42 protein-coding genes and 1 pseudogene (2 of these 43 only partly in view) are annotated in these 57,671 nt (G+C 60.7%); 19 read left to right on the top strand and 24 right to left on the bottom strand.

The window, feature by feature from the left end; translation table 11 throughout:
• Nucleotides 1–1,470 carry the 5' portion of an extracellular solute-binding protein gene (locus tag J3485_RS08145; protein WP_206951994.1) on the bottom strand. The gene continues 441 nt to the left of window position 1, outside the view, so only the first 1,470 of its 1,911 coding nucleotides appear in the window; it begins with the start codon at nucleotides 1,468–1,470; the stop codon falls past the left edge of the window.
• 108 nt (nucleotides 1,471–1,578) lie between these two features.
• On the opposite strand from J3485_RS08145, the gene fabI reads away from it, so the two are divergent.
• Complete coding sequence (fabI, locus tag J3485_RS08140; RefSeq protein ID WP_206951993.1) at nucleotides 1,579–2,373, top strand: enoyl-ACP reductase FabI; 795 nt, start codon at nucleotides 1,579–1,581, stop codon at nucleotides 2,371–2,373.
• A 237-nt stretch (nucleotides 2,374–2,610) separates the two neighbouring features.
• Here the strand turns inward: fabI and J3485_RS08135 are convergent, their stop codons facing one another.
• From J3485_RS08135 to J3485_RS08120, 4 genes are all read right to left on the bottom strand, one after another.
• Complete coding sequence (locus tag J3485_RS08135; RefSeq protein ID WP_206951992.1) at nucleotides 2,611–2,931, bottom strand: hypothetical protein; 321 nt, start codon at nucleotides 2,929–2,931, stop codon at nucleotides 2,611–2,613.
• Between the two features lie 141 nt (nucleotides 2,932–3,072).
• Entirely contained in the window at nucleotides 3,073–4,215 is a 1,143-nt protein-coding gene (locus J3485_RS08130; RefSeq protein ID WP_206951991.1) for a hypothetical protein, read from the bottom strand.
• Between the two features lie 58 nt (nucleotides 4,216–4,273).
• Nucleotides 4,274–5,407: a DUF1176 domain-containing protein gene (locus J3485_RS08125; RefSeq protein WP_206951990.1), complete on the bottom strand. Its 1,134-nt coding sequence runs from the start codon at nucleotides 5,405–5,407 to the stop codon at nucleotides 4,274–4,276.
• Between the two features lie 97 nt (nucleotides 5,408–5,504).
• A complete protein-coding gene (locus tag J3485_RS08120; protein WP_206951989.1) occupies nucleotides 5,505–6,113 on the bottom strand; it encodes a TetR/AcrR family transcriptional regulator in 609 nt (202 codons plus the stop codon).
• Between the two features lie 115 nt (nucleotides 6,114–6,228).
• On the opposite strand from J3485_RS08120, the gene J3485_RS08115 reads away from it, so the two are divergent.
• The gene (locus J3485_RS08115; protein ID WP_206951988.1) at nucleotides 6,229–6,657 is read left to right on the top strand and encodes a tautomerase family protein; all 429 of its coding nucleotides are present in this window, start codon (nucleotides 6,229–6,231) and stop codon (nucleotides 6,655–6,657) included.
• A 72-nt stretch (nucleotides 6,658–6,729) separates the two neighbouring features.
• Here the strand turns inward: J3485_RS08115 and J3485_RS08110 are convergent, their stop codons facing one another.
• The 5 genes from J3485_RS08110 to J3485_RS08090 form a co-directional block, all read right to left on the bottom strand.
• The gene (locus J3485_RS08110; RefSeq protein WP_206951987.1) at nucleotides 6,730–7,698 is read right to left on the bottom strand and encodes an alpha/beta fold hydrolase; all 969 of its coding nucleotides are present in this window, start codon (nucleotides 7,696–7,698) and stop codon (nucleotides 6,730–6,732) included.
• A 22-nt stretch (nucleotides 7,699–7,720) separates the two neighbouring features.
• Nucleotides 7,721–9,247: an aldehyde dehydrogenase family protein gene (locus tag J3485_RS08105; protein WP_206951986.1), complete on the bottom strand. Its 1,527-nt coding sequence runs from the start codon at nucleotides 9,245–9,247 to the stop codon at nucleotides 7,721–7,723.
• A gap of 239 nt (nucleotides 9,248–9,486) precedes the next feature.
• Nucleotides 9,487–10,344 carry an energy transducer TonB gene (locus J3485_RS08100; RefSeq protein WP_309476989.1) on the bottom strand — a complete coding sequence of 286 codons (858 nt, stop codon included), beginning with the start codon at nucleotides 10,342–10,344 and terminating at the stop codon, nucleotides 9,487–9,489.
• Between the two features lie 160 nt (nucleotides 10,345–10,504).
• A complete protein-coding gene (locus J3485_RS08095) occupies nucleotides 10,505–11,797 on the bottom strand; it encodes a c-type cytochrome (RefSeq protein ID WP_206951985.1) in 1,293 nt (430 codons plus the stop codon).
• A 112-nt stretch (nucleotides 11,798–11,909) separates the two neighbouring features.
• Nucleotides 11,910–13,637, bottom strand: coding sequence for a methanol/ethanol family PQQ-dependent dehydrogenase (locus tag J3485_RS08090; RefSeq protein ID WP_206951984.1), 1,728 nt, complete (start codon nucleotides 13,635–13,637; stop codon nucleotides 11,910–11,912).
• A 630-nt stretch (nucleotides 13,638–14,267) separates the two neighbouring features.
• Here J3485_RS08090 and J3485_RS08085 point away from each other — a divergent pair.
• From J3485_RS08085 to J3485_RS08045, 9 genes are all read left to right on the top strand, one after another.
• The gene (locus tag J3485_RS08085; protein WP_206951983.1) at nucleotides 14,268–14,495 is read left to right on the top strand and encodes a hypothetical protein; all 228 of its coding nucleotides are present in this window, start codon (nucleotides 14,268–14,270) and stop codon (nucleotides 14,493–14,495) included.
• A 7-nt stretch (nucleotides 14,496–14,502) separates the two neighbouring features.
• Nucleotides 14,503–16,818 carry a TonB-dependent receptor gene (locus J3485_RS08080; protein ID WP_206951982.1) on the top strand — a complete coding sequence of 772 codons (2,316 nt, stop codon included), beginning with the start codon at nucleotides 14,503–14,505 and terminating at the stop codon, nucleotides 16,816–16,818.
• Nucleotides 16,819–17,131: 313 nt separating this feature from the next.
• Entirely contained in the window at nucleotides 17,132–17,206 is a 75-nt protein-coding gene (gene pqqA, locus J3485_RS08075) for a pyrroloquinoline quinone precursor peptide PqqA (protein ID WP_006410019.1), read from the top strand.
• Between the two features lie 66 nt (nucleotides 17,207–17,272).
• On the top strand, nucleotides 17,273–18,196 hold the full coding sequence (gene pqqB / locus J3485_RS08070) for a pyrroloquinoline quinone biosynthesis protein PqqB (RefSeq protein ID WP_206951981.1): 924 nt from the start codon (nucleotides 17,273–17,275) through the stop codon (nucleotides 18,194–18,196).
• A gap of 7 nt (nucleotides 18,197–18,203) precedes the next feature.
• Entirely contained in the window at nucleotides 18,204–18,485 is a 282-nt protein-coding gene (gene pqqD, locus J3485_RS08065; protein ID WP_206951980.1) for a pyrroloquinoline quinone biosynthesis peptide chaperone PqqD, read from the top strand.
• A gap of 472 nt (nucleotides 18,486–18,957) precedes the next feature.
• Nucleotides 18,958–20,253 (top strand): ABC transporter substrate-binding protein, encoded by a 1,296-nt coding sequence (locus tag J3485_RS08060; protein WP_206955706.1) that lies wholly within the window; start codon nucleotides 18,958–18,960, stop codon nucleotides 20,251–20,253.
• A complete protein-coding gene (locus tag J3485_RS08055) occupies nucleotides 20,250–23,234 on the top strand; it encodes a bifunctional diguanylate cyclase/phosphodiesterase (RefSeq protein WP_206951979.1) in 2,985 nt (994 codons plus the stop codon). Before J3485_RS08060 ends, J3485_RS08055 begins: the two co-directional genes overlap by 4 nt.
• 137 nt (nucleotides 23,235–23,371) lie before the next feature.
• A complete protein-coding gene (locus J3485_RS08050; protein ID WP_206951978.1) occupies nucleotides 23,372–23,752 on the top strand; it encodes a VOC family protein in 381 nt (126 codons plus the stop codon).
• A gap of 402 nt (nucleotides 23,753–24,154) precedes the next feature.
• On the top strand, nucleotides 24,155–25,357 hold the full coding sequence (locus J3485_RS08045) for a Fic family protein (RefSeq protein ID WP_206951977.1): 1,203 nt from the start codon (nucleotides 24,155–24,157) through the stop codon (nucleotides 25,355–25,357).
• Nucleotides 25,358–25,714: 357 nt separating this feature from the next.
• Here the strand turns inward: J3485_RS08045 and J3485_RS08040 are convergent, their stop codons facing one another.
• Complete coding sequence (locus J3485_RS08040; protein WP_206951976.1) at nucleotides 25,715–28,600, bottom strand: ankyrin repeat domain-containing protein; 2,886 nt, start codon at nucleotides 28,598–28,600, stop codon at nucleotides 25,715–25,717.
• A 993-nt stretch (nucleotides 28,601–29,593) separates the two neighbouring features.
• Nucleotides 29,594–33,658, bottom strand: coding sequence for a helix-turn-helix domain-containing protein (locus J3485_RS08035; protein WP_242538709.1), 4,065 nt, complete (start codon nucleotides 33,656–33,658; stop codon nucleotides 29,594–29,596).
• Between the two features lie 106 nt (nucleotides 33,659–33,764).
• Here J3485_RS08035 and J3485_RS08030 point away from each other — a divergent pair, with 106 nt between their 5' ends.
• From J3485_RS08030 to J3485_RS08000, 7 genes are all read left to right on the top strand, one after another.
• Nucleotides 33,765–34,364, top strand: coding sequence for a type IV toxin-antitoxin system AbiEi family antitoxin domain-containing protein (locus J3485_RS08030; RefSeq protein WP_206951974.1), 600 nt, complete (start codon nucleotides 33,765–33,767; stop codon nucleotides 34,362–34,364).
• Nucleotides 34,361–35,284 carry a nucleotidyl transferase AbiEii/AbiGii toxin family protein gene (locus J3485_RS08025; protein WP_206951973.1) on the top strand — a complete coding sequence of 308 codons (924 nt, stop codon included), beginning with the start codon at nucleotides 34,361–34,363 and terminating at the stop codon, nucleotides 35,282–35,284. The genes J3485_RS08030 and J3485_RS08025 overlap by 4 nt, the downstream gene beginning before the upstream one ends.
• Before the next feature lie 120 nt (nucleotides 35,285–35,404).
• Nucleotides 35,405–36,385 carry a hypothetical protein gene (locus J3485_RS08020; protein ID WP_309476988.1) on the top strand — a complete coding sequence of 327 codons (981 nt, stop codon included), beginning with the start codon at nucleotides 35,405–35,407 and terminating at the stop codon, nucleotides 36,383–36,385.
• A gap of 413 nt (nucleotides 36,386–36,798) precedes the next feature.
• Entirely contained in the window at nucleotides 36,799–37,989 is a 1,191-nt protein-coding gene (locus J3485_RS08015) for a tyrosine-type recombinase/integrase (RefSeq protein WP_206951972.1), read from the top strand.
• Between the two features lie 303 nt (nucleotides 37,990–38,292).
• Entirely contained in the window at nucleotides 38,293–38,820 is a 528-nt protein-coding gene (locus tag J3485_RS08010; protein ID WP_206951971.1) for a PAAR domain-containing protein, read from the top strand.
• Nucleotides 38,817–39,566, top strand: a complete 750-nt coding sequence (locus J3485_RS08005; protein ID WP_206951970.1) for a VRR-NUC domain-containing protein — start codon at nucleotides 38,817–38,819, stop codon at nucleotides 39,564–39,566. Before J3485_RS08010 ends, J3485_RS08005 begins: the two co-directional genes overlap by 4 nt.
• Before the next feature lie 10 nt (nucleotides 39,567–39,576).
• Nucleotides 39,577–40,791, top strand: coding sequence for a type VI immunity family protein (locus J3485_RS08000; RefSeq protein WP_206951969.1), 1,215 nt, complete (start codon nucleotides 39,577–39,579; stop codon nucleotides 40,789–40,791).
• A gap of 172 nt (nucleotides 40,792–40,963) precedes the next feature.
• On the opposite strand, the gene J3485_RS07995 is transcribed toward J3485_RS08000, so the two are convergent.
• From J3485_RS07995 to J3485_RS07980, 4 genes are all read right to left on the bottom strand, one after another.
• Complete coding sequence (locus J3485_RS07995) at nucleotides 40,964–42,688, bottom strand: restriction endonuclease subunit S (RefSeq protein ID WP_206951968.1); 1,725 nt, start codon at nucleotides 42,686–42,688, stop codon at nucleotides 40,964–40,966.
• Complete coding sequence (locus J3485_RS07990; RefSeq protein ID WP_206951967.1) at nucleotides 42,685–44,142, bottom strand: class I SAM-dependent DNA methyltransferase; 1,458 nt, start codon at nucleotides 44,140–44,142, stop codon at nucleotides 42,685–42,687. Before J3485_RS07990 ends, J3485_RS07995 begins: the two co-directional genes overlap by 4 nt.
• A gap of 3 nt (nucleotides 44,143–44,145) precedes the next feature.
• Nucleotides 44,146–46,608, bottom strand: coding sequence for an EcoAI/FtnUII family type I restriction enzme subunit R (hsdR, locus tag J3485_RS07985; RefSeq protein ID WP_206951966.1), 2,463 nt, complete (start codon nucleotides 46,606–46,608; stop codon nucleotides 44,146–44,148).
• A gap of 208 nt (nucleotides 46,609–46,816) precedes the next feature.
• Nucleotides 46,817–48,424, bottom strand: a complete 1,608-nt coding sequence (locus tag J3485_RS07980; protein ID WP_206955879.1) for an ATP-binding protein — start codon at nucleotides 48,422–48,424, stop codon at nucleotides 46,817–46,819.
• 60 nt (nucleotides 48,425–48,484) lie between these two features.
• Here J3485_RS07980 and J3485_RS07975 point away from each other — a divergent pair, with 60 nt between their 5' ends.
• Nucleotides 48,485–48,814 carry a hypothetical protein gene (locus J3485_RS07975; RefSeq protein ID WP_242538520.1) on the top strand — a complete coding sequence of 110 codons (330 nt, stop codon included), beginning with the start codon at nucleotides 48,485–48,487 and terminating at the stop codon, nucleotides 48,812–48,814.
• 471 nt (nucleotides 48,815–49,285) lie between these two features.
• Here the strand turns inward: J3485_RS07975 and J3485_RS29535 are convergent.
• The 8 genes and pseudogenes from J3485_RS29535 to J3485_RS07945 form a co-directional block, all read right to left on the bottom strand.
• Nucleotides 49,286–49,459, bottom strand: a pseudogene (locus J3485_RS29535) (AAA family ATPase); the annotation flags it as partial.
• Nucleotides 49,456–50,586 (bottom strand): metallophosphoesterase family protein, encoded by a 1,131-nt coding sequence (locus J3485_RS07970; RefSeq protein ID WP_206951965.1) that lies wholly within the window; start codon nucleotides 50,584–50,586, stop codon nucleotides 49,456–49,458. The gene J3485_RS07970 and the pseudogene J3485_RS29535, both read right to left, overlap by 4 nt.
• Before the next feature lie 167 nt (nucleotides 50,587–50,753).
• Nucleotides 50,754–51,239: a ubiquitination-like system serine protease family protein gene (locus tag J3485_RS29530; RefSeq protein ID WP_508616728.1), complete on the bottom strand. Its 486-nt coding sequence runs from the start codon at nucleotides 51,237–51,239 to the stop codon at nucleotides 50,754–50,756.
• Entirely contained in the window at nucleotides 51,239–52,420 is a 1,182-nt protein-coding gene (locus J3485_RS07965; protein ID WP_206951964.1) for a ThiF family adenylyltransferase, read from the bottom strand. The genes J3485_RS29530 and J3485_RS07965 overlap by 1 nt, the downstream gene beginning before the upstream one ends.
• Nucleotides 52,395–53,150, bottom strand: coding sequence for a multiubiquitin domain-containing protein (locus J3485_RS07960; RefSeq protein WP_309476987.1), 756 nt, complete (start codon nucleotides 53,148–53,150; stop codon nucleotides 52,395–52,397). The genes J3485_RS07965 and J3485_RS07960 overlap by 26 nt, the downstream gene beginning before the upstream one ends.
• Before the next feature lie 87 nt (nucleotides 53,151–53,237).
• On the bottom strand, nucleotides 53,238–56,615 hold the full coding sequence (locus tag J3485_RS07955; protein ID WP_309476986.1) for a UvrD-helicase domain-containing protein: 3,378 nt from the start codon (nucleotides 56,613–56,615) through the stop codon (nucleotides 53,238–53,240).
• On the bottom strand, nucleotides 56,616–57,179 hold the full coding sequence (locus J3485_RS07950; protein ID WP_206951963.1) for a hypothetical protein: 564 nt from the start codon (nucleotides 57,177–57,179) through the stop codon (nucleotides 56,616–56,618).
• A protein-coding gene (locus J3485_RS07945) for an RNA polymerase sigma factor (RefSeq protein WP_206951962.1) crosses the window boundary here: on the bottom strand, nucleotides 57,176–57,671 show its 3' portion. The gene runs 287 nt beyond the window's last position; only the last 496 of its 783 coding nucleotides appear in the window; its start codon lies beyond the right edge, outside the window; the stop codon is at nucleotides 57,176–57,178. The genes J3485_RS07950 and J3485_RS07945 overlap by 4 nt, the downstream gene beginning before the upstream one ends.

Below are 57,671 nucleotides of genomic sequence, written 5' to 3'. Positions count from 1 at the left end.
CGCTTCGATACCGAGCTTCTGCAAATTGCGGATGTAGGCGGCCGCCACGGGCTCCATCGATGCGCCTGAGTCGTCGAGGATCTCGAACCGGAACGGCTGCCCCTGTGCATTTCGCAGCGCGCCGTCGCGATAGTGCCAGCCGGCTTCGGCCAGCAGCGCGCGCGCCTTGAGCAGATTGGCGCGCAGCGAACCGGGCGGATCGGTGACCGGCTGCACCGTCATCGGCCCGAATACCGAAGGGTCGAGCTGCGCGCGCAGCGGGTTCAATATCGCCAGCTCGCCGGCGCTCGGCATGCCGCTCGCCTGCTGGACGCTATCGGCGAAGTAGCTGTCGAGCCGCGTATAGCCCCCAAAAAACAGTTGCCGATTCAGCCACTCGAAATCGAATGCGAGGTCCAGCGCCTTGCGCACTCGGATGTCCTTAAACAGCGGCCGCCGCAAATTCATCACGAAGCCTTGCATGCCCGTGCCGTTGTGCTGGCGGAACTCGCGCTTGACGAGTTCGCCGTCATCGAAGCGCTTGCCCACGTCGCGCCGCGCCCAATTGCGAGCGATGTACTCGACGAGCGCATCGTATTCGCCGGCCTTGAAGGCTTCGAGCCGCGCGGTGCTGTCGGCGTAGAGCTTATACGTGATGTAGTCGAAATTGTCGGTGCCGACCCGCACGGGCAATGTCGCCCCCCAATACGACGGATCGCGCCGATAAGTGATCGTCTGGCCGTTGTCGTAACGATCGATGACGTACGGGCCGCTGCCGATCGGCCGTTGGAACGCGAGTTGATCGAACGGTATGCGCGTGCCGTCGGGCTTCATCCCCCACTTGTGCGAAAAGATCGGGATGCTGCCGGCAAGCAGCGGCAGCTCTCGGTTCGGCTGACGAAATTCGAAGCGGATCGTCGCCGGATCGACGATGACCGCGCGCGCGATGTCGCCGAAGAACACGGCGTACTGCGGCGCCGCTTGCGGGCTCTTGAGCGTATCGAACGAGTACTTGACGTCCTCGGCCGTAACCGGATCGCCGTTCGAAAAACGCGCGCGCGGATTGATGTGGAACGTGACGGACAAGCGATCGGGTGCGATACGGATATCGTCGGCGAGCAGCCCATATGCCGATGCCGCTTCGTCGCTGCTGCCGGTCGTCAAGCTCTCGAACAGCATTTCGACGCCGGGGGCCGGGTTGCCGCGCAGCGTGAACGGATTGAACTTGTCGAAGCTCGTCAGCCGATTCGGATTGGCCAAGACGAGCGTGCCGCCTTTCGGCGCGTCGGGGTTCACGTAATCGAAGTGCTTGAAGCTCGGCGGGTACTTGGGCTCGCCGAATTGCGCGATCGCATAGACGGCGTGGGCGGGCGTTGCCGCGCCGAGCGCCCAGACGAAACAGCATGCGAGAAGAAGACGCCATGCGAAAAACTTGCGGGCGCTCAGCGGCGTGCATGAGCGCCGGCCTATCGTCGTCGTCGTCACCGTCATCGGAAGATCGGAAGTGGCAATGTGAGAGAATTCTACCCAAACCCGTACCGCCACCGACGTGCAGCGCTTGCGCGCACGGCGCCGGCACCGATAACACTAGGAGAATTCATGGGCTTCCTCGCTGGAAAACGCATTTTGCTGACCGGTCTGCTGTCGAACCGCTCGATCGCCTACGGCATCGCGCAAGCCTGCAAACGCGAAGGCGCCGAGCTCGCCTTCACGTATGTCGGCGATCGGTTCAAAGACCGCGTCACCGAATTCGCCGCTGAATTCGGCAGCGAACTCGTGTTTCCGTGCGACGTCGCCGACGACGCGCAGATCGAAGCACTCTTCGCTTCGCTGGGGCAGCACTGGGCGACACTCGACGGCCTGGTTCACTCGATCGGCTTCGCGCCGCGCGAGGCGATCGCCGGCGATTTTCTCGAAGGCATGACGCGCGAGGGCTTTCGCATCGCGCACGACATCTCGGCGTACAGCTTCCCCGCCCTCGCCAAGGCCGCACTGCCGATGCTGTCGCAGAACGCCTCGTTGCTGACGCTCTCGTATCTCGGCGCCGAGAAGGTCATTCCGAACTACAACACGATGGGCGTCGCCAAGGCCGCGCTCGAAGCGTGCGTGCGCTACATGGCCGGATCGGTCGGACCGAAGGGAGTGCGCGTCAACGGCATCTCGGCGGGCCCGATCAAGACGCTGGCCGCGAGCGGCATCAAAGGCTTCGGCAAGATTCTCGACTTCGTCGAAAACGCTGCGCCGCTCAAGCGCAACGTGACCATCGAGCAAGTCGGCAATGTCGCCGCGTTCTTGTTGTCCGATCTCGCGAGCGGCGTGACGGCCGAGATCATGCACGTCGACAGCGGCTTCAACGCCGTCGTCGGTGGGATGGCGATCGAAGCGGCCGAGTGAGGTTCGTTTTACTCGTGCTGTTCGTACGATTGATGCGCCCTGTGCGCGCTCGCGCGGCTCAAAAGCGGTAAGCGCGTACATTCGGCATTCGGTGTTCGGTCGAACCCAAATAAAAACCGCCTGCGGCGTATTGCCGAGGCGGTTTTTATTTTATCCCGGCGAGCCACGCAGCCCCGCCGAAAGTCTTCCCTGATTGCCTGCCGTTCAGGACCGAGGATCGATCGAGATCATCGAGGATCAGTGGCCCCAGTGGCCTCGATCATGATCGTACCCGCGGCCGCCGTGATGACGATACCATTCATCGTGACCCCACCAGCGGCGACCGTCCCAGTAGCGGCCGTCATGCCAGCCGATCACGATCATCGGCGCGGCGTACACGGGAGCCGGTTGATAGACGACGGGCGGCGGAGGCGGCGCATAGACCGGCGCGGGTGCAACGTACACCGGTGCGGGAATGCCGATGTTGATGCCGATGCCCACCCCCGCCATTGCCGAGGTGGATACGCCGACGGCAAGCGCACCGACGGCTAATGAAACGACGTGTGCAAGAGATTTCATGGTTTCACCCTTCAAATACGTAGCGTGGTTGGATGCCACTATAGCGCGGCGAGTCCGATAGTCGTATTTCAAACTTGTAACTATTGCTGCAGAACATCTTGTGTTGCGCTTCCCCCTTTTTCCTCGACTCCGCGCTCGACGTTAGCGGCCGATACGGCGCAATACCTTGCCGCCGCGTGCGGGTGCCGCAACGCTCACCAGCGCGTCGCCGTCGAACAACGACGCCGTCGTATCATCCCCGACCTGTCGCGACGAAACGACATGCCCACCCGCCAGATCGATGTCGAGCATCAGCGTGCCATGCTCGCTGCCGCACGCCTTTCCCACTGCCTGCAAAATCGAATCCTTGGCTCCCAGCGCATCTACGCTGCAAATCGCTTTCGGTTCCGAGAATCGTTGCACCACGCGTCCCGATGCATCGACAACGGAAACGAGCAGATGGTCATCGCTCAAGCCGATGTCCGCGATGCTGCCGTCCGGCAGGAAGACGGCATCTTCCGACTGAGTCGCCAGCGGATAGACGAGCGTCGACCACACGTAACGCGCTTTGCCGAAATCGACTTTGGAAACCGCATACCCCTCGTGAGCCGCAGCGGTCGTACCCGCGTTGGACAGGAATTGCCCGGCAATCAGTAGGCTTTGTCCTTCGAGCTTCGCATGCGTCCCCAGCCAGAATGCCCCGGTGGGTAAAACGACCCGTTGCTGGCGCGCGAGGTCCTGATCGAAGCGCGCGAGAAACAAGCTTCGCTTGCCGCCGTGATCGATCGAATCGGTGCTCGCGCCGCCGACGAGCGACAATCCCTCCGGTCCAGCCTCGAGCAGGTTGGACCATACGTCGAAGCCGACGTCGACGCGCCGTGCCTTCAGCAGTTTTCCCGTGGGAGAAATCTTGCTGAGCACCACTTCGGATTGGCTCTGATCCGCAACGGAATCCGTGCGCTCCTCCGTGAGCGCATAGAAGAACGGGCCGCTTCGCACGCATTTGAGCGCCGTGTTGTCGAAGTGATCCTTGGCGTACGGAATGTCGGTCTTCCACACGACGCGACGCTCATGCGTATCGACGAGCACTACCATTGCGCTCTCGTTCGGCACGTCGTCGTGATAGACGGCGCCGGCAAGGCAATACAGCCCGCCGCCGACCGCCGTGATCGCGGAGGCGGTAAACGCCGCGGGAACGTTCAAAGGAATGTCGGCGGAAGGCGCTTGCGCGGCAAACGCGTTTCGTCCAGCGAGCGCCACGAACACATGCACGGCCGTTAGCAGGAACGTGCGCAATCTCTTCATCTTTTTTGCTCTCTCTCGAAGTCAACCAGGGACCAAGCACGATTCGTTCACCACAAGCTCACTTCTCCTTCGTGCGATAGAGCGACGGCCAGTCGTCAACGAAGACGCCCGCGCACGCGCCTTCGAATCGCCGCCGGGCCATGACGAACTTCGCGCCGTCGAAAATCCAAGTCATCAAATCGCCGCAATCGCCGATACCGCGTACCCGATCGAAGATCTCGAATTCACCCTTGCTCGCGTCGTAATCGGCACTCGTCAGTTGGTTGGGCGGAGCATCGTCGTCGTTGCCGCTCTTGGCGTCCTCGCCAGGAGCGAAGGGCTTCGCGGAAAACGGCGAATGACGCGACACCCGGTACCAAAGGCTGGTCGGGTTATACGCGCTGCTGTCTCCGCATCCGAGCGATACGAGCGCTTCGCTGTCCGATAGTGCACCGGCCGTGCTGCCGTGGCGAAGCGCCCCTTTCACGTCGTCATCGTCGAGGCCAACGTCGCAGCGGTCGACGTCGGCGTGAAACTGGGCGAACGTCGACTTGATCAGCCGTTGCCGCTCGGCGTCCGAGAGACTCGGCCCCGGCGTTGCAGGCCCGATCACGGGTAAAGGCTTCGCCACGGGCACGGCCGACGCGGGGCTGCTTCCCGCACGCCGCCAAGCCGTCACCGTGCCGATTCGCCCCTGCCGGTCGTCGATGGCGAGCAGCGCGGCGCTCAAGCCTGCGAGCGAGAGCTTCGGCGTAGCCGCCGCTGCCGGATCGCCGAAGCTCACCGTGCCCGCATCGCGAGCGGCGGCCACCCATGCCGAGACGGTGCCTGCATCCTCGGTCGCCAGCCGATAGCCGTAGGTCTGCGCATCCTTGTCTTGCCATAGGGTCCATTTCGACCTATCTACGGCAAACGGATGGCCGTCCAAGCGCATTCGATTCGCGTCGAGCGGCGTGTCGGCCGCAATCTGTAGTTTTGCCGCGCCATCGGGCCCTGCGTCACGCTGCAGCCAAACGACGAGGCTGTTGCCGCTGCCGCTGTCGTCGGTGCCTTCGGCCGTGCAGCGGGTGACGTTATCGCACACGACTTCCCACCCTTTGAAATCGCCGACGTAGGTGTCGTCGTGCTTCTTGCCGGCCGCCGACGCGGGCGCGACCGCCCACGGCGCGAATAGCGCACACGCCAAACCAAGGCACCGCAATAGTCTCGTCATGGGCTGGATCGACTCGGGATCGTGAAGACAGCGCATCGTACCCGCGCCGTCTCGACTGAACAATGGCTGAGCGGCGCGGACGCGGGCTGGGCCGGCTCTAGTCGCGCGTCGCACCTTCCGTGAGCGCGGTCGCATAGCGAACGACCGCGTTCGCTATGCGTTCCGACAGCGCCGGATCACGGACGGCGCGCGCCACCGTGACGCCTCCCGACAGCAGCGCAAGCAGCGCGATGGCACGGTCGTCGCGATCGCTGCGGTCGCAGCGGCCGCTACCCGGCACGTCGCTCAGCCCGGACGACACTTCCTCGATGATCGCCAGCAGCGCCTTTTCATACGCCGCTCGCGTCTCGTCGTCGGCGCGCATGACCTCCGGCGAAAGGCTCGGCAGCGCGCAACTTTCACCCAGTTCGCAAGTCCGGCGAGGGCCCAGATAGAACGCCACGAACGGACGGCGCCAGCGCGCGCCGTGCTCGGCCTTCAGCGTCGCGATCGCTTCCCTCAATTGCTCCATGCCCGACAGCACCACGGCGCGAAACGCTTCGCTCTTGGACTTGAAGTGTCCATAGAACGCGCCGTTGGTCACGCCGGCTTCCTTCGTCAGCGGACCGATGCCGGAGCCGCCGTAACCCTCGCGCCGGAACAGCCGGGCGGCGGCGTCCAGAATCCGCTCGCGGGTCTCGTGCTTGTGTTCGATCGAATAGCGCATAAAAAACCTTACAGAGCATATGCTCTCTATTGAATAGAGAGCGATCGATATGTATTCTATAGAGAGCGATCGCTATTTATAACACGTCCCAGCCTACCGACCAGGAGGTATTGCTATGCCGATCACATTGACCGTACCGGAAGGCGTTTTCAATTCCGAGGCCGAAGCAAAGGTATTTGCCGAATTGACCCACGCACTGCTCGACATCGAGGGCCTGCAAGACAACGCATTCATGATTCCGAACGTCGTAGGCACGCTGAACGTCTTGCCGCGCAATCGGATCTTCTCGGGAGGACGAGCGGCGGCCGCGGCGTTCGTCGAGCTGAAACTGCCTGCTGTGGCGCTTGCATCGCCCGATGCCAAGCGAAGCTTCATCGCGCGGGCGACCGAGATCGTCGCCCGCGCATCGAGCGGCAAGCTCGCGCCCGAGCACGTCTGGGTCAATGTCGTTTATGCCGAGGATGGTGCATGGGGAATCGGCGGGCGCGGCTATGACAACGCCGCACTCGGCGACGCCATTCGCGCGGCGGCTCACGCTCACTGACGCGGAAAATCGTTGCGGCTTGCGCCGATAGGCCGTCGGCGGGCACGCACGCATGACGAAACCCCGCGAGTGCTAAGGCTCGCGGGGTTTCGTCACAGGCCACGCTTTGTCGTCGAGCAACGACGCGTTGAGCATCGTCTCGACCGTACGCGCGAGCGCACGTCCGAGCGCGGGTTTGCTCGCGAGATGACCGGCGTTCGCGAACTCGGCCCGCACGCCGGGGATCGCACGCGCCAGGCGTTGCACGTTGCCGGGCGGACATACCGGATCGCGCAGGCCGTGGATCGCATACGCTGGAATGCCAGCCCGTTCGACTTCACGCGCGAGCGCGAGGAGCCGCCGCTCGCCGAGCCAACAATCGTGGCGCAGATAGTGGGCCTGAATCCGGTACTTCGCGACGAGTGCCTCGTCGGTTGCGCGCGGACGCCTCGCAACGGGTCTGCCGCGTGGCCAATGCGCCGACGCGAGCACAGCCGCCTCGTAGTCGCGCCACGCACGTGCGACGGCGAGACTGCATGCATGCGGCGCGCCGGCCGCTAGCCGCTTGGCGCAGCGCTCGAACAGCATGCTGGGCCGCCCGCCCCCCGCTGCGCGTGACAAGCGCAGCCACTCGCGCGGCGCGCGCGAACGCGACGTGACGAATAGACTGCGCACCTCGCGGCGCGACGTGAGAAAAAGACCGCGCAACACGATCCCCGACACGCGCTCGGGATGCGTTCCCGCGTAGGCGAGTGCGAGCGCCGCGCCCCACGATCCTCCAGCGACATGCCACTGCTCAAAGCCGAGCGCGCGTCGAACCGCCTCGAGATCGGCGACGAGACGGTCCGTGCGATTGTGGCGCAATCGGCCGCGCGGCAACGATGCGCCCGCGCCGCGCTGATCGACCGACACGGCACACACCGCCAAGCCGCCGAACGGCGCGAGCATGCCCGGGTGGCTGCCGCTGCCCGGTCCGCCGTGCACCACGACGATCGGTTGAGCGCCGACGTCGCCCGCAACCGTATAAGCAATCGCATGCCCGTCACGGCGGATACGGCGCATCGTTGTCGCGTCGCGGGTGCGGTTAGAAGAACCCGAGCGCCTCGGCTTGGTAGCTCACGAGCAAGCACTTCGTCTGCTGATAGTTCTCGAGCGCCTTCTTGTGGGTTTCGCGCCCGATGCCCGACTGCTTGTATCCACCGAATGCCGCGTGCGCCGGATACAGGTGATAACAGTTGGTCCAGATGCGGCCCGCTTCGATCTCCCGGCCCATCCGATAGGCACGCGTCCCGTTGCGGGTCCACACGCCGGCGCCGAGACCGTAGTACGTGTCGTTGGCGATCTCGATCGCTTCCTGCTCGTCCTTGAACGTCATCACCGAGGCCACGGGCCCGAAGATTTCCTCCTGGAACACGCGCATCTTGTTATTGCCGAGCAGCATCGTCGGCTGCACATAGAAGCCGGTGCCGAGATCGGGCGTGGGTGCCGTGCGTGCCCCGCCGGTGAGACACTGCGCGCCCTCTCCACGGCCGATGTCGATGTACGTGAGGATCTTGTCGAGTTGCTGCTGCGAGGCTTGCGCGCCGATCATCGTTTGCATGTCGAGCGGATGCCCGGCCTTGATGCGATCCACGCGCGCGATGGCTTTCTCGATGAAGCGCTCGTAAATCGATTCTTGAATCAGCACGCGCGATGGGCACGTGCAGACTTCGCCCTGATTGAGCGCGAACATGGCGAGCCCTTCGAGCGCTTTGTCGAGGAATGCATCGTCATGGTCCAAGACATCGGCGAAGAAGACGTTCGGGCTCTTACCGCCGAGTTCGACCGTCGACGGAATCAGATTGTCGGCAGCCGCGCGCAGGATGTGCTTGCCGACCGGCGTCGACCCGGTAAACGCGATCTTCGCGATGCGCTTGCTCGTCGCAAGTGCCTCGCCCGCTTCCTTGCCGAAACCGTTCACGATGTTGACCACGCCGGGCGGGAACAGATCGCCGATCAACTCCATCAGCACGAGCACCGACGCCGGCGTTTGCTCGGCCGGCTTCATCACGACGCAGCATCCGGCCGCGAGCGCGGGTGCGAGCTTCCACGACGCCATCAACAGCGGGAAGTTCCAGGGGATGATCTGCCCGACGACGCCCATCGGCTCGTGGAAGTGGTAGGCGACCGTGTTGTCGTCGATCTCCGAAATGGCCCCTTCCTGCGCGCGGATGCAGCCGGCGAAATAACGGAAGTGGTCGACGGCGAGCGGCAGGTCGGCCGCCATCGTCTCGCGCAGCGGCTTGCCGTTGTCGATCGTTTCGGCGACAGCGAGCAGCTTCAAGTTCTTCTCCATGCGATCGGCTGCCGCCAGCAGCAAGTTCGAACGCTCGGTGGGAGACGTCTTGCTCCATTTGCGCCGCGCGGCGTGAGCCGCGTCGAGGGCGATCTCGATATCGGCGGCGCCGGAACGCGGAATGCGGCAGAACGGCTTGCCGTTGATGGGCGAGACATTCTCGAAATAATCCACGCCGAGCGGAGCCACCCATTTGCCACCGATATAGTTCTCGTACTGCTTGCGATAAGGAAATTCGACGTCCAGGCCGAGCTGTTTCAAGTCAAACAGGTCCATTGCATGTCTCCTTCGATGGCGTTATCTAAAAATGGAAGTCACAACGAGTCACAATCACAGCGCCGAGATGGCTGCGCCCTCATTAGGCAACAAGCATGCCAACGAGAAACGCCGATAGGCATGACGAAGATGAATAGCCGCGGGAGTCGCGGTGCTTCAATTCGGAACAGACCTGATTCATCGTCTTGCCCACTGTCGCAATTTGCGACAGTGGCGAGCGCCTTTTCGGCGTGCTGCGTTCACTCGTCGAGCTTGAAGACGACGGGCACGTTCACCCATCCGTCGACGGCCTGCCCCGCGCGTCGCGCGGGCACGAAGCGCCAGCCCGAAACCGTCGCGACGGCCGCGTCGTCGAGCAAAGCATGGCCGCTCGATTCGATGACCGAGACGCCCTGCGCGCAGCCGCTCGCGAGCACGTGAACGTTCATCAGCACCGTTCCCTGCCATCCGCGTTGAAGGGCCACGGGCGGATAGGCTGCGGCGGGATTGTGCAGGTAGGCCGCGTTGAAGGTCGGCTCACTCGCAGCATCGCGCGGGGCGTTCGGCTCAGGGGTCTGCCCGCCCTCTTGGTCCGCGCGCTGCGCAGGCTCGCTTGCAACCCGCTGCATCGAAGCGGGCCTTGTCGATGAGACGGACGTACTCAGATCCTGTGGCACTGCCTCTTGGGTCGGCGGTTCGTGCGCCACCGCGTTGTCGTGGGCAGGCGCGGTGCGCTCGCTCGCCACTGGGATCGAGCGTGGCGTCTCTCGCGTAGCCGGCCGCGACAAGTCACGAGCGCGTTTGTCCAGCACGGGCATTGCAGCGCGCGATTTGGGAACGGCAAGCCGACCCGCGACGCGCTGCGTGGGATCGGTGCCGCGATACAGTGGATCGTCGTGCGGCATTTCATGCGCAACCGATTCCGTGCGAGGTGCGTCGTCGACAGGCGAGTGCTCGAGCGCGGCAACGATACGGATGTCGACGTGCGGCGAGGCATGGGACGCCGCGTCATGCTCGTATAGGCGCATCGCGGCAAACCCGTGCAGCAAGAGCACCACGGCGGCGATCACGCCAAGCCGACCGCGCTCGCCCCGATCCGCTGCGACTTGCGTTCGCACGATTCACTCCTTATCGCCTTCGGCCACTCGAAGCGCTTTTCATAGCGGGCACCTCCTGCGTCGATGTCCGCTCACGCAGCGCCGCGACTGGATGCTTCGACGCCGAGCAACGAGCTCGACGCTCGATCCCTGAGATCGGAGGAGCTTGCCGACCAGGCCTTCACTTCGGCGACGCCGCGGGCACGCCCGCACGCGCGGCGCTTTGCGGACCGGCATTGAGCAGCGCCGTCGATCCCTTCGCGATATCCGCCGTCATTTTCGTGCTGCCCGGGCCGTACCCGTTCGCATTCAGGAGAAACGCCATGATGTCGGCATACTCGCCGTCCTTCAGCTTGCCCGGACGATCGGCCGGCATGTTGGTCGACATGTAGCCATACACGCCGCCGATCGTCAGATGCGCATTGGCCGCGGGCGCGAACGCCGCACCGCTGAGCGCCGGCGCGGTGATGCCTTGCATATCCGCGCCATGACACTTCGCGCAGTTGCTCGCATACAAACGCTTGCCGTGCAGGACCTGGGCGCGATCGAACGATGGCGCGGCGGAGCCGCCGCCGGCCGACACCTTCTCGATCCGACCGGACATGCGCGCCGAGTAAGCCGCATCGCGCAGCATGCCCAGGCGTGCGCCGGCGACGGGACCGTCGAGATAGGTGAGCGCGGCGGACGTCGCGGGCACGGCTGGTGTGGCTTGCGCGGCCTGCATCGTAGCGGGCAGCGTCCAAGCGCGCGTGAGCTTGGCGAGACGCCCATCGGCCGTCATTGCGCCGAGTGCGGTGTCGACCTTCCGCTGCAAAGCCCTTTCGTTCGAACCGAACGCGAAGACGAGCCGCCAAGCGGAATAAGGCGAGCGCGTCTTGCGTACATCGAAGCGCTGCCCCGCGTGCGCTTGCCGATAGGCGACGACAGCCGGATACCAGACGATCGCGCGTATCGCCCGGCCGCTCGCGACGGCATCGACGGTCAGCTCGGGTGTGTTCTCGAGATCGAAGCGCACGTGCTGCTCCTGAACCGCAATCAATTGCGAAGGGCTTCCATAGGTCGCAGCGACAACCTCATCCGCCGCGTGCCCATGCATGTGCGTGCCCGTCTCGACGCTGACGTAGTCCGCCCGCAAATAGCCGCGGGAAAACAGCATCGTGCTGCCCGAAGCATCGGCAACGGACGAACGCGGAAAACCCGCGATGACATCGCAACCGTGGCCGAGCGTCTGGTGCAACTCCTTCAAAGAGACGCCGTCGTCATCGTCGCCGCCGGGGATGCCATGCTCGACGAACGTGGCGGCGATGCCTGCCGTCTTGAACGCCTCCTGCGCAACGACCTTGTCGAGCGTAGCCGAGGGGCTGCCCGGGAACGTGCAGATGCGAATCGGCGTCGCCGCCGCTGACGACGAAGCGATGGCGAGTGCGGAGGCGGCCACCGCGGCCACCGCAAAATGCTGAAGATGCGTTTTCATGATCGTACTTTCGATGAGTGCTGCGTCGCGCCACGACCGCCGCACCGAGCGGGCGGCCGTGACGCTTCATACCAGCGCTTGAGATGAGGCGGGCTAATCTAGGCCGCGCGAATCAGCCGTGATGCAAGGCGAACACATAGAGCGTGCCCCCGCGCGGCACCTTGTCCGCAATCTTCGCCATCGGGCCGCCCCAGATCGGGTTCGCGCCGCCGTAACCGGCGAGCACGGCCACGTACTCTTGCCCGTGCGCTTCGAACACGGAGGGCTGCGCGACGATGCCGCTCGCCAGCTTCGGGCTCTGCCAGAGGACCTTGCCCGTCGCTTCGTCGAACGCGTAGAGGTGGCCGTCGAGCGAACCGCTGAACGCCAGGCCGCCGGCCGTGCTCGCCACGCCACCGTTCCACGGCATCTTGCTCCAATGGCTCCAGACCTTCTTGCCCGTGTCCACGTCGATCGCCTGCAACTCGCCGTAGCCGTGGCTGCCGGGTTCGGGCTCGATCTCGAAGCCTTCGCCGAGATAGGGCAAGCCCTCCATGTAGCTGACCGACTTGCCCGAGAGGCTCATGCACGCATGCAGCGACGGCACGAACGCCAGATGCTTGGCCGGATCGTACGAGACGGACCACCAGTTCTTGCCGCCCAGAAAGCTCGGGCAGGTATCGATCGTCGTGCCGACGTTGGGGTACTTCGAAGCGTCCTCGATCGGCTCGCCGTCATGCGTATAACCGGTGACCGAAGTCGCCTTCACGAACGCGCTGGCGTAGATGAGCTTGCCCGTCGCGCGATCGATCGCGTGGAAAAAGCCGTTGCGATCGGCATGGATGATGGCGTCGTAGTCCTTGCCGTCGTATTGGATCTTCGCAAGGACCGGCGTGTTCACGCCGTCGTAGTCCCACGTGTCGTTACGCGTGTATTGGTAGTGCCATTTGATGTCGCCTGTTTTCGGATCGAGCGCGAGCAGCGAATCGGTGTAGAGGTTGCTGCCGGGGCGCAGCTTCGCGAGCCACGGGCCCGGATTGCCGACGCCCCAGAACAGCGTCTTCGTGGCCGGATCGAAGGTGCCGGTCAGCCACGAGGCGCCGCCGCCGTGCGCCTGCATGCCGTTGGGCCAGGTGTCGCCGCCTTTTTCCTGGGCGCTTGGAATCGTCGTGCGCTTCCACAGCACGTTGCCGTTGTCGGGATCGAGCGCGGCGATGAACCCGCGTGCGCCGTATTCGCCGCCCGAGTTGCCGACCACGATCGCGCCGTCGATCGCAAGCGGGGCGAGCGAGAACGCGTAGCCGGTGCCCGGATCGAACATGCGCTTTTTCCAGGCGACGGCCCCCGATTGCGCATCGAGTGCGACGATTTCACCGTCGAGCATCGCGATATAAGCATTCTTGCCGTAGAGCGCGACACCGCGATTGACGACGTCGCAGCAGGCGTTCTTGAACGCTTCGGGACCGAGCTTCGGCTCGAACTTCCAGAGCTGCTTGCCTGTGATCGCATCGAATGCGTAGACGTTATCCTTAGGCGTACTAACGAAAAGATAGCTGCCGTTGACGACCGGGGTTGCCTCGAATCCTTGCTGCAGATCGGCGGGAAATTTGTAGCTCCATGCGAGCGAGAGCTTGCTCACGTTCGACGTATCGATTTGCTTGGCGGGGGAATGCGACTGCCCGTCGTAAGTGCGGTAGTAGGTGAGCCAACCCGGATCGCTCTGCGCGTTCGAGAGGCGCTCGTAGGTGACCGGTGGATAGTCGCTGCCCGCGTGCGAGCATTGCGGGGCGAGGCCGATGGCCCCTATTGCACAAGCGGCAAACGCCGTGCGCCATACGGCCGAAACTGAACGTCGCGTCATGTGTGTCTCCTGTGTCGGCCGAAGTTGCCGCTGTGCGAGTCGGTCGGAGCGCGTGCGTCGACACTTGCGTCGGCGCTCGCTCCGGCCTCATGCAGAGCACTCGGTCCGCTCTCATGCATAGCTTGGTTGGTCGATTTGTCACGGCATGGATCGGTCGAGGCTGAGGCACTCGATTCGCGATAAATTGCCGCGGGCCTCGCTGAATGCAAGTCGTATGCCATCGCGTGCGCACCGTGCGCGGCGGCTCTCATCGTCGTCACCTCATGTGCGCCGAACCGCATTCGCCATCGATGCGCGATCGAAGCAAGGCGTTCCAAACTGAAACAAGTCTGAACGCCGCGGTGTCGCTAAACGAAACAGTGCGCAACACATCAACGATGAAGACAGAGCGCATTCGCCCGTCGATCAATGGATCGGCTCACCCAAAGCGCCGACACGGGCCTGCCAAGAAAGCATTGGCACGCTTCTCGCATTGTGGAAGGTCAAGCCGGAAACAGCGGCAAGCCGGCTTCCAAGCCGATCGAAGCGAACGACGCTCGCGACGAAACGGCAGACGAGACACGGCGCGAACGTGGCGCATCGGAAATCGCAAGCGACACGTATACATGGGACAGGCGGCAGGAGGAGATCATGAAACGGTTGAGATGGGTCGTTGAAAAATGGCTGGCGCCGGCACCGGAAGCTTCGATCCGCGTCGAGCGGTTTGCGTCCGGCGCCGAGGGCAAACATCACGTGCGCGTGGAGATCGATGGCCCGCGCGGCACGATTTCTCTGCACTTCTTCCGCCACGACGACGGCGCGTGGCAAGTGTTCCCGCCCGAGCACGCAGGCGTGACGATGCGCGCTCAAGCGGCGTGACACCTTCATGAGCAACCGCCCTCCCCAAACACGCAGAGCGCACCACCGATTCGCGTCGAAACAACGTGCACGCTTGACATGGTGCTTCGCCGCGAGCGCGCTCGTGAGCCTTGCATCGCCCGCGAAGGCACAGACCGAACCGACCGCGCCCACCGCCAAAGGGGTAACGCTCCCGCCGATCGTCGTGGTCGGCACGACTCCGCTCGTCGGCATCGGTTTGCCGCTCACGCAGGTAGCGGCAAACGTTCAGATCGTGCGCAGTGCGCAACGCGATGCACAGCACCGCGAGACGCTCACGGACTACTTCGAAAAGAACTTACCGAGCGTCGACATCAACGACGCGCAGGGCAACCCCTATCAGATGAACATCAACTACCGAGGCTTCACGGCTTCGCCGCTGCTCGGCACACCGGAGGGTCTGTCGGTGTTCATGGATGGCGTGCGCATCAACGAGCCGTTCGGCGATGTGGTGAACTGGGACTTGATCCCGCAGGATGCGATCGACACGATCGAGTTGATTCCCGGCTCGAACCCGACGTTCGGCCTCAATACGCTCGGCGGCGCACTCGCGATCTCGACGAAGAACGGCAAGGACCACCCGGGCGGCGAGGCCGAGCTGTCGGGCGGTTCATGGGGCCGCAAGACGGCCGCCATCGAGCAAGGCGGGACGATCGGCGATCGTCTCGACTACTACGTAACCGGCAACGTCGCGAACGACGACGGCTGGGCCCAAGAAAACGCGAGCCGCGTGCGTCAGGGCTTCGGCAAGCTGCGTTATACCGACGCCGACACCACGATCGCGCTGTCCGCCGGCGGTGCGAACAACGACTTGCTGGGCATGCAGACGATTCCTCGTTCGTTTCTCGACGATTTTCGGCAGCCTTATACCTTTCCCGATCAAAACCTGAACCGCGCCGGCTATCTGACGCTGACCGGCGAGCACTATGTCAACGATGCGCTCGAGTTGAGCGGCAACGTCTACTACCGCCACTTCGTGAACGAGAGCATCAGCAGCAACAACAACACCGACTACGGCGCACTTCTGCCCGACGGTTCGGTCGACACGCTGCAGGCCACGAACGTCGACTCCGCCGTCGCGACCGACAGCTACGGCGCAAGCCTGCAAATGACGCTGCTCGGCAAACTCGGCGGCCTGCAAAATCAATTCGTCGCCGGTGTCGCGGCCGATTTCGCGAACTCGCACTACACCGCATCGTCGCAGAACGCCTACTTCACTGCATCGCGCGCGACGATAGGCATCGGCGACTATGTCACGCAAGCGGATGCGAAAACGCGCGACGGCAACCTCGCAGCCTATCTGCAAGATACGTTGTCGCTGACCCGGCAATGGGCCCTGACGCTGTCGGGCCGCTACGACTGGGCAAAGACGGACATCGGCGACGAGAGCGGCGCACAGCCACAGCTCGACGGCAGCCACGTGTTCTCGCGCTTGAATCCCGCCCTCGGGCTGACGTGGAACCCCGTACCGAGCTTCACGGCCTACGCGACTTACAACGAAGGCATGCGCACGCCGACCGCGATCGAGCTGACCTGCGCCGACCCGGCCGCACCGTGCTCGCTGCCGAACGACTTCGTTGCGGACCCAGCGCTCGCGCCCGTCGTCTCGAAGACCTACGAAGCCGGCGCGCGCGGCAAGCTCGGCAGTGCGACGACGTGGAGTGCCGCCGTCTACGACACGACGCTATACGACGACATCGAGTTCATCAGCGCGGCGACCACGACGCAAGGCTACTTCCAGAACGTGGGCAAGACGCGCCGTGAGGGCCTCGAGCTTTCCGGGCATACGCAGTTCGGAAAGCTCGGCGTGACGGCGAACTACAGTTTCATCGACGCCACCTACCGCGCGAGCTGGGTGTCCAGCAGCCCGAGCAACTCGAGCGCCGATGCGAACGGCAACATCGTCGTGCGCCCCGGCGATCACATTCCCGGCATTCCCACCAACTCCATCAAATTGCGGCTCGATTACGCGGTCACGCCGCAATGGACCGCCGGAACGAACGTGACCTATCGCAGCGGCGTTTTTGCGCAAGGCGATGAAGACAACGAGGATGTCAACGGCAAGCTCCCCGGCTACTTCCTGATCGATCTCGATACGACGTATCGCGTCACCAAGCAATTGCAGCTCTTTGCAACCGTGTCGAACCTGCTGAACAAACGCTATGCGAGCTTTGGCGTGCTCGGGCAGAACTTCTTCAACGGCCCGAGCCACACGTTCGACGGGCTCGCGCCCGTCAACGAAATGTTCATCGGGCCCGGCGCGCCCAGAGGGGCGTGGGTCGGGATGCGCTATGCGTGGAATTAGCGCGGCGATAGCGGCTGAGCCGCCCCCGCTCCGCCTTATCGCCCCGATTGCGCAAGGTCGCCATGTCGCATTTTGCAACACCTGTCGCCCAATGAAACAGCGAACGTTTCATGATTGCACCGGTAAGTTGCCGCGCGCTTGGCAATGTTCGCGCCCCCTTGCGTTGACCGTGCATCGATCGAAGCAGACCGCTTCGATCGCATCGCGTCGCGACATACCAGGCGGTCGGCATAGCCTTTGCTTTATCGATGCGACCGCAACGAATGACCGCGGTTTCCCCGCTTCAACCACGCAATCACACTAGGAGACAATCATGCAGTGGACTACGCCCGCTTATACCGACCTGCGCTTCGGTTTCGAAATCACGATGTACATCGCCAACCGATAAGGAGCCGGTAAGCGCCGCGCGTGAAGTCGATTCCCTTCACGCGCGGCAGCTTCCGAACGCATCGTCATGCTGATCAAGGTTCTTGGTTCCGGCGCGGGCGGCGGACTGCCCCAGTGGAACTGCAATTGTGCGAACTGTTCGCGGGCGCGCGCGCCCACCGGCACACTCGCGGCACGCACGCAATCGTCCATCGCGCTCAGCGACACCGGCGACGACTGGGTGCTCATCAACGCATCGCCCGATCTCCTGGCCCAATTGCGCGCGCACCCCGAACTGCAGCCGGCCCGCGCGCTGCGCGACAGCGGCATTGCGGCAGTCATGCTTTGCGATGCGCAGATCGATCATGTGACTGGCCTCGTCATGTTGCGCGAGCGCACGACGCCGCTGCCGCTTTACGCCACACGGTCCGTGCTCGACGATTTATCGGGCGCTTTGCCGCTCATCCCGTTGCTCGGCCATTACTGCGGCGTCGACGAACACCCGATCGCGCTCGGCGTACCGTTCACGATCGCACCGCTCACCGGCTTGCGGTTCACTGCGATCGCCATCGACAGCGCCGCACCGCCCTATTCGCCGCATCGCGAAGCACCCGTGATCGGCGACAACATCGCACTCGTGATCGAAGACGTCGCGACGGCCGCCACCGCCTTTTACGCACCGGGTCTCGCGCGCACGTCGGAATCGATACTGACCGCAATGCGCTCGGCAACACTCGTTCTCGTCGACGGCACGTTCTGGACGGATACGGAGATGATCGATCTCGGCTTGTCGGGCAAACGCGCTGCCGACATGGGGCACCTCGCCCAATGCGCCGCGAACGGCAAGCCCGGCATGCTCGACCTGCTCGACACGCTGCCGCGCACCACGCGCAAAGTGCTCATTCATATCAACAACACGAATCCGATTCTCGATCCCGACTCCGATGCGCACGCGATCGTGCGTGCGCACGGCATCGACCTCGCGGAAGACGGTATGCAACTGCTGGTATAGACTCGTCATGACCTATCCGAACGCCATCGGCGGCGCGCCGCTGCGCCCACGTCTTCGCTCGATGTTCCGATTGCAATGGGAAGCCGCGCAAGATGCATACGTGCTCCTCTATCCCGAAGGGATGGTGAAACTCAATCCCAGTGCGGGACAGATCCTCGTGCGATGCGACGGCACGCGCGAGCTCGACGAAATCATTACCGAACTCGAAACGCTGTTCCACGCTGCGGATCTCGCAACCGACGTCTATCGGTTTCTCGACCACGCACGCCAACGTGGATGGGTCGACTGACCCTCGCATACGACGGCCCTGGCATGAACCGGGCCGCACTCGCATCGCCGCCGCTGTAGCTGCTTGCCGAGCCGACCTACCGTTGCCCGCTCCACGGTGCGGTTCAGGACCGACATGTTTCCCTCGCTCTGCCCTTGCGCAGGAATGAAACAGCCAACCGTCCGCCAATTGCGCGCCGAACCGTACACGCACACACGCAGCGGCGCAGCCGGCTTCGTTTGACGAGGGCAATTTCGAACGCTGCGCGCGCCGCCTGCAGGCGCGCCAAGCCCCTTCCTCCCCGTCGGGATACCGTATCGCCGCTAAAGGTTCAGTGGCGGGTGCCGTTATGCAGATACCGATCTGTTCGTACTATCTGCCGCCATGGACACCCTCACGCGCGCCGACCCATGTCGGCGTTTGCCAATGACGGCCGCTCGCGCGATGCCGCTGGCTTCGTGCGTCCGCCTAGAATCGAGCAACTGACTTGACGATGCGATATATCGGCCTCGCCCTCCGCCTCGCCGGCTTAGCCGCACTGGTGCTCGTGTCGCTATGCAGTTGCCGCCAACACGACCATGCGCCCGCGGGCGCTTCGGTGCCAGCCCGCACCACGATTACCGCATTGATCTGGGCGCCCGATTGGCCTGAACAAATGCTCCAGATCGCCGAAGAATTCGGCAAGCTCAACCCCGATATTCATGTGAACGTACAGTTCATGATCGGTAATTCGGTCGAAGAGAACATCAAACCGCGCGTCGCGTCCGGCAATCTGCCCGATCTGATCAGTGTGAACCCCAACGCGTATGCGGCCGAACTGGCGGATCAAGGCATTCTCGCCGACGTCGGTGGGACAGCCGCTTGGCAGAACATGCTCGACGCGCTCAAAAGCGATTGGACGAGCCGCCGGTCCAAGAAATTCGGCATCTCGGGCGGCGTGGCTACGACGCTGATCTATTACAACGAGGCCATGTTCGCGAAGGCGGGGATCAAAGCACTGCCGACCAACTTCCGTGATTTCCTGCGGGTATGCGAGCAGTTGAAGCGGGCGGGGTTCGTGCCGATCATGTGGAGCGGCGGCTTTCCGAACATGCTCGGCAACGGGCCGTTCGCCTCCGGTTTCGCCAATGAAGTCGTGGCACGGGAGCCGGACTGGAAGCGAAAGATCGCCGATGGATCGCTCAATCTCGACACGCCCGAGGCCGCCGATATCTTTGAAAAAATCCTGCTCATACCCGAGCGCGGATACGTGCAAAACGGGTACATGACCACCGACTACGACGGCGGCATCCGGCTTTTCAAGGAAGGCCAGGTTGCAATGGCGTTCCACGGCAGTTGGGCTGCCGGCCTTTTGCTGCAGGGCAATCCCTTCAAGGTCGGCGTCTTCATCCCTCCCTGGAACGCGCCTCGACAGCAAGTGGTGCCCGTGATCGGCAGCGAAACGGGGTTCGCGGTATGCGAGACGCGAAACAAGGCTGCGGCGATGCGTTTTCTCGAATTCATCGCCGGCAAGGGCTTCCCGATTCTCCAGCACAAACGCCGAAACATCCCGCCCTTCAAGCATGTGCAGGGCGCCGTCGTCACGGATCGAGCAATGGTCGACTATACGAACGCGGTCAGCCGCTACCGCGTCACGTCGAGCCCATACTATTCGGTACTGCCTTCGAACTCGATAGAGCAATTGCATCGATTGATGCTAGACGTACTGCTCCGGAAGATCTCGCCCCAAGAGGCCGCGAAACGCCTTGACGAGTCAGTCAAGAATCAAGCGACGATGCACTACAAATGAGCGTGATCATCGGCCCCTTGCGACGCGTGTTCGCTTACCTGTCACTGGACGTATTACGCCGGGTTGAAATCCGCTATCGGCTGACCACGGCATTCGCCGTGCTCGCACTGCTGCCGCTCGTGATTTCGGGCTGTATCTCCTACGTGAAATCGACGGCCGCGATCAAAGAGAAGGCCGAGACATTTTCGAGGAGCGCGGTCAAGCAGGTCTCGCGGAACATCTCGTTGCGAATGGAGCAAATCGAGACCGAAAGCAGCCTGCTCGTCCTATCCGATCGCGTACAAGGCGATCTCACGCGGGTCGCGAACGGCAGCGCGAAGGAGAGAATCGACGCACGCGAGGACATCACGCGGCAGTTGCTCGTCCATTACGGGCCGATCGATTTCGTCAACCAAAAATATCTGCTCGACGCCCGCAACCGAGTCATGGACACGCAGGCGTTCGCGCGGCTGACCCATGGCGTGGTCCAACTGGTCGAGCGCGCACACCGCCAAGACGGCCGGCCCTACTGGGGCAGCTACGACAGCGGCTTCGGCCAACGCGATCTCGGCATGGTCCGCGCCATCATCGACAAAAGCGACAACCGGCGCATCGGCAGCCTCGTGCTCGTCATTCGCCCTGAGCATTTCTCTACGGTCTTCCACGATTTCGCCTCGGGGAGCGGGACCGACATCTACGTGCTCGATGCCGGCAATCGCCAAGTGATCGTGCGTGCCGACGGCGCAGCGCTCGATGCGGATAGCGTGGCCGAACCGCGACTGATCGAGCAGATCATGAACCGAAAGGCAGCGGGCGAGACGAGCGGCATCGTCGAATTCGAGAGCAGGCGCGGTGGCCGCTATCTTGCAGCCTACGACCAGATTCCCAGCACGACGTGGTTCGTCGTGAGCACGACCTCGGAGCAAACGCTGACGGCGCAAGCGCAATCCGTGCGCAACCAAATCGTGCTGGTGGGCATCGCCGGCTTTCTGCTGTCGATCTTTCTTGCCTACTTCATCTCGCACAGCATTACCGTGCCGCTGAAGAAGCTCGTGCAGAAGATGGACGACACGGGCAACGACGCCGGCGCGCAAGCCGAAGAGCGTGCCGAAGCGCACGACGATGTGCACGACAGCGACGAGCTCGGGCGATTGGCGCAGCGGTTCGAACGCATGAGTACGGCGATTGGCCAGAAAATCCAGAAGATCAACGAGATCAATGCGCGCCTCGAAGACACCGTGACGGAAAGAACGGCCGAGCTCGCCAGGCGGGAACAGGCTTCCCGCACGCTGATCGAGAACTCGCCTGACACGATTGCGCGATACGACCGGGAGCTGCGCCGCACGTATGCGAACCCGGCGTTCTGCTTGCTCACCGGGCGCAGCTTGGAGGAAGTGCTCGGCAAGCGGCCATCGGAAATCCCAGGTGGCGCAAGTGCGCTCGCCTACGAGAAGAAAATCGCAGAAGCGATTTCGATCGGAAAAAGCACGCGCTTCGAACTGAAGTGGATCGGGCCGAACGGGCGTGAACAGTGCACGCACATTTCGCTGACGCCGGAGATCGACCCGTCCGGCAACATCAACTCGGTACTGGCGATCGGGCGCGATCTGTCGGATCGCATGGCATTCGAGGAAACGATCTGGAAGCAGGCCAACTTCGACACGCTGACCAACCTACCGAACCGCCAGATGTTTCACGACCGTCTGGAGTACGAAGCACGGATGTCGGATGCCGACGGCAAACGCATGGCATTGATGCTGATCGATCTCGATCGCTTCAAGGAAGTGAACGACTCGCTCGGGCACGACAAGGGAGACGTTCTACTCGTCGAGGCTGCGAGGCGCATCCGTTCGTGCGTGAGCGAATCGGATACGGTCGCGCGCCTTGGCGGCGATGAGTTCACGGTCATTCTTCCTAAGCTCGACGCGACCGATAGCGTGGGACGGATCGCCAACGCCATCGTCGAGAAGCTGGCCGAACCCTTCGCACTCGGCACCGACGAAGCGTTCATCTCCGCGAGCGTCGGAATCACGACCTATCCGGACGACGCGACCGAACTCGACGTGCTTTTCAAGAACGTCGATCAGGCCATGTACGCGGCCAAAAACGCAGGGCGCAACCGCGTCGGGTACTTTACGCAAGACTTGCGCGTGGTGGCGCAAAGGCGGCTGCGGCTCACGAGTGATTTACGGGCTGCCATCGTCGGCAAGCAGTTTCAGCTTTACTACCAACCCATCGTCGAGCTTGCGACGGGCGAGATTCGGAAAGCGGAAGCGCTGATCCGCTGGCTGCACCCCGAACGCGGCATGATCAACCCGACCGAGTTCATTCCGCTGGCTGAAGAAACGGGCCTCATCGTGCCGATCGGCGATTGGGTGTTCCGGCAGACGGTGCAGCAGGCACGACGGTGGCGTGCGCTCTTCGGGCCGGTTTTTCAAATCAGCGTGAATATGTCGCCGGTACAGATCCGGCAGGACAACCTCGTTTGTGTCCACTGGTCGGAACATCTCGCGCAGGAGGGGATGCCTGGGCAGGCTATCGCGGTGGAAATCACCGAGGGGCTCCTGCTCGATGCCGAGTTGAACGAAAAGCTATTGGCGTTCCGTGATGCCGGTATCCGCGTGTCGATCGACGACTTCGGCACCGGGTACTCGTCATTGGCCTATTTGAAGCGGTTCGACATCGATTACCTCAAGATCGACCGGTCGTTCGTCTACAACGTCGGGTTCGATGCCGACAATCAGGCGCTCTGCGAGGCGATGGTCGTACTCGCACACAAGCTCGGGTTGAAGATCATCGCGGAAGGCGTCGAGACGACGGAACAACGCGATTTCCTGCGGGGTATCGGGTGCGATTTTGCGCAGGGGTTCTTGTATTCGCAGCCGATCCCGCCGCAGAGGTTCGAGGTGCTGTTTGCGCCGGGTTTGGAGGATCGAAACGATCCGGCCGACGCACCTGGCTGCGCGGCGCCGCAAGCCGGGCAGTCGGTGCAGCATTGCTGATATCGGGATGGGGGCGAGGCGCAGTCGCCTAAACTTAGGAAGGGCAGCGTCTATATCGAAGGGGCGTCCGAACGAAACGCGCAAGGGGCTGCCCGCTCGCCAAGGTTCATGCATCGATTTGAAAGGGAGCCGCAGCCATGAGCGTCGCTCTGAACCACACGATCGTCTATGCCAGCGACAGAAATGCCTCGGCGGCATTTCTCACCGAGATTCTCGGGCTGGCCCAACCCACGCCATTCGGGCCATTTCTCACCGTCCATCTCAGCAACGACGTCACGATGGACTTCAAGCAAGCCGACGACCGGCCGGCCTCGCAGCATTACGCCTTTCTCGTCAGTGAAGCCGAATTCAAGGAAATCATGGATCGCATCGCAGCCCGCAAGCTGCCGTACTGGGCCGATCCGGCTCAGCAACGCGAAGGCGAAATCAACACGCGCGACGGTGGCCACGGCGCATATTTCGAGGATCCGAGCGGCCATCTCCTCGAAATACTCACGCGGCCGTACGGCGGCCATTAGAGAATGCGCCGCTGACTCGCGTACTTCCCGTACGTCTTACGCGCAAAGCGCTCGGGGCGATAAAAGACAAAGCCCCGTAAGTCCGAGAACTTACGGGGCTTTGTCACCACCTATTGGCGGAGACGGAGGGAGCTCGATGTCGCCCGGAAACCCGCGCCGGGTTTGACTTCCAACTTCGGAGCCAAAGGCCACCCCTACTCCCACCCCAACGTCAACTAACGCCATTTGCCCATATCGTGGAATACGACCGCATCCGAAAACTCGCTGCCAGCCGGCTCATATCAAGGCACCACCGTCCGAGCACCACATCGACACGCTATTTAAACCCGCTTACCTAAGCCCCACCGCTATTTAAACGAAAGGCCGCTTGTTTAAATAAGAGCCTGCAGCCATAATTTGTTCATGGCGGACGAAAACCTGACAAACACCCGGCTTGGGCGCTTCGCCGAAACCGCTGCTGGCGGTGAGATCGTGCGCGCTTTCGTTCCGCCGCCTCTGCCTCCCGAGCCACCTATCGATATTTTGGGTCTGCTTGATAGGTTGAGCCTCGCCGAGCGAGCGCTGGGGCGGTTGGATGGCATCACCATGCTCCTCCCCCGCCAAGAGATCTTCCTTTACATGTACGTGCGCAAAGAGGCCGTACTCTCGTCTCAGATTGAAGGCACCCAATCAACCCTGACAGACCTTCTTCGCTTTGAAACCGAAGCGCAGGCCGGCCAGCCAATCGATGACGTCCGCGAAGTGTCAAATTACGTGGACGCGATGATGTACGGGTTGGATCGTCTCCAGACGCTACCGCTTTCGCTCCGGCTGATTCGTGAAATGCATGCTCGTCTGCTACGAAATGGGCGAGGCGGCACGGCAAGCCCCGGTGAATTCAGGAGATCGCAAAACTGGATCGGCGGAACACGTCCGGGAAACGCCTTATATGTGCCTCCCCCGGTCAACGAACTCTATGCGTGTCTTGATGCACTCGAGCGGTTCATGCATGAGGACCGTTCACGCCTGCCCGCCTTGCTCAAGGCAGGTCTACTCCACGTCCAGTTCGAGAGCATTCACCCGTTTCTCGATGGCAACGGACGCATCGGCCGGCTCCTTGTCACCCTCTTCTTGAATACGCGTGGGGTGCTACGCTCACCGCTGCTTTACCTGAGCCTTTACCTCAAGACGCACCGCGCCGATTACTATAGGCTCCTGCAGGAAGTCCGCGAGCGTGGTGCTTGGGAACCTTGGCTTGAATTCTTTCTTGATGGCGTCGCCGAGACCGCCAATCAGGCCTTTGATGCCGCCACACGGATCGTCGCTCTCTTCAAGGAGGATCGTGAGCGGATCACAGCCGAGAGTGAACGTGCGGGATCGGCTCTGCGGGTTCATGATTTATTACAGCAGAATCCATTTCTTACCGCCAACGCTTTGGTCGAGCGCACCGGCCTGACCGCCCCTACGATCAATGCTGCACTTGCTGACCTCCAACGGCTTGAAGTGGTCGAGGAAGTAACAGGCCGCCGACGCGGCCGTGTCTTTGGCTATCGCCGCTACCTCGCGATCCTTAGCGAAGGTACCGATCCGCTGCCCGCCCCCTCAGCCGTCACTCCAGACGAGTAGGCCATTTTGCTCATCGAAAGCGTCTCGGCCCTTGGTCTCACATTACGGGAATTATTGCTTGCCGCCAAACGTCGACGAAATCGCATCGGTCTGCCGTGGCATGACTACCCTACATATCTGAATCAGCAAATGCTCGGCCAGCTGTCGATGGCGATCTAAACCCGCGCAAATCCGGCGACATTGGGTTGCAGCGACATTGACGACGCGCAATGAGGCGCGCTGCGTAGACACGATTGAGATGTTCGCCGGAAGGAATCCGCGTCACCTTCAGCGGCAGAAAGGCCAAGTCATCGTCATTCATGGTTGCGTCCGCAGGTGTGGTTGCAAACGCAACCATGACGAATTGCTCGTGTCCGACTACCCAAGCGTTTTCACCGACCGCCGCAACTGCCCTTCGCGCTCGGCCCAACGCTCCGCCGCGATCGGCGTAGTGCATCTGGGCAAACCGGCCGAAGCTAGATAGTTGTCGATTTCATCCCGCACGATGTCATACCCATCCACATACGAAAACTCGCTGATTAACGGCAGATTGAGCGCCGCGTAGATCGCAACCCAACGCTCTTCGTCGCCCAGCCGGCGACGCACGGCAAGTTTCGGATTGAACTGATACCAGCCTTGGGTCACGCGCATGAAAAGCGCCCGGTTGTAGGCGTAGTCGCGTTCAATCTCGTTTCTGGCCAGCACACCTGACAAATGCTGTCGTTTATTGCGCTCGGGACGTACAACGTTAGTCGGGAGATGCTGCCAAGCCTCCAGAATGGTCTTGGTGTCGAAAGCGCCGTTGAGCTTGCGGGACGGGCGAGTGAAGCGCGACTTGAACAACACCCATAGCGTCTGGAGTAAAAAGTATTCGGATTGATGCCGGTCGATGCGCACAAGCCGCTCGCCTGTATTGACGTCGATGCTACTCGGGGCAAGTCTCTCATAAAGCGGGGCAAGCGGGCCGTGTGCGAACTTCGCGTCGCGGAAGGATTCACGCAACGCCCAATGAAGAGCGTTATAGCCATAGTGATCGATCGCTTCTCGGTCGGCGCCGCGCTCCAGCAACGCTTCCACCAACGATACGTTGCCGGCCGCGGCTGCGGCCATCAACGGCGTTTGATTCATCGGCAGACGATGCTCGATGCCGTGCAGATCACATTGTTTCAGGATGTCCTTGAATTGAGCGGCGAAGTATGGAACGTAGGTCTTGCGGCCCAGCGTCATGCGCTGCTGCGAAAAGCCCTTTGCCTGATCGAACTTCGCTTCCCTGACCAACCAGTGAGCGAGCTGCGGCTCGTCGAAACAAGCCGCGTAATCATAAAGCTGTTGCTTAGGCTTACCGCCGGGCACCTGCTCCCGAAACACCTTGACGAGTAGTTCAGTGACCTTCGCTTCGTCGAACACCGGCCAAGGAACCGGGGCCTGATTCAGGATGTTGCGGCGAATGGCTTCGGCCTGCTCCTGCTTGCCCTGCAACTCGAGCTTGCGCGCTTCCTTCTGCCACTCCTCCCGGCTGGATTGCTGGGCTTGCACCGTGACGTTGCCGGCACTCATATCGAGCAGCCCAAAGAGCGGATGCTCGGTATCCGATTCGATGACGTAGAGATTCCTGATCGCGCGCGTCAGCGCGACATAGAGGGCATTGACGAAGAACTTGTAGATCTCTAGCGACTTATCGCTTTTGTCCTTCGCGCGCCGGTAATCGAGCGTCTCGACTGCCAGATCAGCGGGAGCGACGCCCTCGACGATATCACTGAATTGAGCGCGGTGATCCGAGACGAAACGATAAAGAACGATGTTCTCGTATTCGAGGCCCTTGGCTTCGTGAATGGAGAACAGCAACGGCGTGGCGAAGTGCCTCCGTGCCTCTGCCTTGTCCTCGTCACGCATCACCAGCACGGCAAACTGCGTCGACTGGCGAATTTTTTTGTCAAGCTCGCGTTTGGTGGTGTCCTTGTCCGGCACCAGCGCAACCTGCCCCGTCGCCGCCCCGACCGCCTGCACGAGGAAGTTGCTCTCGCGATCGATCGAACCGAAGCGCCGCTGCTTGATTTTCAGTAGCTGATTCGCGACACGCGTGGCCTCCAACCCGTTGCGGAAATTAGCGGTAAGCACACGCAACTCTTGCCGCTCGGCCAGCGCCGGGTCTTTCCAGAACAAGCTCTTGACGTGGCTCCAAGAAAAAAAGTTGGGATGGACTATCTGGTTGGAGTCACCGCACAGCAGGAAGTGGCCAGGCTTCGTCAAGGTCTTCAATACCAGCGCCAATTGCACTGTGGTGAGATCCTGCACTTCATCGATGACGACAAAGTCATAGCGTGGCGCGGCCAGCGCCTGCCACTCCTGAGCGACGAGATTAAGGTCGTATAGTTTCGCTTCCTCCAGCCAAGAGCAATACTTTTCAAAGAGGTCGTATAGCTTATCGCGCTGGTCGACTGGATAAATGGACTGGCGCACACCGAGCGCATGGTAATCATCGCGCGACAAAAGGCCCGTCGGCCCAGCCGCTATCACGCCGCGAATTTCCTCGAAAACTTGATGGCCATCGAATTCCCTGAAGGCCTGCCGGATGCGCGAAAACCAGTTGGCGAAATCCCGCCAAGTCGCCTCACGACCGAATGGAACGCGAATGGACTCGACGAATTCACGGTAGGAGAGAAAGGTGGCCTCTTGCCCGCCGTGTTCAAAACCGTTGGCGTAGTACAGATCGCGAGCACTCTGTGCGAGGTAGTTAGAGTGTGTAACGTACAGCACCTCGCCTTCGGCGTGCTTGAGTTTTTCGAGCGTCAACGCGGTCTTGCCGCTGCCAGCGCTGCCGACGACGATCAACGGCGGCGGCAGGCGATAGACGGCGTCTTGCGTGTCGTCGAAGGAAATCGGCTTGTCCAACAAGTGAATGGTCGTGCGTTCGGGATGCAGATAGCGCACGGTCTGCGCATCCTTGATGGCCTCTTGCGTGTCGATATCAGGAATTTTGCCTTCGTCGATCACCGCACCGCGCAAAAAGCGAGACTTGTCGTATTCGTGATTGGCGATGACTTCCAGCATCAGCGCGCAGATCTCCTCACCGTGGCGAATCAGAGAGAACAACAACCGGTTGGCATCGTCGAGCTTGGCGCGATAGAGGTTGCCAGGGCTCAGATTGGCGAGCTTCTTGACCTGTGCCGCGCGGAAGTCGCGACGTGCGATGGCATCAGCCACCTTGCGATAGCTGGCCTTGACACAAGAGGTGTCGAGGCCGGTGTATTCAAGGATCTTCATTCGCTAACCGGATTGGTTTCGAGGGTATCGACGTGCGACTCGTACCACGTTCTGATCGACATACGCCGGGCGGCTTCGACCTGTTTGCTTCGACCTGTTTCACAGGGGGCTCAGCATGTCCGAATGCTCGGACCACCGGCAGCGATTGTAACGGCCGTGAAGACGATGCACTGGCAGAATACCGTAGAGAACGATATTAACCGACAAACAAGCAAAGCCACTGATGCCGGTCTTTGATGGAAAGGTCACTGGACTAACTGCTGCGATGTGCACGCCGAGCCGCTGGCATTCAATGGCAATTAGTCCGCATCCTGTGACATGTCCCCTCTCCCGGGCTGCGCGGTAGACCAATGCTGCGGAGCGAATTGCGGCTCTTTCGTTTCGACCGCATGGTTAAGATCGAATTCTTGCCAGACCGCCGCCATCAACGAATGGCATGCGCAGGAAGCACTACGACGCCGGCAATAAAAAGCCGTTTAGTCAAGCGCTTCCTCACCCCCACTTTCACCCCCACCACGTGGGTCGATTGCACAGGTTTCAGCCGGACTCAAAAAATCGCCGCCCAAACAAAAACCCCGCAGAGCCCAGACTCTGCGGGGTTTCCACCGCCATATATCGAAGTACTGGCGGAGACGGAGGGGGCACGACGTCGGCCGCAAACCCTTGCTGGGTTTGACTCCCTACTGTAGGGCTTGCGGCCACCCCTACTTCCACCCCTACGCTGCTCAACCGCCGACTCTTTTCACATTGCGAGATAAGCATAACGGTATCCGCCGCTCAAACACGGCGTCGGGTTTCCCCGCCTGATGGATCAGACCGACCTCGATAACACACCCAACCAACCTATCGACTGCCGTCCGTGCCGGATATCTCTCCTTCGTTGATTAACCTCATCACAGCAGGTCCGGATCAGCAGCCGAGACGCATCCACCATTCGCAACGGGCGATTCGCTAAGCCACGCTTTCGCGAGGCGCCCGGGTACCACCGCCAGTTCAATGTTCCCAGTCGAGACGCTCAGCGTCGTCGTCATGGCGATGCGCTTGCTCCTCGTAGCTGTCTGCCAGGGTATCGAGGGCCTTGGCGGTATGCGGATGCTCATAGGCAACCGCCTTTGCCCACTGGCGGTACTTCGCCGCCTCCTGCCGTTCGAGGTTCCCACCGTCGCGCGGCATCCGGGTGGTGACACCACGGCGATTGCTCTTTCCGATCCAGAAGCCTTCTATCATCGGCTTACTGCGGAACAGGTCGATCACATTCCGCACCGGTTCGGCCGGCCAGTTGCCATCCTCACCGACCGGAGAGGCCGATAGCATGTGCCCGATCCGGCTATCAGCGATGTCGGCTCTGCCGGCCGCCTTGGCAAGCGAGCGAGCCTCCTTGATCCAAGCCTCCAGGAGGTCGCCGTCAATCGTGCCGTTGTCACGAGTGCCTGGCAGGTGGTCCCAGAGTTCCAGCAGTCGATAGGCTTGATCGGCAACAGCCCGGGCACGCTCGGGATTCTCGGGCTCAACATCGACGACCCCGCTTTCTTCGTTCGCCCTAAATACGGCGCTGAGCATTTGGATGAATAGCGTAGGCTGTTCCGAAAGCGCTTCCAGCAGCACCTTAGCTGGTCGACGCGAATGCTCCAGCACTGGCAAATAGGCCCACTCGAGCGCGACCAAGGTATCCTTGTCCACATCGCTGCGCTCATCGAGTATCTGGAGGATTTCGGCGACGTAGTGTTGGAACATGGTCACTTCGTTCGTGTCACCGTTGCTTTCGAACGGCTGGCGCACCGCCTCTTGCAGAACCTCCACGAGCAAGTCTGACGGCAAATAGACCTTGCTGCCGCGTCCCGCCGCCAAAGGCAGAGCGTGGCGAGCGCGGCCGACGGAGATCAGTTTGCGAATGGCAAACGCGGCTTCGTCGCTGCCGTCATCCATCCAGAGCACCGGCGCTCGGCGCCAATAGGTATCATCGATTTCCCGGCCAGCCTTTGCGACTTGGTTCCATGTCCAGTGGTGAACTGGAAGGGCTCGGAAGATCGTCAGCAGCGCGGTCTCACCCCACGCCCCATCCTCGGCCTTAGCGATCAAGGCCGCAGCCCAAGGCTCCTTTCGATCACGGAATGCGGAAATGATCAGGCCGTGTGCTACGTCCCGCTCACGATCGTTGTCGCTTCGAAGCGCGGCCTCTAGAACTGCGTTGAGATCGAACTCCGAAAGTCCGCTATCGTAGAGCGCCTTGCCGATGTAGCCGGCAGTGCCGACAAGACGCGCGAGGTCCAAGATGGTCCTCACACCGCCTTCGGAGAACAGCGCCAGCGCCGCCTGCTGCCGGGCCGCGTCGACGTCGCGCTCCTGCGCCTCCCAGCCCGTCGTCGAAAGTTTGGGCAATGCGACTGACTGCTCGAAGAGCCAAGCCGTGCGCTCAAGCGAATCGAGCGGCGCGAAGCGCTCATAGATGACTTCCAGCCGATCAAGCACTTCATCGGACATGCGCCAGGCAGCGTCCGGGACCAGCCGATGATGGTGCAGCACACGCCGCAAGCTCTCCCAAAGCGCCGCGCGATCAGCTTTGTCCGCGAACTTCCGTTCTGCAGCCTCCAGCGTCGCGAGTCCGGTTTCTACGTCCGGCGCTAGATCGGCGAATCGATCCAGAAGAGCCGACCACCGAGAGGCGTTCGTGCCTACGTCCGCGAGTAACCGTTCAGTGATCGCTGCTGCGCCGCGCCCAATCAAACCGTAGGTCACGACTTCGACCGTGTCGGACGTGAAGTCGCGCCATCGCGGCATGGGCGATGGCGTGGACGTATCGTGCCCCTTAGGCAGGATGCCGAGCATCAGCTTCCAAGCGGCGTCGCTCTCCTGCTTTCGGATTAGGTCGATAGCTCGAAGCCGCTGGTCGAGCGTCGCATAGGTCTGCGGGATCCAGAGAAGATGGATCTCGCGAAGACTGCACGCCGGCCTATTCGCGTACCGCCCCGGCTTAATATCGATAGCGTCGAGGCGAGCTAGGACATGCGTCACGCGTGGCATCAGTTCTGGCGACCAAGCCAGGGACTCGAGCGCCCAGAGGAGATCGGAAAGGTGTTCGGTCCCGAACGGGCCGCCCTCGTCGGCGCCGAACAGAGCTCGGATGGGGGGATCGTTCTGATCGAGGCTGTCCTCGATGGCGCTCAGGAAGGCCTTGGGCGAAGCCTCGGCCAGCAGCCGGAAATCCTTTGAGAGTGACCACCACCGTTGCTGGTCGGCGCTCTGCAGCAGCTTGTCCACAACGGCGTCGGCGCGTTGCGCCGCATTAGGAACAGTACGGACCTTATTGCCCCACAGGGCAAGCAGGATCAACACCTGCCCGATGCCGTGACGCAGCACGCCCGAATAGTCCCTACGAATACCTTGCACAGCCGCCATCCACCGCTCGCCGGGGTCCATCTCGAAACGCGGGTCCGCAGAGCCAAGCACGGCGTGCGCGGCGGCTTCAAAGCGCGTGATGTCAGCGCTCGTCAGGTACGGCGCGAGCAGGAACCACGCGTCCAACGGCGAAGTGACGCGCCAAGTCGATCCGATCTTCTGCAGTGGACTGTCGAAATCGCCCACGTAAGAGGCCAGAGCGGCAATGACGGTCTCATAGGGCTGGTCGGCGATCTCGGCGAGCCGAGATCGGTCTGCTTCCACGCTCTCATCCCAACCGCCCGCCAGCAGCGCCGCCAGCAAAGCACGAGGCGGCGTTTCTTGCGCCCAGCGAGGAAGACGCCCCGGCGCGCTGGGGATAAGCCGACGGAGAACTGCTAGGTTACGGGCGCTGTCGCGTGCGAGGGCCTGAGCCCGAGGCTCGGCGATTCCAGTGGCGATCAGGGCGCTGGCGATCCCTTCGCGCGACGGGCGCGCGAGGATACGAACTTCACCGCGAGACAGTTCGCGCTCGTCGTAAGCCTGCAGCACGAAGTGACCGCGCTCGGTAAGGGCTCGAGCCAAACCGGGCTCGGGTTCGGTCATCAGCAGGATCAGCGGCGCAGGCCCATTCGCCAGCGCCCTGGCGCTCGCAGCTGTAGTCGCGACAAGGCAACGAGCGCGATAGGCGGCCGCTATATCGACCGGCAGCATGCCGAGGGTGGCATGGAAGAACGCCACTACCTCGTCGGCCGAGGTGGCTTGAAGAGAGAGGACGGATGGCTCGCCGCGCAACCAGCGGAGAACTTCAACTGCGTCCTGGTCCCGGTCACTAAGAACCAAGTCTTCCGTCAGCGGCATCTGGGCCGCGCGGGACCATTCCTCCCAGACTTCTTCGAGTTCCCGCGTTCCCGCCGGCCGCTTCCCTAGGCGATTAGTCAGCCACAGCCCGACCGCAGGCGTTTGTTCGATCCAATGGACGAGGTCGTCAGCATCGTAGGCACGGACTTCTCGCCATACGCCTTCGGCCTGTCGACTCTTGGCCCACTCATCTTTCTTCGGCCAGTGGCGGGGAGTGACGAACACATAGGCAGCGTTGGCGGGATCGAGTGGCGCAAATTCCGCCGTTCGTTTCTCATAGTCCTCCGTCGCCTTTTGCGCGATCTTGCTCCGTTGAGTGCCGATCTCCCAACCAGCATTACCCTGCGGCACGTAGGTTCGTCCGGTCTCGGTCGAAGTGACCCCGTCCCAGCCCGAATGCCATACTCCCACGTCGGCCGGAAAGCGAAGCTGCACGGCTAGGCCAAGAGTAGCTCGAATGAGATGAGCGAGCAGAGTCGGCAGACTAGCCACACCATCGGTTCGATTCGCCCAGTTCGAAAGGTCTTCTGCATCTACCCATCGAATCGGCGCGCCAGGACGCTCGGAGGGCGTGATGCGCGGAATGGCCGGGCCAATCACGGCACCGGTTGGCAAGAATCGGATACCGGCGCCTTCGAGCGCGCTGCGAATGGCTTGGGCGTTGTTAGCGACCGGGGTCCGGTGGCCTCGCTCAAAGTCGGCCACCGTCGAGGTCGCCACACCAGCCGCCTTGGCCAGGTCTTGCTGGGACCACGCCAAGAGCGCACGAGCGGCCCGAATATGTTTGGGCGTCAGATCCGAAGGAAGGGTAGACTGCGTCATGGTCATAGAAAATATATGACATCAGTCTTTATTGGTCAACTGTTATTTTATGTTGACAAATTAGAATATTTGCCGACAATTAATAACAATCATGGTCGAACCTCATATGAATTATCGCGAGCTCGCCCTGAGTCTCATACGAGACCGGGGAATCGCGCGTGCACGTGACTTTAAGGCTGCAGGCATCCCCCTCACCTACCTGAAGCGCCTAACCGACTCCGGCGACCTGGTCCGCCTTGGCCGCGGCCTCTACCAAGACCCGGAGCGCGTCGGTGAGGACATTGCTCACGATCTCGCCGAAGCAGTCCGCCTCGTCCCGAATGGCGTTATCAGTCTGATCACTGCCCTCCGGCACCATGAGCTCACTACCCAACTGCCACACGCCGTATGGATGACCATTCCTCATAAGGCGAGGACCCCGAACGCACCGGGCCTACGCCTCGAGGTTGTTCGTGCAACTGGCGATGCCCTAACCGCAGGTGTAGAACGCATCCGGATAGAGGGAGTCGACGTCCCGATTTTCGGAGTCGCGAAAACGGTTGCGGATTGCTTCAAGCATCGCCGCCACGTCGGCGAAGACGTTGCCATAGAGGCGCTTCGTGACGCCCTGCGCCAACGCAAGACGACTGTAACCGAACTGATGAAATATGCAGCTATTGATCGTGTGGCAGAGCGAATCAAACCTTACATTAAGGCCATGCAATGAATCCCAAGGGTCTCAAGAATCCTGCAGCCTCCATCAGAGCGAGGTTGCTCGCTCACGCCAAACAGCACGGTGACGACTACCAACGCATTTTGACGCGCTTTGCGATAGAGCGCCTGCTCTTCCGGCTCAGCCAGACGGAAGCCACCGAGCGCTATGTGCTAAAGGGTGCTATGTTGTTCGCGACTTGGCCCGAACACGTTTTCCGGCCAACTGGCGACCTCGATCTGCTTGGTCATGGCAACCCCGACCCTGCCATCATCACCGAACTCTTCTCCCGCATCTGCCAAGTCGAGGCCCCTGACGACGGCATTGTCTTCGACGTGGCAACGCTGAAAGTCGAACCGGTGCGCGAAGCCGACAAGTACCAAGGTGTTCAACTGAGCCTGACCGGCGACCTGGCCAAAGCACGAATCCCCGTGCAGGTAGACATCGGGTTCGGCGACCACGTTTACCCGCAGCCGACGCGCCAGAATTTCCCGAACCTCCTGCCGGATTTGCCTGCGGCAAACATCCTGATGTACCCGCCCGAAACAGTCGTAGCAGAGAAGTTCGAGGCCATGATACGTTTCGGGGAAACAAACGGAAGGATCAAGGATTTTCACGACATATGGGTCACAACCCGCACCTTCTCGTTCGATCTCCCCGGTCTGCTTGAGGCGGTTAGTGGCACGTTGCGGCGCCGCGAAACGTCAATCCCGACCGAAATGCCGGTGGGTCTTACTGAAGCGTTCGCGAAAATCGCCGACGAGCGCGGCCTCTGGACCGGTTTCCTGCGCCGAAATCCACCAAGCCTTCAACCGCCGCCTTTCGCGGACTTGCAAGAAGAGTTGCGGCGATTCTTCGGCCCCGTCATCGCTAACCTGGCGCTACCGGAAGGCGCCAAAGGCCGCTGGGATCCCGATGGCGGGGCTTGGCGCTGAATTAATTGACTCCGCGGAAGCCTACGGGTCCAGCGATATTCCCAACCGTGGGAGAGCACAGTCGTGCAAGCAATGAATTCGCGACGCCCGTGGCTCTTCGTTACGATGTTGGAACATCCAGTGGAAGAGGTGACGCGGGATGATCAAGGACGTCGCGAACGCACAAGAAGCTCGATGCGACAGGGCCGTTTCGCCGTGACGACAGACAAGGGGGATATGACCATGGATGGAGGTCGACACAACGCTGCAGAACAGGAGGCGATTGGACTTTGGATCAGCGTCGAAGCCATCGACGACATGGTCAACCATGCACTATGGCTGCTGATCGATGTCTCGCGGTTCCCGAGCGAGTGCGAGACCCGCTTTCACAGCCGCATTCATCAGCAATTGTTCCTCATACGCCTCCTCGACTTCGTTAAAGAACCCGGCGACAGGGCTTTGACCGGCGTCAAAGGGTCATGCCTTGACATTCTCGAAGCGGCTGGCAACAGCCCCGCCCTTTGTCGGAATAGTGACACTCGATTGCTTGTGTCGGCGGTGACAACGCTCAAAGACTGGCTGAACAGAGGCCGGGAAATTAAGCTTTGGCTGCCCACCTTGAATATCGAAGCGCACATCACGGTCTCGTGCATGGACCTACTCACCATTGCGGGCAACCAGTCCAAGCACAATCCGTCGCACCTCACGGGTGTTTGTCAGCGTATCGCTCGGATACTTGTCGAACAGGGATATGCCGTCACCCTAGACATGATGCCGCTCGCACTGGACGACTTTCGTGAACATCTCAACGAAAACTTCTTTACCTATCATGGAACGTGGTTGGCGGAGCTCTTGAACAACGTCCGGTGGGGCATCCAGACCTATCTCTACGCCACGTTCCGTTGGTCGTATCGCGAGCATATCCCCGACCTGCCGGGCATCTATCGGTACGAATATCCGAAGGCCATCCAAACCGAAATCACGCAACACTGGTTCTGGTGGCTCATGAACACGGTACGGTCCGGCCCAATCTTCAAGCGGTTCGACGGCGCCCATTACCTGAAAACCCAGAGTTCACTCGAATGGATTGACGATAAACGCGACGATGCCACGGCGCCGTAATGAGTCGCGTTGCCCAAGCGCTCCGCCCGTCAAAGAATTCCACAGGCTGCGTTCGCTCAACATTACGATGGAGTGAGCGCGGACAATAAAAACAACCTTTAGGCAAGCTCTTTATTACCCCCACTTTCACCCCCACTGCATGGGTCGATTGAGGAGATATCAGTCGAACCGAAAGAACGGCCGGCCCAAATAAAACCCCCGCAGAGCCTAGACTCTGCGGGGGCTTCCACCGCCAAATACCAAAGTACTGGCGGAGACGGAGGCCGCCAAGTTCGCGCCCAACCCGATCCAATTCCATCCAAACATCTTCCAATAATTCAACCACTTGCGCTGTACAAGCATCCAATTTACGCTAGCACCTTCCAACCCCATCCAGTGTTTTCTGATGGGCTGAATGATGGGCTAGAAAATCGATGCTAACCGACAAACAAGCAAAAGCACTGAAGCCGGGCGACAAGCCGGCCTTCGACGGAAAGGTCACTGGACTGATGCTGGTGCCGTCCAAATCTGGCTGCAAATGGATCTTGCGCTTCACCAGCCCGATGACCGGCAAGCGACGCGACGCCGGCCTCGGCGTTTATCCCGAGACGTCGATCGCCGAAGCCCGCGAAAAGGCGCATGCAATGCGGAAGCTCATCGACAACGGCGAAGATCCGATCGAGCAACGTAATCGGGAACGCGAGGCTACCGCCGTTGCGATTGCCACACTCACATTCGAGAAAGCTGCACGAAAGGTTCACGAAGAACTCAAGCCGGGATGGAAGAACGAGAAGCATGCGGCACAATGGATCAGCACGCTTGAGACCTATGTGTTTCCGAAGCTCGGAAACCGCAAACTTGACGCCATCAGCCCTGGCGATTGCGCAGACGTTCTGCGGCCGATCTGGTTGACGAAAGCGGAAACCGCAAGCCGCACCCGGCAACGGATGCATGCCGTCATGCAATGGGCCTGGGCGCACGGTCACATCGCGGCGAACCCGGTGGGTGTTATCGATCACATCTTGCCCAAACAGTCGAGCAAGGCAGAGCACCAACCTGCCATGCCCTGGCGGCAAGTACCCAAATTTGTTACAACGCACCTCGCGGCGCACGGACCAAGCGATAGCACTCGCGCCGCCCTCCTCTTCCTGATCCTCACGGCAACCCGGAGCGGCGAGGTCCGCGGCGCGACATGGGATGAGTTCGATCTGCATGCAGGCGTCTGGAGCATTCCTGCTCAGCGCATGAAGGCCAAGGAACTACATCGAGTCCCTCTATCCGAGCACGCGTTAGCACTTGTTAAGACTCTCAAGAAACGCCAGTTGCACGACGTCCTTGTCTTCCCCTCGCCCCGCGAAAAGGTCTTGAGCGATATGGCGCTGACCGCCTTGCTTCGTCGCGTCAAGGCAGAGAGCGACACACCCGGACGATTCGCAACCGCCCACGGCTTCCGCTCTAGCTTCCGCGACTGGGCTAGCGAGCACAGCTATGCTCGTGATCTGGCAGAGCGCGCGCTGGCTCACACGGTCGCAAATAAGGTCGAAGCCGCATACCACCGAACGGATTTGCTGGAGCAGCGGCGTCCTCTCATGGAGGCATGGGCGAAGCACGTTTCCTCCATCTAAACACCAATTCGGCAAATGAAGCCTATCGCGTTGTCCGCACCTTGCCGATTCCCTGCGACCTTTGGGCATGCAGCCGGCCCCTCCGGTTAGCGGGGGCGCATGGCTGACGGGGGCATCGCGTCGCCCTGGGGCGCAAGTGACGCCGCGGAGTTCCTTCCAGCGCCCTCGATGTCCAAGCTCGCAGGATCGCGCAATGGCTACAGCAAACGCTGCTACAGAAACCATCAACGTCGACAGCATGGCCCCGGGAAAACCCTTTGTGCTACATTCCTCCGACCCAAAAAAACAGAGAGGGCACAGATTATGGGTTTTGCATTCATCCGTGAAGGCGACACGACCTCGCACGGGGGTACCGTTCTCGCGTGCTCGCCGGCAAACATGGACGATGGCCGTCCGATTGCACTGCTCGGCGATAAGGTTTCCTGCCCTAAGTGCGGCGGGATTTACCCGATCGTCGGGGTCAAAAATCTCGGCGTGACGTTCGACGGTCGTCCCGTCGCGTCCGAAGGGGACACGACCGCTTGCGGCGCCACGCTCATCGCATCGCAGAACAACACGACCGCCGAGCCGACGTCCGGTCCCGGTGGTGCTGTCGGCGGTGGAAAGAGCGTTGTGTCGGATACCAACGCGCAAACGCCCCATCGAGGCAGATTCCAGGTGCTCGACGACGTCACCCGCCGGCCGGTCGCCGGTCATCCCTACACCATCAAATCGTCGGACGGACAGACCGTGCAGGGGAAGACAGACGCTAACGGGTTCACCGAATGGCTCGAGGGGGACGAGGGTTCGTCGCTGATGTTCAGCCACCCGGGAAGCGAGAGCGCAGAATGAGCGGTTACGGCTCCGGCTACTCGACGGGCGGCACCGCCTCCGGTGACGGTCGGACCACGCAAGTCGGTGTGCAAAGCGGGTTGTGGCCAAAAGACCGGGCAATCCTATGCGATACCGTTTGCAACTGCAAACGGATCGGCGTGGCCTCGGTCGATGGCAAAATCCAGCGCCAGCGATGCGTCATGCAACGTCTGAACTACCAAGACATGGTGTCGCAGGTCACCACCGGCCAGCGAACGGTATACCGTCCAGAAGTCGCCTACGACATGCGTCCCGACGTGCCAACGCCGATCATGAGTTCCCAAGACCCGCTCCAGCCGCATCCGTTCCTTCCCAACTGGCTCAACAAGTATTGGCCCGGCGGCTACGCCGAGTACAAGAAGTTGGCGGGGCAAGGCTTGATTCGTCGGCCAGACGTTATCGTCGTCAACGCCCCCGATCAGCCACCCGTGCAGTCGAACATTAAAATGTGCGTGGAAATGAAGTTTCCACCCGACGATTTTAGTCGTGAGCAGCGGACGGACTACATTCGGATCGCAGGCGGGCCGAACAAGTTTGAGCAGATTGGTCCGGCGGAATGCAAGTGCGGGGAGGAAAAGGAGGACACCGAGACCTCGAAATCCACGCAGTCGAAAACCTCGAAACACTCCGATCTCGAAGATCTCTTTGGCGGTGGCAGCAGTACGTCGATGGGCGGCGGTCCGCCGCCGCTTCCGCCGATGCCTCCCCTTCCCGTTTTCCCGTGAGCACGTTGTCATGACGGATGAAGAAATCGCAGCATGGGCGAAAGATCCTCGCCGCGCGGACACACTCCCTTTCGGTCTGTTTGAGCCCGCGTACAGAAAGGGCATCACAGGCGCTGCGCTCGTCGTGCGCGGGGTTCTGTATTTCCGGAACGGGTACACACCGACGGTCCGGAAAGCGTTGGTGCAATGCTTTGAACAGTACGCCGCGATGGTGGACGAGTATCACCATGCGCTTGAAGTCGCGGCGGGTCAAAAGCCCTCGAAAGAAGGTCCCCTCCGATGGTTTTACACGGAGGGCAAGCAGCCGATGGCATACGAGAAGGCCCCGGCGTTCGAGCGTCTAGCGACATCAACGCCTGGGGATACATCGCTTGTCGCGACGATGACCAGCGCCGACCACAAACTCGCAACCGGGTTTTACGAGTTTTCCGTGTTTGCGCTCGGAGAATGGAAAGCGACGCATAACCGCGGGCTCGATACCCTCGTTTTCACCGTTCCTCGAGCGTTCTTGGAACAGCGGCCGGGCAAGTTTCAGGCACTGTTCACAGCGATGTGCGAAGCACTGCCCATCGTTCATGGACACGCCGGCTACGGCGTGAATCTTCCGCCAATGGAGCTTAGCGCGAATGAGGCGAGCGAATACTTTTTCGCCCGTCGCTACGGGCCGGGCATCGACGTCGGCGACCCTATGGGTTACAGCACCGTCATGCTGGAAGGGGCGATCAAAACGGTGGACTGGATCGTCGCGCTGGACGCCGACCTCGTGCGTGCCGCCGGGGGAGCCGACTCGTTCGCACTGCCGCCGGACTGGTACGTGCGCCAGCCGTTGGACGACGGTGGCTTGATCGTCCAAGCAGGCGTTGCACCGCAAGCCAGTGTGTCCGCCGGGCCGGGGAAGCCTCCGCTGCCCCCGCCGGCTTACGTGCTGCTCGACGCGGCGCTGCGTCACATCATCGCCGAGAAGATGGACATCTTGCAGAGCGGTACGCTCGACAGCACTGCGCCGCTGCTCAACACGACCATCGCGACCGAAGCCTGGCTGAAGCGCTTCGACGTACCGCCCGACCAGATGACCGAGCAGTGGCGCGAGTTGCACAAAACGCCGACGGTCGATAGTAGCAAAGCGGCGGTCGCTGCCAACCTATCACGACTGCGGAAGGCCATGGGACTGCCCGAGCAGGTGCCGTCAAACGGGTTCGGATACGACGTTGGCTCGCCGGGCTAACGAATGTTTAGAGCAACACTGAAACGGGGCCGCGAGGCCCCGCTGTCGTATGCGAGTTGACCGCCTGGATTCGCTCACCGAGAATCATCAGGGATCGAGTCGGATCCTTGAAATCTACGTCAACACTGTCAACCGCCGCCGTTTCCCAAAATGAGCCTGAAACTTGCATCGGTCATGCCGTTTCTGCCAGCGCCGGCGCAGTCAGCGTTTCGTGCAAGACGGCTTCCAACAGGCGATCACTATCGCTTCCGGCGTTGGAAAGTTGCATTTCCAAGTTATCGCACAGAGTCATAAGCTCATCTACCTTAGCAAGGATGCGGCCTTGCTCAGCAAGAGGCGGTAGCGGCAAGCTAAGAGTGCGAATGTTATCCAAATTTAAACCCGGCTTTCCGGCCCCGTAGGCTCGCTCGACCAATTCATCTCGGCCACCCATTCCGGCCATTAAGCAAAGCAATAGCCATCGTGACAAAGTTGTCACGGCTGGTCTGATCAGCGCAACATGCTGACTAACGTATGCCTCCCCAAGGTCTCGGTCTATCAGCGCCGGGTTCGTGACACCGGCGCCAGTAATGACGACCAGCAGATCTCCTTTTTCAATTTTGGTCCGTCTACCCTCGCTTTTGGCAGGAGGATTGACACACGCCAGGTCATCCAGACGGAGTCTGCCAAATCTGATGTTTTGCGCGCGGACAAATATCGGCCCAGTTTTCGCATAATGCTCGGCCCATCCACGCGAACCACTGGTCACGAGGGTACAAACGTCGTCAAAGCGGATCGCCTCCCAATTTGACGGCAATTCGAACGCGAGCTTCGCAATATCCGCGCGGACTTTTGAATGAGAAATCAATCCATTTTTCACCAACGCCGTCTTCATCGACTGTACATTTTTCAGCAACTCTGCCGCAGGCTCGTCGTATGTGCTCTGTGAAACAAGCTTGCCGCACACAGCGAGGTTGCGAATTGTTTCACGCAGTTGCTTAATGTATTCCGCTCGGGTTGTAAGCTCCGCGAAGTTGTCGAGCGTAAAGGTAGCGTGCTTGCGCAAAGCGTCTCCGTCATCGTCTGCCGTTGCCAGACGTCGCAGGCTTGCCCGCACCAACTGATCGCGGCGTTGCTCGCGCTCGGTTCTCGCGGCCTCCAATTGATCGCAGAGCGTCATCAGTTCGTCAACCTTGGCTACGATGCGGTGTTGTTCGGCAAGAGGAGGAAGGGGCAGAAAGATGTTCCCAATAGAGTCACGATTTAGCGTGGCACCTTTGATGGCATCTTTGGCCTCCCCTTTCCTCGAAAATTTTGGAAGTACTTTGAATAGGTACGCACCAAGGGATGGGAGATGCGGATAGATCGAAATGATCGCCTCATTATGAAAGGCCGGCACGCCCAATATGGCGATCTTCCCGATGGTAAGCTTGAAACTCATGATCATTGTGCCAGCGCTGCAGGGATTTGTTCTAAAAACCTGCCCCTTCGCCTTCTCGCTAATCGTCTCTTTCGTGGCACGAACAACGCCACCCTCTGCCATATCGGCGATGCTGACCCAGGGATAGTCGCCGGTATTCCAAAAGCTGGCTTCGTGCCTCGGTGGCGTTCTTCCCGCTGAGAAATCCGCGATTGCTCCAAAGCGTACCCACCGCCAGCTAGCGGGAATCGCGAAGAGTTGCTCGTCAGTTTTCACTTGTGGCGGCGATTGCTGATTCCGGATTTTTTTCTCCGCGACCAATCGCATTCTCTCTGCCTCAATTTGAATGAGCAATTCCGCCGCCGGTTCGTCATTGGTATCCTGCTCCACCAGCTTACCGGAAACCGCTAAATCAAGGACGAAGCGGCGCAACCGCACGATAGCGTCGGGCGCTTCGCTAATGCGCTCGAAATGTTGCAACAGGCGTTCGACATTCATCGGAGCAGTGCCTCTGCAAGAATGCTCTTCAACTTGTCGCGCAGATTGGCCGTTTTCTGTTCGTCTTGCTTCAGTTTCGCCAACAATTCGGCTGGATCGCCATGGTCGTCGGCAATGGTGTGCGGGTTCTTGAAATCAAGGTTGTAACCGCGTGCCTTGATGTCGGCCAAGCTGACTTTCCACGCGAGTTCGGTTTCCTGGCGATCTTTGCGTCCGGCACCGCCCCACCAGTCCACGCAGTCTTGCAGGTACTCGACACGGATCGGTCTGGTCATCGAGTAGGCCTTTTGGTTTATGGGGATGCGGTGCTCGTAGAACCAGACGTCCTGTGTTGGCTCGCCCTTATCGAAGAACAGCAGATTGGTGCCGATCGTGGCATACGGTTTGAACACGCTGTTGGGCAGACGGACGATCGTATGCAGATTGCAGTCTTGCAGCAGCTGTTGCTTCAGCCGGGTTTTGACGCCCTCTCCGAACAACGAACCGTCAGGCAACACGATCCCGGCGCGACCACCCGGCTTGAGCAGACGGATAAACAGCGCCAGAAACAAGTCGGCGGTTTCTTTGGTGCGGAAATGAGCTGGGAAGTTAGATTCGATGCCATCTTCTTCCTTCCCACCAAACGGCGGATTCGTAAGAATGATGTCTACCCGGTCGTTTTGGCCATAGCTGATATACGGCCGCGCCAGGGTGTTGTCATGCCGCACGAAGCTCGGGTCTTCAATCCCGTGCAACAGCATATTGGTCACGCACAGCATGTGCGGGAGCTGTTTCTTTTCGACAGCGCGCAGACCAGCCTGCAGGGCTCGCTCATCCTCGACCGTCTTTACATACCGGTCGCGCATGTGACGAATGGCGCACGTCAAAAAGCCGCCCGTACCGACGGAAGGATCGAACAAGATTTCGCCCGGCTTCGGGTCGATGCGATCGACCATGAAAGCGGTCACGGCGCGCGGTGTGTAGTACTCGCCTGCATTACCGGCACTCTGCAGGTCATTCAGGAGCTGTTCGTAGATGTCGCCGAAGTGCTTCCGCTCGGCGAGGTCATTGAAGTCGACGCCGCTGATCTTGTTGATGACCTGCCGCATCAGCTGGCCGGACTTCATGTAGTTGTAGGCGTCTTCAAAGACGGCGCGCACGACGCGGCTGCGGTTGGCGTTCTTGCCTGTGACCGGCAACGCCTTGAGCTGAGGAAACAGCTCGGTGTTAATGAAGGTCATCAGTGCGTCACCGGTAATGCCTTCCGGATCAGCGGCCCACGTGCGCCATTGCAACGCTTCCGGGATAGGCGACCGGTAGCGGTCCTGCATCACTTCCAACTGCTGGTCCTGATCGTCGATGATTTTGAGAAAGAACATCCAGCAAAGCTGGGACAGGCGCTGGGCATCGCCGTCGACGCCAACATCCTGGCGCATGATGTCCTGGATCGATTTGACCGTATTTCGTGCAGACATGCGTTAAGCCACTTCCTGATAAAGGGCGGTTTGTAGTTCGTGAACAGCGCTCTCGAAACTGGCGCGGGACCCAAATTGCTTGATGAGCTGAAGCGGCGTCCCCATCGTGTTAAACGGCGGGATTTCGAGAATCCTGGCGTTGTCTAGGCCCGAAACTATACCTTCGTCCTGATATTTTGCCAGCAACGCTTCGAGAATCGACCGGGCCTGCGGACCATACTTGGTGAACACGTCGCGCTTGCGCACATTGTTGGCGCGCTCTCGGCGCGTAAGAGGTGGCTGGTCGAAGGCGATATGGCAGATCAGGTCGAACGGGTCGAGGTCTTTCCCTACCTCCTCCTGCAGCGGTCCGAGCAGCAGCCCTTCCTCTGCCAACTCCTCCATGATCACTTCTTTGCGCTCGGCGGTGTTCCACCGCCGAAGGAACTGTTCAAGGCTCGTGTACTGTTTGCGAATCGCTTTGCGGCTGTAGTCTCGCAACGATTCCGTTACCAGCTTGCCGTCCTCGTCGAGATATTCAATCCGCTCGGTCAGCACACTGACCGGCTTCCCGTGGACGTAAAATTTACGAGGAACTTCGCCGCCGTCAGGTGGCAACGTGATGTCCGGAGGTTCTCCATCGACGATGGTTTCATCCTCACCCGGCTCGGGCGGGATAGGATCCTCATCGTCATCATCGTTCAGGGGTGGGACATCGTCCGGTGGCGTCTCGGGATCACCCTCTCCCGGCTCATAGATCTGGACCGGCTCGCCGTCGAACTCCGGATCCGCGAAGTGGTTCGTTGCTTTCCGGAAATCGACCAGCGTGAAGTAATACTTCTTGCTGTCCTCGTGGACACGCGTGCCGCGGCCAACGATTTGTTTGAACTCAGTCATCGACCCGATCTCGCGGTCGAGCACGATCAGCCGGCAAGTCTGCGCATCGACGCCCGTCGAAAGCAATTTCGAGGTGGTAACGATGACCGGATAGATCGACTCCGGGTCAATGAAATTGCCGATCTGCGCGCTGCCCTGCGGGTCGTTGCCGGTGATCCGCATGACATAGCGGTCGTTTTTCTGAACCAAGTCTTTATTTTCGTTGACGAGCGCCTGACGCATCCTAGCCGCGTGTTCTGTATCGACGCAGAAAACGATCGTCTTCTGGAAGCGGTCGCCGCTTTCCTTCAGATAGTCCGATACCCACTTTGCGACGCGCTGCGTCCGCTCGTCAATCACCAGCGTGCGGTCGAAATCCTTCTGGTTATAAACACGGTCCTCGATCTCGTTGCCGTAAAAGTCAATCTCGCCGCTCTGGGGGCGATACCCTTCGACGTCAACGTCCAGGTGAACCTTGATGACCTTGTAGGGCGCGAGAAAGCCATCCCGGATGCCCTGCTTTAGCGAATAAGTGTAGACCGGCTGACCGAAATAATTAATGTTCGAGACGTACTCCGTCTCCTTGGGGGTCGCGGTCAGACCAATCTGCGTGGCGTCCGAAAAATACTCAAGAATTTCGCGCCAGGCCGAATCCTCTGCCGCGCTGCCGCGGTGACACTCGTCGATGACGATCAAATCAAAAAATCCCGGGGAGAACTCGCGGAATAGCTTCTGCCGTTCTTCAGGCCCGGTGATGGCCTGATACAGCCCGAGGTAGATTTCATACGCCGTGTCAATCCGCCGCGTTTTATCGATTGCTGTCGCCAGCTCCGCCTGGCTACCGTCGGACCGCTCGATTGTTTTCGTGTCCGTACTAAGCTTGGCCATGGCTGGCCCGAAGGGCCGGAAATCGTTGACCATCGTCTGGTCAATCAGCACGTTCCGATCGGCTAGGAACAGGATTCGCTTCTTTTGTCCAGCCTTCCACAGACGCCAGATAATTTGAAAAGCCGTATAGGTCTTGCCTGTCCCTGTTGCCATGACAAGCAGAACACGATTTTGGCCCTTTGCTATGGCTTCGACGGAGGCGTTGATTGCATTGCGCTGGTAATAACGCGGTTCTTTGTCACTGCCGTCGTCGTGGTAGGGCTGCAGAACTACCTTTTCCTGCTGGGGCCCAAGTCCTTTCCAAACCAGATATTGCGCCCATAGCTTCGAGGGGGAAGGAAAATCCCCGAGCGAGAGCGTCACTTCGGGCTTAGCGCTCATACCGGTGCGATCGTGGAACACAAAGCCATCGCCGTTGCTCGAAAATACGAACGGCACGGCCAGCGTCTCGGCGTACTCGAGAGCCTGCTGCATTCCGTCACCTACCGCGTGATTGTTGTCTTTAGCTTCGATGACGGCGATGGGCACGGTCTGGTAATAGAGGACGTAGTCCGCCCGCTTCGCCTTTCCCCGCGTAACCAGTTTGCCCCGGACAATGATGCGTCCTTTTGTGAAACCAACCTCGCGGCGAATCTGCGTTTCCTCATCCCATCCGGCTTGAACGACAGCCGGAGTGATCCACTTGGCACATATGTCGGTTTCACTCAGCGATTTTTTGGTCATTGTGTCCGCCTATCTCGGGCTTGACGAGGTAACAGTACCAACAGTTCCGACATCTTTCGAATACTTCCATAACCGCTCCCCAGCGTGCCCCATTTCAGCAGCGGGACCTGAATTTTACAGAAGTGCTAGGCGCACTGACGGCGGCGAGTGCGACGACATCTGATCAAGTTTCGATTCCCCGCCGTCCCCTGCGCTGACACCGCTCAACTTAGGCACCTAGAAGCGCTTCAACCGACCGAGCTCCAACGCCCAAATCACGCCATTTCTCCGGGTGGCAGGAGAAGAGCAGGATCTGGTGTCGCGTGGCTGCGTCAAACAGCACGCGTTTCATCTGTCCGAGGCGTCCGTCGTCGCTATGTACGAGCGCATCGTCGAGCATGATCAGCGTCGGACGCCCCGCCTCTTTGAGCAGGTCGGCGTATGCAAGCCGGCTGATTACACCCATCTGCTCGCGCGCCCCAAAGCTCATCTCGTGGAAGTCACCCACCTCGCCCCCCGGGCGGCTCAGCAAACGCGGCACAAAGTCCTCGCCAAGCTCGAGCGTCGCTTGAGGGAACAGCAATTTTACGTAGTGGTTCAAGTGCCGCTGCAGCGGAGCATGCAGGCGCTGGGTCACCGCGGCTCGCTTGCGTCGCAGCAGCTCCAGCAAGTAATCGAGCGCATTTGCTCGACGCTGCATTTCCGCGACGCGCCTGCGCGTCTGCTCGAGTTCACGAGCGACGTCGGCACGCTTTTCCTCGAGGCCTTGCGCACCCAGAGCTTGCAACTCCGCCTCCAGACGCTCAATACGCACGCGGCGATCATCGTGGGTTCGCTCAAGCGCCTCTGCACTTGCACTCCAACGCTTGATGTCCTGGAGCAACAGATCGGGACGCGCCGCACTGATCTTCTCTTCCAACGTGTCGATTTCGGTAGCGTAGCGCGCGCTTTCGGCTTTGGCTTCGAGGAGATCCGCTTGCGATTTGCGCAGGCGCTCTGCGCGCTCCGGTGCTTCGAGTTTCGCTCGGACGGCTGCGGCTTCTCGCTGCGCAGCTTCCAAGGCACTTCGAGCATTCGCTGCCGCGACATGCGCTTGATTCAGCGCTTCGCTCTGCCGTTCGAGATCGCGCCGCGTATTTTCTTCAGCGGCTTCGGCTTCATCCACGGGCGGAAAGCCATCCGCATCGTCTGGTCGAGCCGGCAGTTGAGCAAGGCGCTTCTCGCCCTCTTCCAGTCGCGCGATCATTGCTGCCAGTTCACTGCGAAGGACTTCCACGCCGGCCGGCGCAAGGATCTTGAGCGTTGCGTCGTGCATCTTGGCATCGGCTTCGTGCGCGCGATACATCTCGCGACGCGCCTCCGCCGCTTCAAGCGAAGACAACCCCAGGCGTTCGAGCAGTGCGGCCTGACGCTCCGCTACTGAGCGAAGATGCCGTGCGACCTCGGCCAGGTCCGAACCGCCAGGGATGATTTCAAGGCTGCCGATGCCGGGAAGAAGAAGCGTTGTCGGCTCTGTGATTAACGCTTCGCCATCGCCAGCCCATACATCGATCCCGGTACGCAATTCGCGCCCGGGTTCAAGCTCATATCGTAGCCGCGTCGCCGCAGCGGCCTGCCGGATCTCCAGCTCACGTACTTGCGCCGCCTGTTGGCGCAGCACTTTCAGGTCTTCGTCGCGCAATTCGGTAGCGGCAGCGGCCCGACGGGCGGCAAGCAAGGCTTCCTGCTCGACGCCGGCCTCTGACAGCTTCTTCTCGGCCGTCGCGATTTGCGCGCGAAGTTCATCTACGTGAGCCGCTTGGCTACGCCGATTCTCTTCTTGGCGAACGAGACTCAATAGCTGGCGCGCGACGTCGAAACTTGCCTGTGCCTGCTCATTGCGAGCCTTGGACGATGCGTGTGCCGCTTCCGCGGCCGTCACTTGCGCTTGCGCCTCGTCGCGATTCTTCTCACGGGCGGCCAAGTCGCGCTCTTGCTGATCGAAGGTGTCGAGATTCGCGATCAAAAGGGCTTGCCGCTGGACCGTCTGCTCGACTTTTTCGCGCACAGCCTGCAGCGACTTCTCGATCGCTCCGACTTCGTCAAGCTTGGCCTGCGCCGTGCGTTCGTCCGCGCGCAATGCCTGCCATGGACGTTCGGCACTGTCTTTCGCGTGCTCCCGGCGCAACGTCGCCAGTTGGTCGACTTTGCCGCGGTAGGTCGCAACTTGGCCTTCCAGGTTCTCTAGTTCTGCGGCCAAGGCCGATTCGCGTTTCCGCGCCTCGGCGTAATCGCCACGGGGCTGGCCCGTGGCCGGCGTGAGCAGTTCGTTTCGCGCGCTCTCCACACGATCCAGCACCGCGTCGCCCGAACTACTGGCAACCTCGCCGAGCGAGGCACCGAGCGCGCGCTGCAAATGTTCCGCGGCATGCGCAACCGGCTTGTCGATCTCTTGCGCTGCACCCTGCTCGATCCACAAAAGTCCAGGGATGCCCCAATGCTCCGGGCCGCTCGGGCCACGACCAGCGAATCCGAAACCCAGTAGTTCGGAAAGGTGGTCTTCTGCCTGCGCCCCTTCCAAGCGCTGGGCGTCGATTTCCAACTCGCAGCGCTTGCGCTGCAGGAAGCTCTTGCGCAGGCGCGCGGGGCGACCGCCCACGGTGAACTCGATCTCGATCGACGGCGACGCCGCCCCATCGCCCCACGGACGCAGGTGCTCCACACTGCTCGAACGATGTCGCTCAAAAAACGCCGCACGAATCGCTGCGGCGATCGTGCTTTTGCCCGCCTCGTTCGGGCCGACGAACAAGTTGATGCCGTCTGCCAGGTCCGCTATCTCCGCAGGCTGGCGGAACTTGCGAAGTTGCTCAATGCGAAGACGAGATAACTTCATTGTTGCCCCCCGTTCGCGCTCGTCGCCCGCGTTTCGTCGAGGATGCCGGCGAGCAATGCCAGTGCGTCGCGCGCCAGTTCGGCGTTCTCGTCGCCTTCCTGAGCGCGCAGATCCGCAATGACTTCACCTAGATAGCCGTCTGCATGCAGCGCACGTATGTCATCGTCGGTCGGCTGTATGCGCAGGCCCGACAAGTCGACGACCAAGCTGCGGGTGCGGGCTTGCGTTTGTCCAACTGCGCGACTCATCGAGAGGTGGCTTTCCAGATCGACATGGCCACTTAGCTTGAGCTGCACGACGTCGTTGGTGTCGAACGTTTCCAACTCTTGGACGAGTTCGCAGACGTCGCTGGCGAGCTGTAACTCGCGCTCGATGTAGCGCCAACAATAGCGGCCGGTTGTGATCGGTGTGACAGTTGGTACCGCGCCCGGTGCGGCTAACTCCACCAGCAGAACCTGGCCGGAATCGTTGTTGCGGAAACGGTCGGTCTCCGGGGTACCGCTGTACCACGTTCTGTCGCCGATCTGCTTTGTGCCATGCCAGTCGCCCAACGCCAGATAGTCGAGGCGAGCGAGCGCGGACCGCTCCGGAGCGATCGGGTTCGTGGCATCGATGTCCTCCGCGAGAATTCCTTGCACGCTCCCGTGGGCCAACCCAATGCGTGGTACGCCTACAGGCGTCGCCACGGAATCGAACCAGCGCGTAAGGTCCTCGTATGTATGGCGCTGCGTCAGCGGCGCCGGCAGGATCACGACGCCCGGATCGCTCAGAGTTAGGGGCTCGGCACGCAAGCATACGTGAGCGTTAGGCGGGATCGCCCCGAGCCGCGCCGCACGCGTCCACACCGACTCGGCGAGACCAGCGTCATGGTTGCCGGGGATCATGACCCATGGCCCGGCGAAGCCCGAGATGAGCTGAAACAAGCGCAACACGGTTCGATCAGACACACCTTGCGCGTCGAATACGTCGCCGGCGACGAGAACCAGATCAACGCCTTGGGAATTGGCAAGTTCCGCGATGCGCGACACTACGTCAAAACGCGCCTCGGCCAACAAGGCCGCCTCTTCCGGATCGAACTGGCCGTAGCGCTTGCCGATTTGCCAATCGGCAGTGTGGAGGAGCTTCAATGCGTTTCTCCGTTATTCCAGTCGTAACTGTTCACGCTTAACCCAAATTCAATGACGGCTCTGCGGCACAACACCGTTGCACCACGTGCGTTGCGGATCGCCACGTTCAAATCTACCTGTCAGCTATGTCAACGCAAAACATGTCGCCCCCGGCATGTTCGCCAAGGCTACTTTTTCGACGCGCTCCCTAAGAGCCATGCCGCAACGGAAGACCAGAAGCCACCCGCACTCTGCGAAGGCCGCTCGCGCTCGGCAACGGACACTGCAGGATTGCCAGGGGTAGAAGCTTGCGCGTCATCCACCGCTACCTTGTCACTATAAAAGGATGCCTTAGCTGCAAGGTCTCGCCGATGCTCAGCCTCCACTTGTGCTTGGCTCCAACTTTCCGCTTCGATCACACGCCCTTGCCTGACAATATAGTGCGAACGGCATCCCGAGTACCAATTGCCGACCGATGGCGTCAAGGAGATTGATTCGCCATCGTAAGTCATCTTCCAATCGGTCGGGGAAAACGGCGTCACGACCTGTTCCCCGCAACCGCAGCAGCAACTATGTACGGCTGTTCCGTATTCCATGGATACATAGAGGATTCCGGATTCAAGTTCCCGCGGAACGCTTCGCACGAAGCGATGCTCGAGTTTCCTGATGCGCATCATTCTTGATCACTGTTGAGCAAAAGGTTACCGTCCGTCGTGTACGTACTGTGGTGCTCCCTGTCCAGATCGCGGTAGAAGCCTCTCAGCTTTTTCCATTTGATGACGGCCAACACGGCGTTGAGCGCATTCAGATCTGCGACCTGAATGTTCGAAGCGTAGACATCGCGCTCGCCGCCGCCCGCAAACGATATGCGCCCAGCATGCACGTGTTCGCGCTTTTGTGGCGTACTGGCGGTCACTCGCAAGATCCCCCCAAGGCTACCGTCCACCAATTCGAGGCCCATGCCGACATCGATAAATGGCACACCGAGCGCTTCGAGCTTTTCCACCACGGCGCGCTTATCTTCCCCAGCATCCATGCTGATAAAGGCGAACGACGTACCGTTCAAAAGCTCGACGTTTGCCTGTTCGAGCTTCACCGAATGGACAACGATCCCCCGGTGCATCCTGGAATATATGCTCTTGAAGTAGTCGACTTTCTTAGGCGCTTCGCGCAGTTCCTCTAGTGAGGGTGCCCCGGGGGCGCGAAACGCATTGTGCTGCAAGAACTCGTCGGCATCGAATAGACGGATTTCGCGCACCGGCGTCTTCGCCACCAAGTCGAGGATGTATCCGCCGGTACCGCCCGTGCCGATCACTGAAATCATTTCGTCCTCGAACTTTGCCGATAGTCCGCCGATACCAACACGGTCAGAAGCTGTATCAATGTAGTTAAACACGCTATCTGCCTCCGTGTCGTCAGGTGCTCGAAATACCCTTGGACTGATGCCTGGCTGCAGGACGGCTGCAGGGCCTGCGAGGATGGTCGCGTAAGTGGACATCTTTTCGAAGTAGTTCGGGTAGCCTTCCGGCCCCGGCTTACTGGAGAAGGAATAGCGAGCGGTCACCCCGTGGCCCAGGTCTATCGCCTGAGACTGGTGTGCGATTTCCTGCAACGGCGTGCCATCGGCACGACACGGAAATTCGCCGTCCCAATGAGCAACGTGAGACTCCGGTTTACGGGTCGTGTCGCCCGCCAGATCGAGCGAGGTCACCAATGTCCCCATACGAACCCGCTTCTGAGAGTCAACATAGGGCACCTCGCGCATCAGCAGCAATCCGCCGTGGATCTGGACAAAGTAACCCTCTTCACGCAACCGACGCAGGTCGGCATTAAGATTGAACAGTTTTTGTGACATTGAAGATAGTCCCGTGATGTTTAACTTCAACCGTGCCGCCTTCGGCAAGCTCGCCTGCATGGGGGTTGGACGCCGCATTGCGATAGGTCATCGAGTACCGAACCTTCGGATCGACGGGCGCGCCCGGAAAAGCCAACTGCACGACCTGCTCGAAAGTGACTTTCTGATCCGGAATGGGCTCGTCACGGGAGTTCACGACGATCACGTAACCCTTGACTGGCCGGGGTGCTGTAATGAAATGTTCGACGCCCGGCTCGGCGAGATCTACGCTGTCGCCTGGCTCGATCAGGCGGTCAGTGCCACCGCGGACTTCGAGATACACGGCTTGGTCGGCATCGATGCCCGACAGGGCATAGAGCGCCTCGCCCTTGATCACCGACATGCCCCAAATCAGTTGGCGACCGTCGAGCGTCAGCTTGAAATCACGGTCCGTGTGAAAAGCAATGAAACGTTCGGCGCCGCGCCCGCGCAGGTCGAACGTCTCGTCGAGCGACACGTCTTCAAATTCGCCCGTAGCCAGGACGGCACAAACAGTAAAGTCCCCCCGGTCGTCCAAGCCAGCCGCCGACAGAATCTGGCGACCGGTTGGGACCGGATCGGACACTGTGATGGGCCGAAAGTCGACACCATCGAGGGCGAAGCGGATAAGGTACCCGCGGGCAGCATTCAGCGGGCGGTTTTCCCGCAACGCCTGCCCAACATCATCGAAATCGTCTTGAATGGAATTCACCGTTAGCTCCTCTTAAGGTTTGTGCCAGGTCACACCTAGCTACACTGACTTAATCGGGCTAACGGAAGCACGCCGGTAAAAAAATTTTCAGAACGATTTGTGCAACGTTCCAGGCGGTGTCGCACCGCAGACAAAGAAGGCCGGACAGCCCGGGCACGTGTACTCCGACCGATTGGCCTCGAAATTGCCGGCTCGGATGCTGATCAACATGGCCTGGAGCTTGCTCTGGCGGTCGCCAAGCTCCTTTGGCTTCAAGCCGAGGGGCTTGGTCCGCTCGTCCGCCAAATAGACAAGCTCCGCGGTGGCGCCGGGAAATGCCTTTTGGGCCGCCAGCAGAAATGCCGCAGTGCCGACGTCCTTCGGTTCCGAACGGGGCGCATGGCCGGTGTAGACACTGCGTAGCGTCCGAACACCGTCCTTCACGAGAATCTCATCGGGATACACGACGACCTGCTGATCACCGAACGTAACGCTTATGGCTCGTGCGGCTTCGACGACTGCGCCATCCCGCGACGCCAAAAAAAACCGGATCATTGCTTTCGCTATAAGGCGGTAGTCGTCAACGTAGCCGTGGTCGTGCAAGCCGCTCTCGCGGAAAGCAGCGTCAAGCCAGCCCTCCCATTCGTTCACAGGTGCATTGCCTGCCTCGATTATGGCCTGGAACACCGACCGCACAGCCTCGTGCATCTTCATGAAGGCCGTCGCCTGCCGGCGACCACCGATATGCAGAAGGTGGGTGTAAAGGAAACGCCGGCGGCAAGATTCGTAAAGCGAGGCGGCTTTCGCGCTGAAGCTCACATTGCCGGAAAACGCGACGTCCAGTGGCACGGTATCCGGCGCCGAGGGCAGCAGGACCACCGGATTGGAAGGCACGCGCCGCAAGGCCCCGAGCCGATCGACAAATGGTGACAGTGGGCGTTTGGCCTTCCCCTTGTTCGTCGCGGCATACAGGAAGAGCCGATCTCGCGCCCGAGACATTGCCACGTAGAAAAGACATTCCATTTCCTGCGCCTGAGCGGCACGCCCCACCGCATCAGCAGTGTCATCCGCGCCCACGATCATCCCGTCTGGCGGAGCACACTTCGGTGGCCGATAAGACCCAGGCATGCTGTCCTGGTTTGCCCCCGCCAAGTGGACAACAGGAAATTCCAATCCTTTCGCGCCGTGAATGGTCATCAGGCGAACGGCATCAATGCCCTGCGCAGCGGCCGGCAGTTGCCTCAGATCACGATCATCGCGCAGCCTGAGCAATCGACGTATCCGGTCCATCAGCCTTATGATCGGGAAGCCCTGCCCTCGCGGCTGCACTCGCACGAAATTCATGAACTGCCAAATCGCGATACCTCGCGCCTGCTCGGCCACGGTGCTTGACGACGCGATCCGCGCGGCGACGCGTGTGCAATCCAGGAGCATCGTGGACAAGACGGTCCAAGGATTAGACATCTGGTCGAATCCTTGCAGAGCCGCCTGGAGCTTGTCCAGAGCCACTTGCCCCGCCGGCGATAACCCAGGAATCGCCGAACCCCAGCCTCCAGGCTCTGCCTCGGTTGTACGAAGGTGCTCAAAAACGACGACAACATCGTCTAGGGACATCGCAAAATCCGACCAGCACCCGATACGCACCAGACCCATGGCCCGCCGGTCGCTTAGCAGTGACAGTAGCGCAACAAGGTCCTTGACCTCCTCGCGCTCAAATAGGCTACCCAAAAACAGTACGGGAATCCCCAGTCGCTCCAGCTCCTGTCCCAGCTCCGCGAGCTTATCGTTACCCCGACAAAGAACCGCTTGGTCGCGATAGGGATGACCAGCCTGCCGCATCTGCTCGATGCCCTCGGCCAACGCAGCACTGGTCAGTTCACCGGTGGTGACGGTTCGCAATTCCGGAGGACTTCCGGATGGCGCGCGGTCGGCTTTGAGTCGACTATGCGCGCCACCCGCGCTCATGCCTGTGGCGAACTCGGAGAACGTATTGACGATCTCCTCGACGGAGCGATAGTTGCGCTCCAGGTAGTCCGTAACGCCGCCCGCAAAGTCTTCCTTCCCGAAACGCGAGATGTTGAATGATGACGCGCCACGAAAACGGTAAATGGATTGCTTCGCGTCGCCGACCACCCAAAGGTTAGCGCCTTTCGGCTTGAGAGCAGTCAGCATTCGAACGCTGCTGCGGTTGACGTCCTGATACTCGTCCACCAAGACATGGTCATAGCACAGCTGCAACTGCCGACGCACATCTTCATGCGTCTCCAGCAACTGAACCGGCCGCAGCACCAAATCACCGAAGTCCACACAACCCGTTTGGCGTTTCAAGACCTCGTACGCTTCATAGACTCGTGCGACTTCCAATGCACGATCAGCCGCCAGGATCTCATCGGGACTGGTCGCGACGTCGCGCATCCGTTGACCCAACTCGCGGTACCGGACGGCGTCAACCACCTCGTCTTTCGCCCGCGAAATGGCGGTCAAGATGTCAGCGATGATCTGCGACGGGTCGTACAAGTCGAGATAATGCTCCAAGCCAAGACGCGGAAACTCGTTCTCAAGCAGTTCCACCGCTTCTGTCCTGTCCATCAACCTTGGATCGGCTGGCAAATCGCAAAGGTCGTGAAAGCGTCGAAGTAGATCAAGACCAAACCGATGGAATGTGCCGATCCATAGGGCAGTTGCTTGGGATGGTCGTTTCCGCGCGATGCGTTCAGCCATCTCCGCGGCTGCTCGATTGGAAAACGTCAGCAGGAGAATGCGCCGAGGGTCTACCTCCTCATCAAGAAGGCTTTCGACCCGCGCAATAAGCGTGCGCGTCTTACCCGTTCCCGGCCCAGCTTGGAGCAAGAACGCGGGCCCGCGATGAGCGGCAGCTGTTCGCTGTTGATCATTTAAGGGAATGTCCGGTTCCGGATGGGTCGACTCACGCACTACACGCGGCAGCAGAAGTGCATCAAGCATTTGCTGCGCGACGACATCAAAGGGCGCTCCCAGCCGATCCGCGATGTCGCTGCAAGTCATCCCCTGCTCAACATGCAGTTTATTGACCACGGGGCGCGGCAGCAGGAACTCGCGTGCAAAAAGGTCCATCTGAACTTCACGCCGCTGCCGGTGGCTGTAGTCGACCACCCGATCGAGACCGACCGGCGCGGCCTCGGCTGCGCGCGCCGGATCGATTTCGAGCACACCCTCGCAGTCCTCGTCATCACCTAACTCGACATGGCCGATCTCATGCGCCACCAGGAAGGCCTGTTCAAAGGGCGTTCCCGCATCTTCGTGGACGATAAGATCGTATTCGCTATCAAAAATGGCGCGGCCGCCATCCAGCACATCGGCTCCAGGCGCGCATTTTTCGACCGTCAATCCTCTCGCATTGGCTTCGGCGACAACAAAGTCGTAAGGGGCCCAAGGATCGCGCCCCATGCGAACGGCATCGAGATGAAGGTCGGTTGCCCGCTGCCTGGCAAGCTCGGCGGCGTCCACTTATTCGCCCCGCTCGGTGAGTTCTTGCACGCGCTCCCGGGAAACCCCCGCGTCCAACAATATTTTCTCGAACGTGGCCTTGGTAGCGGCGACCGGTTTGGCACTGGACTTACTTTGTCGGGCAGCCGATACCAGTGGTGGCTGCGATAGGAAAGCACATAGCTGTTCTAGCGTCGTCTCAAGCGTGAGCGCCAACCGCTCAAGAAAACGTGCCGGCACGGACGCGAGGTCCACGCGACGCTCCCGGAACGCCACCATAGCCTGCAGCGGCAGCTGGAAGCGCGCCGCAGCGGCGGCGAACACCTGCGGCTTCAACGTCACCACGGCACCTTTCAAGCCGCCACCGGCCCGAAAGCGCGCTGCGGCAGCATCGACGCTGCGCTCGTCTTCCTCGGACAATTCGTCGTCGGTCAAGGTCCTGGCCAGTTCTCGAGACAGGTCCACTAAGTCATGGGCGTATTGCGGGTACGCCGCCAGGTAGCGCACCAAGGTATCGCGCCCCCCGTCTTCAACCGAAAATGCTCTAAGCACCTCGTCGCGGGACATGGGCTGTTGATTGCTCATCGCACTTCCTCCTTTCGCTCAAGGCGTCGCCGCAGCGTGGCGAAAGCACGATCGCGTTGATTGCGGATGGTCTTTTCCGCCTTGCCAAGCGTCTTACTGATCGTAAGCGTTTCCGGGTCGCCCGAATCAATGGGAATCTCTAGGCGTAGCATCTCAACGATTCTTTTCTGAATGGGCGGTAACGTATCAATCGCGCCGTCCAGTAGTCGCCGGTAATCTTTTTTGTCAAGCTCGTCCGCATCGAACGGATCATAGCGCTCCACCGATTGTTCAACCTCAGCGGAAATCTCTTGGTCATCGTCCTCCAGTTCTGCCGACCGATTCTCCTCGGTCCAGACTTGGCGACTTGCGTCAAGGCGATCGAATGCCAACGCTTGGTTGAAATTTACCTCGTAGTAGTCGAGCTGCTCGTTGTACTCCGTGAGATCCGCAAGCATTTGATCAACAAAGCCATCCCGCACCCGGTCTCGGATGGCCATGCGGCTTAGATCA

Origin of the sequence: Trinickia acidisoli, from assembly GCF_017315725.1 — a bacterium.
GTDB classification, from domain to species: domain Bacteria; phylum Pseudomonadota; class Gammaproteobacteria; order Burkholderiales; family Burkholderiaceae; genus Trinickia; species Trinickia acidisoli.
The sequence above is the reverse complement of the archived record's forward strand: the minus strand, read 5'-3'. Positions and strand labels throughout refer to the sequence as shown.

What these genes read in the sequence shown, in the direction of transcription:
- fabI (WP_206951993.1), top strand. Translation starts at nt 1,579, where the DNA reads ATGGGCTTCCTCGCTGGAAAACGCATTTTGCTGACCGGTCTGCTGTCG.
- J3485_RS08135 (WP_206951992.1), bottom strand. Translation starts at nt 2,931, where the DNA reads ATGAAATCTCTTGCACACGTCGTTTCATTAGCCGTCGGTGCGCTTGCC.
- J3485_RS08130 (WP_206951991.1), bottom strand. Translation starts at nt 4,215, where the DNA reads ATGAAGAGATTGCGCACGTTCCTGCTAACGGCCGTGCATGTGTTCGTG.
- J3485_RS08125 (WP_206951990.1), bottom strand. Translation starts at nt 5,407, where the DNA reads ATGACGAGACTATTGCGGTGCCTTGGTTTGGCGTGTGCGCTATTCGCG.
- J3485_RS08120 (WP_206951989.1), bottom strand. Translation starts at nt 6,113, where the DNA reads ATGCGCTATTCGATCGAACACAAGCACGAGACCCGCGAGCGGATTCTG.
- J3485_RS08115 (WP_206951988.1), top strand. Translation starts at nt 6,229, where the DNA reads ATGCCGATCACATTGACCGTACCGGAAGGCGTTTTCAATTCCGAGGCC.
- J3485_RS08110 (WP_206951987.1), bottom strand. Translation starts at nt 7,698, where the DNA reads ATGCGCCGTATCCGCCGTGACGGGCATGCGATTGCTTATACGGTTGCG.
- J3485_RS08105 (WP_206951986.1), bottom strand. Translation starts at nt 9,247, where the DNA reads ATGGACCTGTTTGACTTGAAACAGCTCGGCCTGGACGTCGAATTTCCT.
- J3485_RS08095 (WP_206951985.1), bottom strand. Translation starts at nt 11,797, where the DNA reads ATGAAAACGCATCTTCAGCATTTTGCGGTGGCCGCGGTGGCCGCCTCC.
- J3485_RS08090 (WP_206951984.1), bottom strand. Translation starts at nt 13,637, where the DNA reads ATGACGCGACGTTCAGTTTCGGCCGTATGGCGCACGGCGTTTGCCGCT.
- J3485_RS08085 (WP_206951983.1), top strand. Translation starts at nt 14,268, where the DNA reads ATGAAACGGTTGAGATGGGTCGTTGAAAAATGGCTGGCGCCGGCACCG.
- J3485_RS08080 (WP_206951982.1), top strand. Translation starts at nt 14,503, where the DNA reads ATGAGCAACCGCCCTCCCCAAACACGCAGAGCGCACCACCGATTCGCG.
- pqqB (WP_206951981.1), top strand. Translation starts at nt 17,273, where the DNA reads ATGCTGATCAAGGTTCTTGGTTCCGGCGCGGGCGGCGGACTGCCCCAG.
- pqqD (WP_206951980.1), top strand. Translation starts at nt 18,204, where the DNA reads ATGACCTATCCGAACGCCATCGGCGGCGCGCCGCTGCGCCCACGTCTT.
- J3485_RS08060 (WP_206955706.1), top strand. Translation starts at nt 18,958, where the DNA reads ATGCGATATATCGGCCTCGCCCTCCGCCTCGCCGGCTTAGCCGCACTG.
- J3485_RS08055 (WP_206951979.1), top strand. Translation starts at nt 20,250, where the DNA reads ATGAGCGTGATCATCGGCCCCTTGCGACGCGTGTTCGCTTACCTGTCA.
- J3485_RS08050 (WP_206951978.1), top strand. Translation starts at nt 23,372, where the DNA reads ATGAGCGTCGCTCTGAACCACACGATCGTCTATGCCAGCGACAGAAAT.
- J3485_RS08045 (WP_206951977.1), top strand. Translation starts at nt 24,155, where the DNA reads ATGGCGGACGAAAACCTGACAAACACCCGGCTTGGGCGCTTCGCCGAA.
- J3485_RS08040 (WP_206951976.1), bottom strand. Translation starts at nt 28,600, where the DNA reads ATGAAGATCCTTGAATACACCGGCCTCGACACCTCTTGTGTCAAGGCC.
- J3485_RS08035 (WP_242538709.1), bottom strand. Translation starts at nt 33,658, where the DNA reads ATGACGCAGTCTACCCTTCCTTCGGATCTGACGCCCAAACATATTCGG.
- J3485_RS08030 (WP_206951974.1), top strand. Translation starts at nt 33,765, where the DNA reads ATGAATTATCGCGAGCTCGCCCTGAGTCTCATACGAGACCGGGGAATC.
- J3485_RS08025 (WP_206951973.1), top strand. Translation starts at nt 34,361, where the DNA reads ATGAATCCCAAGGGTCTCAAGAATCCTGCAGCCTCCATCAGAGCGAGG.
- J3485_RS08015 (WP_206951972.1), top strand. Translation starts at nt 36,799, where the DNA reads ATGCTAACCGACAAACAAGCAAAAGCACTGAAGCCGGGCGACAAGCCG.
- J3485_RS08010 (WP_206951971.1), top strand. Translation starts at nt 38,293, where the DNA reads ATGGGTTTTGCATTCATCCGTGAAGGCGACACGACCTCGCACGGGGGT.
- J3485_RS08005 (WP_206951970.1), top strand. Translation starts at nt 38,817, where the DNA reads ATGAGCGGTTACGGCTCCGGCTACTCGACGGGCGGCACCGCCTCCGGT.
- J3485_RS08000 (WP_206951969.1), top strand. Translation starts at nt 39,577, where the DNA reads ATGACGGATGAAGAAATCGCAGCATGGGCGAAAGATCCTCGCCGCGCG.
- J3485_RS07995 (WP_206951968.1), bottom strand. Translation starts at nt 42,688, where the DNA reads ATGAATGTCGAACGCCTGTTGCAACATTTCGAGCGCATTAGCGAAGCG.
- J3485_RS07990 (WP_206951967.1), bottom strand. Translation starts at nt 44,142, where the DNA reads ATGTCTGCACGAAATACGGTCAAATCGATCCAGGACATCATGCGCCAG.
- hsdR (WP_206951966.1), bottom strand. Translation starts at nt 46,608, where the DNA reads ATGACCAAAAAATCGCTGAGTGAAACCGACATATGTGCCAAGTGGATC.
- J3485_RS29530 (WP_508616728.1), bottom strand. Translation starts at nt 51,239, where the DNA reads ATGCGCATCAGGAAACTCGAGCATCGCTTCGTGCGAAGCGTTCCGCGG.
- J3485_RS07965 (WP_206951964.1), bottom strand. Translation starts at nt 52,420, where the DNA reads ATGTCACAAAAACTGTTCAATCTTAATGCCGACCTGCGTCGGTTGCGT.
- J3485_RS07950 (WP_206951963.1), bottom strand. Translation starts at nt 57,179, where the DNA reads ATGAGCAATCAACAGCCCATGTCCCGCGACGAGGTGCTTAGAGCATTT.